Source organism: uncultured Mailhella sp. (assembly GCF_944324575.1).
Lineage (GTDB): Bacteria > Desulfobacterota > Desulfovibrionia > Desulfovibrionales > Desulfovibrionaceae > Mailhella.
This window is the reverse complement of sequence record NZ_CALUWV010000001.1, coordinates 1-57671: the sequence shown is the minus strand read 5'-3', so window position 1 is coordinate 57671 and position 57671 is coordinate 1. Positions and strand designations below refer to the sequence as shown.

General features: G+C 61.4%; 47 protein-coding genes (1 of these 47 running past the window's edge). 24 read left to right on the top strand and 23 right to left on the bottom strand.

From position 1 onward, the window contains the following. From uvrA to metG, 4 genes are all read left to right on the top strand, one after another. On the top strand, positions 1-1918 hold the 3' portion of the coding sequence (gene uvrA / locus Q0J81_RS00240; RefSeq protein WP_294445374.1) for an excinuclease ABC subunit UvrA. It extends 998 nt beyond the left edge of the window; 1918 of the gene's 2916 nt are visible here — the last part of the coding sequence; its start codon lies beyond the left edge, outside the window; it ends in the stop codon at positions 1916-1918. 2 nt (positions 1919-1920) lie between these two features. Continuing rightward, positions 1921-3384: a DUF4139 domain-containing protein gene (locus tag Q0J81_RS00235; protein WP_294445372.1), complete on the top strand. Its 1464-nt coding sequence runs from the start codon at positions 1921-1923 to the stop codon at positions 3382-3384. A gap of 250 nt (positions 3385-3634) precedes the next feature. Continuing rightward, positions 3635-4822, top strand: a complete 1188-nt coding sequence (gene ricT, locus Q0J81_RS00230; protein ID WP_294445371.1) for a regulatory iron-sulfur-containing complex subunit RicT — start codon at positions 3635-3637, stop codon at positions 4820-4822. 101 nt (positions 4823-4923) lie between these two features. After that, entirely contained in the window at positions 4924-6876 is a 1953-nt protein-coding gene (gene metG, locus Q0J81_RS00225; RefSeq protein WP_294445370.1) for a methionine--tRNA ligase, read from the top strand. A 341-nt stretch (positions 6877-7217) separates the two neighbouring features. Here the strand turns inward: metG and Q0J81_RS00220 are convergent, their stop codons facing one another. Beyond that, a complete protein-coding gene (locus Q0J81_RS00220; RefSeq protein WP_294445369.1) occupies positions 7218-7631 on the bottom strand; it encodes a DsrE family protein in 414 nt (137 codons plus the stop codon). A 567-nt stretch (positions 7632-8198) separates the two neighbouring features. Here Q0J81_RS00220 and Q0J81_RS00215 point away from each other — a divergent pair. Further along, entirely contained in the window at positions 8199-9671 is a 1473-nt protein-coding gene (locus Q0J81_RS00215; protein ID WP_294445368.1) for a carbon starvation CstA family protein, read from the top strand. A gap of 134 nt (positions 9672-9805) precedes the next feature. On the opposite strand, the gene Q0J81_RS00210 is transcribed toward Q0J81_RS00215, so the two are convergent. From Q0J81_RS00210 to asnS, 4 genes are all read right to left on the bottom strand, one after another. Then, the gene (locus Q0J81_RS00210) at positions 9806-10477 is read right to left on the bottom strand and encodes an adenylate kinase (protein ID WP_294445367.1); all 672 of its coding nucleotides are present in this window, start codon (positions 10475-10477) and stop codon (positions 9806-9808) included. Positions 10478-10692: 215 nt separating this feature from the next. Continuing rightward, positions 10693-11577 (bottom strand): CoA-binding protein, encoded by an 885-nt coding sequence (locus Q0J81_RS12270; RefSeq protein WP_366937492.1) that lies wholly within the window; start codon positions 11575-11577, stop codon positions 10693-10695. Between the two features lie 190 nt (positions 11578-11767). After that, positions 11768-12361 carry a TrmH family RNA methyltransferase gene (locus tag Q0J81_RS00195; protein WP_294445393.1) on the bottom strand — a complete coding sequence of 198 codons (594 nt, stop codon included), beginning with the start codon at positions 12359-12361 and terminating at the stop codon, positions 11768-11770. Further along, entirely contained in the window at positions 12358-13743 is a 1386-nt protein-coding gene (asnS, locus tag Q0J81_RS00190; protein WP_294445366.1) for an asparagine--tRNA ligase, read from the bottom strand. Before asnS ends, Q0J81_RS00195 begins: the two co-directional genes overlap by 4 nt. Positions 13744-14114: 371 nt before the next feature. Here asnS and Q0J81_RS00185 point away from each other — a divergent pair, with 371 nt between their 5' ends. After that, positions 14115-14576: a YccF domain-containing protein gene (locus Q0J81_RS00185; RefSeq protein ID WP_294445365.1), complete on the top strand. Its 462-nt coding sequence runs from the start codon at positions 14115-14117 to the stop codon at positions 14574-14576. Further along, positions 14573-15043: a metal-dependent hydrolase gene (locus Q0J81_RS00180; protein WP_294445364.1), complete on the top strand. Its 471-nt coding sequence runs from the start codon at positions 14573-14575 to the stop codon at positions 15041-15043. Before Q0J81_RS00185 ends, Q0J81_RS00180 begins: the two co-directional genes overlap by 4 nt. 81 nt (positions 15044-15124) lie before the next feature. On the opposite strand, the gene Q0J81_RS00175 is transcribed toward Q0J81_RS00180, so the two are convergent. From Q0J81_RS00175 to Q0J81_RS00145, 7 genes are all read right to left on the bottom strand, one after another. Continuing rightward, on the bottom strand, positions 15125-16162 hold the full coding sequence (locus Q0J81_RS00175) for a WYL domain-containing protein (RefSeq protein WP_294445363.1): 1038 nt from the start codon (positions 16160-16162) through the stop codon (positions 15125-15127). An 82-nt stretch (positions 16163-16244) separates the two neighbouring features. Next, positions 16245-18407, bottom strand: coding sequence for an ATP-binding protein (locus Q0J81_RS00170; protein WP_294445362.1), 2163 nt, complete (start codon positions 18405-18407; stop codon positions 16245-16247). A gap of 269 nt (positions 18408-18676) precedes the next feature. After that, positions 18677-19075 carry a hypothetical protein gene (locus Q0J81_RS00165; protein WP_294445361.1) on the bottom strand — a complete coding sequence of 133 codons (399 nt, stop codon included), beginning with the start codon at positions 19073-19075 and terminating at the stop codon, positions 18677-18679. 36 nt (positions 19076-19111) lie between these two features. Next, entirely contained in the window at positions 19112-19354 is a 243-nt protein-coding gene (locus tag Q0J81_RS00160; RefSeq protein ID WP_294445360.1) for a YMGG-like glycine zipper-containing protein, read from the bottom strand. A 112-nt stretch (positions 19355-19466) separates the two neighbouring features. Further along, a complete protein-coding gene (locus Q0J81_RS00155; RefSeq protein WP_294445359.1) occupies positions 19467-19895 on the bottom strand; it encodes a hypothetical protein in 429 nt (142 codons plus the stop codon). A 214-nt stretch (positions 19896-20109) separates the two neighbouring features. Then, positions 20110-23766, bottom strand: a complete 3657-nt coding sequence (locus Q0J81_RS00150; protein WP_294445358.1) for an FAD-binding and (Fe-S)-binding domain-containing protein — start codon at positions 23764-23766, stop codon at positions 20110-20112. A 99-nt stretch (positions 23767-23865) separates the two neighbouring features. After that, a complete protein-coding gene (locus Q0J81_RS00145; RefSeq protein ID WP_294445357.1) occupies positions 23866-25239 on the bottom strand; it encodes a M23 family metallopeptidase in 1374 nt (457 codons plus the stop codon). Between the two features lie 270 nt (positions 25240-25509). Here Q0J81_RS00145 and pgsA point away from each other — a divergent pair, with 270 nt between their 5' ends. From pgsA to Q0J81_RS00090, 11 genes are all read left to right on the top strand, one after another. Further along, a complete protein-coding gene (gene pgsA, locus Q0J81_RS00140; RefSeq protein ID WP_294445356.1) occupies positions 25510-26097 on the top strand; it encodes a CDP-diacylglycerol--glycerol-3-phosphate 3-phosphatidyltransferase in 588 nt (195 codons plus the stop codon). 24 nt (positions 26098-26121) lie between these two features. Next, positions 26122-26478: a septum formation initiator family protein gene (locus Q0J81_RS00135; protein WP_294445354.1), complete on the top strand. Its 357-nt coding sequence runs from the start codon at positions 26122-26124 to the stop codon at positions 26476-26478. A 13-nt stretch (positions 26479-26491) separates the two neighbouring features. Continuing rightward, a complete protein-coding gene (locus tag Q0J81_RS00130) occupies positions 26492-27670 on the top strand; it encodes a hypothetical protein (RefSeq protein ID WP_294445353.1) in 1179 nt (392 codons plus the stop codon). 18 nt (positions 27671-27688) lie between these two features. Continuing rightward, positions 27689-28459, top strand: a complete 771-nt coding sequence (locus tag Q0J81_RS00125; protein ID WP_294445352.1) for a hypothetical protein — start codon at positions 27689-27691, stop codon at positions 28457-28459. 156 nt (positions 28460-28615) lie between these two features. Next, the gene (fbp, locus tag Q0J81_RS00120) at positions 28616-29623 is read left to right on the top strand and encodes a class 1 fructose-bisphosphatase (RefSeq protein WP_294445351.1); all 1008 of its coding nucleotides are present in this window, start codon (positions 28616-28618) and stop codon (positions 29621-29623) included. Positions 29624-29811: 188 nt separating this feature from the next. Further along, positions 29812-30882, top strand: a complete 1071-nt coding sequence (gene tsaD, locus Q0J81_RS00115) for a tRNA (adenosine(37)-N6)-threonylcarbamoyltransferase complex transferase subunit TsaD (protein ID WP_294445350.1) — start codon at positions 29812-29814, stop codon at positions 30880-30882. A gap of 131 nt (positions 30883-31013) precedes the next feature. Further along, positions 31014-31331: a thioredoxin gene (trxA, locus tag Q0J81_RS00110; RefSeq protein ID WP_294445349.1), complete on the top strand. Its 318-nt coding sequence runs from the start codon at positions 31014-31016 to the stop codon at positions 31329-31331. Further along, positions 31331-32260, top strand: a complete 930-nt coding sequence (gene trxB, locus Q0J81_RS00105) for a thioredoxin-disulfide reductase (RefSeq protein ID WP_294445348.1) — start codon at positions 31331-31333, stop codon at positions 32258-32260. Before trxA ends, trxB begins: the two co-directional genes overlap by 1 nt. Further along, entirely contained in the window at positions 32253-32978 is a 726-nt protein-coding gene (locus tag Q0J81_RS00100) for an outer membrane protein assembly factor BamD (RefSeq protein ID WP_294445347.1), read from the top strand. The genes trxB and Q0J81_RS00100 overlap by 8 nt, the downstream gene beginning before the upstream one ends. A 427-nt stretch (positions 32979-33405) precedes the next feature. Then, on the top strand, positions 33406-34185 hold the full coding sequence (locus Q0J81_RS00095; RefSeq protein ID WP_294445346.1) for a transporter substrate-binding domain-containing protein: 780 nt from the start codon (positions 33406-33408) through the stop codon (positions 34183-34185). 278 nt (positions 34186-34463) lie between these two features. Continuing rightward, on the top strand, positions 34464-35876 hold the full coding sequence (locus tag Q0J81_RS00090) for an aryl-sulfate sulfotransferase (RefSeq protein WP_294445345.1): 1413 nt from the start codon (positions 34464-34466) through the stop codon (positions 35874-35876). 302 nt (positions 35877-36178) lie between these two features. Here Q0J81_RS00090 and miaB read toward each other — a convergent pair whose 3' ends face one another. The 8 genes from miaB to Q0J81_RS00050 all read right to left on the bottom strand — a co-directional run bounded on the left by miaB (position 36179) and on the right by Q0J81_RS00050 (position 46085). After that, on the bottom strand, positions 36179-37552 hold the full coding sequence (gene miaB, locus Q0J81_RS00085; protein WP_294445344.1) for a tRNA (N6-isopentenyl adenosine(37)-C2)-methylthiotransferase MiaB: 1374 nt from the start codon (positions 37550-37552) through the stop codon (positions 36179-36181). 163 nt (positions 37553-37715) lie between these two features. Continuing rightward, complete coding sequence (locus Q0J81_RS00080) at positions 37716-38561, bottom strand: TatD family hydrolase (protein ID WP_294445341.1); 846 nt, start codon at positions 38559-38561, stop codon at positions 37716-37718. A gap of 2 nt (positions 38562-38563) precedes the next feature. Further along, positions 38564-39625 (bottom strand): glycosyltransferase family 9 protein, encoded by a 1062-nt coding sequence (locus tag Q0J81_RS00075; protein WP_366937491.1) that lies wholly within the window; start codon positions 39623-39625, stop codon positions 38564-38566. A gap of 7 nt (positions 39626-39632) precedes the next feature. Further along, a complete protein-coding gene (gene hypE / locus Q0J81_RS00070; RefSeq protein WP_294445340.1) occupies positions 39633-40631 on the bottom strand; it encodes a hydrogenase expression/formation protein HypE in 999 nt (332 codons plus the stop codon). A 180-nt stretch (positions 40632-40811) separates the two neighbouring features. After that, positions 40812-42719, bottom strand: a complete 1908-nt coding sequence (locus tag Q0J81_RS00065; protein WP_294445339.1) for a TRAP transporter large permease subunit — start codon at positions 42717-42719, stop codon at positions 40812-40814. Between the two features lie 87 nt (positions 42720-42806). Beyond that, on the bottom strand, positions 42807-43871 hold the full coding sequence (locus Q0J81_RS00060; RefSeq protein WP_294445338.1) for a TRAP transporter substrate-binding protein: 1065 nt from the start codon (positions 43869-43871) through the stop codon (positions 42807-42809). 322 nt (positions 43872-44193) lie between these two features. After that, positions 44194-44391: a ferredoxin family protein gene (locus tag Q0J81_RS00055; protein WP_294445336.1), complete on the bottom strand. Its 198-nt coding sequence runs from the start codon at positions 44389-44391 to the stop codon at positions 44194-44196. Positions 44392-44447: 56 nt separating this feature from the next. After that, positions 44448-46085: an FAD-dependent oxidoreductase gene (locus tag Q0J81_RS00050; RefSeq protein WP_294445335.1), complete on the bottom strand. Its 1638-nt coding sequence runs from the start codon at positions 46083-46085 to the stop codon at positions 44448-44450. Between the two features lie 361 nt (positions 46086-46446). Between Q0J81_RS00050 and Q0J81_RS00045 the strand changes: the two genes are divergently transcribed. Beyond that, positions 46447-48192 carry a sigma 54-interacting transcriptional regulator gene (locus Q0J81_RS00045; protein ID WP_294445334.1) on the top strand — a complete coding sequence of 582 codons (1746 nt, stop codon included), beginning with the start codon at positions 46447-46449 and terminating at the stop codon, positions 48190-48192. A gap of 137 nt (positions 48193-48329) precedes the next feature. On the opposite strand, the gene trpB is transcribed toward Q0J81_RS00045, so the two are convergent. Both trpB and hypD read right to left on the bottom strand, forming a co-directional pair. Next, positions 48330-49544 carry a tryptophan synthase subunit beta gene (gene trpB, locus Q0J81_RS00040; protein WP_294445333.1) on the bottom strand — a complete coding sequence of 405 codons (1215 nt, stop codon included), beginning with the start codon at positions 49542-49544 and terminating at the stop codon, positions 48330-48332. Between the two features lie 256 nt (positions 49545-49800). Further along, positions 49801-50907, bottom strand: coding sequence for a hydrogenase formation protein HypD (gene hypD, locus Q0J81_RS00035; RefSeq protein WP_294445332.1), 1107 nt, complete (start codon positions 50905-50907; stop codon positions 49801-49803). A 313-nt stretch (positions 50908-51220) separates the two neighbouring features. Between hypD and rpsL the strand changes: the two genes are divergently transcribed. The 5 genes from rpsL (at position 51221) to Q0J81_RS00010 (ending at position 55384) form a co-directional block, all read left to right on the top strand. Then, complete coding sequence (gene rpsL, locus Q0J81_RS00030) at positions 51221-51595, top strand: 30S ribosomal protein S12 (protein WP_077073592.1); 375 nt, start codon at positions 51221-51223, stop codon at positions 51593-51595. A gap of 79 nt (positions 51596-51674) precedes the next feature. After that, positions 51675-52145 carry a 30S ribosomal protein S7 gene (rpsG, locus tag Q0J81_RS00025; protein WP_294445329.1) on the top strand — a complete coding sequence of 157 codons (471 nt, stop codon included), beginning with the start codon at positions 51675-51677 and terminating at the stop codon, positions 52143-52145. Between the two features lie 6 nt (positions 52146-52151). Further along, positions 52152-54227, top strand: coding sequence for an elongation factor G (fusA, locus tag Q0J81_RS00020; protein WP_294445328.1), 2076 nt, complete (start codon positions 52152-52154; stop codon positions 54225-54227). 76 nt (positions 54228-54303) lie between these two features. After that, the gene (locus Q0J81_RS00015) at positions 54304-54885 is read left to right on the top strand and encodes a sugar O-acetyltransferase (RefSeq protein WP_294445326.1); all 582 of its coding nucleotides are present in this window, start codon (positions 54304-54306) and stop codon (positions 54883-54885) included. An 88-nt stretch (positions 54886-54973) separates the two neighbouring features. Beyond that, positions 54974-55384: an OsmC family protein gene (locus Q0J81_RS00010; protein WP_294445325.1), complete on the top strand. Its 411-nt coding sequence runs from the start codon at positions 54974-54976 to the stop codon at positions 55382-55384. Positions 55385-56027: 643 nt separating this feature from the next. Here the strand turns inward: Q0J81_RS00010 and Q0J81_RS00005 are convergent. Then, on the bottom strand, positions 56028-56495 hold the full coding sequence (locus Q0J81_RS00005) for a universal stress protein (RefSeq protein ID WP_294445323.1): 468 nt from the start codon (positions 56493-56495) through the stop codon (positions 56028-56030). Positions 56496-57671: the final 1176 nt, after the last annotated feature.

Below are 57671 nucleotides of genomic sequence, written 5' to 3'. Positions count from 1 at the left end.
AGCCCTCGGCGAGCGGCAGGGCTTTACCATGGACACGCCGCTCAAGGACTTTTCCGACAAGGCCAAAAAGGCGCTCTTCAACGGCGAGGCGGGCGGCATCACCCGCACGGGAAGCCTGCGGCGCAACTTCATGGGCGGCACGAGCCTCAACCGCGACGAGGGCGAGGAACCGCTTTCCACCTCGCACTGGCCGGGCGTCATGTACCTGCTCGAACAGCGCATGAAGCGGGGCGACGCCTGGAGCGACATTCTGAGCCGCTACAGCTACGAGGTGGAGTGCCCCACCTGTCACGGCACGCGCCTCCGCAGGGAAGCCCTTTCCGTGCGCGTGAACGGCCTCAACATCGAGGAATTCTGCAACCTTTCCATCGAACGCGCTCTCGAATGGGTGAAGGGACTCACCTTCACGGGACGCCACGCCCTCATTGCCGAGCCGCTCGTGAAGGAACTTACCTTCCGCCTCGGCTTCATGGTGAACGTGGGGCTCGAATACCTCACGCTCGGCCGCTCCATGGTCACGCTTTCCGGCGGCGAGGCCCAGCGCATACGGCTCGCCTCACAGCTCGGCTCCGGCCTTGTGGGCGTGACCTACGTGCTCGACGAACCTTCCATAGGCCTGCACCCGCGCGACAACGAAAGGCTCATACGCACCCTGCGCAGCCTGCAGAAACGCGGCAACACCGTGCTCGTGGTGGAACACGACGAAGCCACCATCTGCGAGGCCGACACCGTGCTTGAAATGGGTCCGGGCTCCGGCTCGCAGGGCGGCGAACTCGTGTTCGCAGGCACGGTAAAGGAGCTCATCAAACATTCCGACACGCTCACTGCGCGCTACCTGCGCGGCGACCTTTCCATTCCCGTGCCGGAAAGCCGGAGAACGTCCGACAAGTTTCTCACCATGCGCGGCGTGACCACCAACAACCTCAAGAACATCGACTGCGCCATTCCCCTGGGCGTTCTCACCTGCGTGACCGGCGTATCCGGCTCGGGCAAAAGCTCGCTCGTCATCGACACGCTCTACCGCCGCGTGGCGCGTCACTGCGGCCTGCGCACCGAGCAGCCCGGCCCCATGAAGGGCATGGAGGGACTCGACCAGATAGAGCGCATCGTGTCCATTGATCAGACGCCCATCGGACGTACGCCGCGATCCAACCCCGCCACCTACACCAAGGTGTTCGACGACATACGCAAGATATTCGCCATGACTCCGGACGCGAAGAAACGCGGCTACACCGCAAGCCGCTTCAGCTTCAACGTGTCCGGCGGCCGCTGCGAAACCTGCAAGGGCGACGGCCAGATACGCGTGGAAATGCACTTTCTGCCCGACATCTTCGTCACCTGCGACGTGTGCAAGGGGCGCCGCTTCAACAGAGAGACGCTGGAAGTACGCTACAAGGACCTCAACATCTCCGAAGTGCTCGACCTTACCGTGCGCGAGGCCCGGGAGTTCTTCTCAAGCTACCCCGCGCTCGAACGCAGGCTCGGCGTGCTCGAAGACGTGGGTCTCGGCTACATACGCCTCGGCCAGGCGGCCACCACGCTCTCGGGCGGCGAGGCCCAGCGCATCAAGATTTCCCGCGAGCTCGGCAAAAAGTCCCTGCCGCGCACCCTCTACATTCTCGACGAGCCCACCACCGGCCTGCATATGCACGAGGTAGGCAAGCTCATCAGCGTGCTGCACCGGCTCGTGGACCGCGGGGCCACGGTGGTGGTCATCGAGCACAACACCGACGTCATCCTTTCCGCCGACCACATTCTGGACCTCGGTCCCGGCGGCGGCGAAAACGGCGGCACCATCATCGCTTCCGGCACGCCCGAGGAAATCATGCAGAATCCCGCGTCCATCACCGGCGCGTTTCTTGTGGAAGAGCGGAAGAAGCGCCGCGACTTCCTGAAGGCCATCCAAAGCGAGGACTGAACATGAAACTCCGTCTCCTTCTTCCCGCAGCACTGGTTCTGACCGCTGTTCTGCCCGCGCAGGCGCGGCCCGTTTCCGTCACCCTGTACCCGGCAGGCGCGCTCGTCACGGAAGAGGAGACCGTAAGGCCGGAAAAGGACGTCGTTCTCACCCTGCCCGCGGGCGCGGATGCGGAGAGTCTTTCCGTTTCCCTGTCCTCCGGCGTCGTGCTGGAATCGCGCCTCAAGACTGGAAGCTCCCCCTCCCCGGCCATGGAGGCGCTTGAGGGCGACATGGAAAGTCTACGCGCGGAGCTCTCCCGCGTGGCCGCCGAGCGGGAGACGCTGTCCTTCGAGCGCCGCTTCTGGTCCGATCCGCCCGTGTCCCTCCAGCCCGGCGACCTGCAGGCGCTGAACGCGCAGGCCGAGGAAAGCAGAACGCGCCTTGACGGCCTGGCTCAGCGGGAAACGGCGCTCGCCGCGCGCAAAAGAGCGCTGGAAAAGGACATGAAAAAGCTCGAGGCGCGCATGGAGGCGCTCGGCAAGCACAATGCCGCCGTGCAGGAATGCGCCCTCGTCATCGACGGCAAGGGCCCGGTGACGGCGCGCTGGACGTATTTTCTGCCCGGCGCTTCCTGGCAGCCGTCGTACCGCGTGACGGCCGAAGAAGAAACGGGGCTGGTGCGCGTGGCCATGAACGCCGTCATGCGTCAGGACAGCGGCGCGGACTGGACGGACGTGGACGTGACGCTCGCCTCCGCCGAAGATCTGCACAGCGTGGAGCCGCCCGCGCTTCCCTCGTGGATCGAGGGCGAAGAGCGGCCCGTCATGCGCCCGGCCAACCTCATGGCCGCAAGGGCCGCGGACGCAAAAAGCGCGGCGGTGCAGAACCACGCCACGGGCCTTCGCTGGTCCCTCGGTCGCATGGACGTCCCTGCCGAAGGACGGATCACGCGCCTTGTCGCCGCCCATGAATTTCCGGCCTCATTCTGCCGCCTCGTGCGCCCGCTTCAGGATTCGAGGGCGTTCTTCACGGCAACCCTCGCCTCGGAGCAGGTGCCGCTTCTGCCCTCGGGACAGGCGCTTTTTCTTGTGAACGGCACGGAAAACGCGCGCGGACTCTTCCGCCTGAACGCCGGACAGAAGGAGATCTTCTTCGGCGTGGATCAGCTCGTGACCCTGAAGACGCATGAGCTGAGCGCAAAGGACACGGACGTTCCGGTCACGGCAAGGACCAGACAGTGGAGCTGGAGAACGGACATTGCAAACGGTCACGACCGCGCCGTGGACGTGTGCGCGGAAAGCGCCGCCCCCATACTGCGCGACGCCTCCATGAACGTGAAGACGAAGAGCAGGCCCGCAGCCGAATTCAGCGAGGAGCGCTCCTGCTACGAGTGGAGACTTGAGGTGCCTGCGCACGGAGAGGCGACCATCACGCACGAGGTGACCATCACCTCTCCCGCCGCTCCCTCCGGGGGCAAAAGCTGACCTCGTTACCGAAAGGCGGCAGGAACCTGCCGCCTTTCTTCGCATCCGGCCTCTCCCGCGCACCTGCGCCCTCCCTGCCGGAAACGGCGTCGGGCCGGCGCGGAGATGACAGCCCGTCCTTGAGGCCGCAAACGGCGCGCCGCCCGGACTTTCGGGCATTGACAAGTGTTTTCCCGGAAGGATATCTTCCAAAAGATTCCCAGCGGGCCAGGCCCGCCTTTTTTCATCCTCAAAACTTTTTTTCGCGCTTATGAAACAGACGATAGGCATACGCTTCAGCCGCTACGGACAGGTGCTCGCCTGCCTGCACGACACCGGGGACGACGCGCCCCTTGCCGTGGGCGACAGCGCCATGGTCATGACGGAACGCGGCCTGAACTGCGGTCAGGTGGTCTGGCAGCGGCCCTGGCAGGAAGACATGGAACGCGTGCTCAAGGCGGCCAACGTGGCCGTGGAGAGCATGAGCGGCCTGAACTCCGACGACGACGGACAGGAAGAGGCGGACGCCGCCCCCATGCCCTCGGCCCGGCGCGCCACCGAAGAGGAGCGCATGGCCGCACAGGACAACGCCGTGCTCTCCCGGGAAGCCTATCAGTTCTGCCGCCGCTGCATCGCGGACCGCAGGCTCGACATGAAGCTCGTGGACGTGGAGATTCTCTTCGACCGCAGCAAGATGGTCTTCTTTTTCACCGCGCCCACGCGCATCGACTTCCGCGACCTGGTGAAGGATCTGGTGCGGCAGTACGGCACCCGCATAGAACTGCGTCAGATAGGCGTGCGCCACGAAACCCAGATGCTCGGCGCGCTCGGCAACTGCGGCATGGTGTGCTGCTGCCGCCGCTACCTGCACAAGTTCGCCCCCGTGACCATAAAAATGGCCAAGGAACAGAACCTCTTTCTCAATCCCGCCAAGATTTCCGGCATCTGCGGACGCCTTCTGTGCTGCCTGAGCTACGAGCAGGAAAACTACGACGCCTTTCACAGAAGCTGCCCGAGACTCGGCAAGCGCTACCAGACCACCGAAGGCCCCATGAGAGTGCTGCGCAGCAACATGTTCCGCAACTCCGTGGTGGTGCTGCCCGACGGCGGACAGGAAACGGAAATGAGCCTCGAGGACTGGCAGGCGCTCAAGCCCACCCGCACCGAAGGCCCCTCCTCTCCTTCCGGCAAGGAGCAGAAGACGCAGGCTGCAAGCGGCATGATGGTGGTTTCCGCCGCGCCCGAAACGCTGGACGACGATCTGGCCGAACTCGATCCCGGGGACGAGTCCGCCGCGCCCGTGTCCCACGAGCCCAGCATGATGAATTCCGAAGAGGCCACGCACCGTCGCAAGCGTCCGCATCACCACCAGGAAGCGCACGACAAAAGCCGCCGTCCCCGTCCGGGGCGCGAGCAGAAAAGCGCGCCCGAACATGCGGCGGAGCAGGAGAAGTCCTGACTGTCCGGCCTCCATGCCTTTTTTTCGCGGAGCGACAGGCCCGAACGCCCCGTCGCTCCAGAGAACGACCAAGAATCAACGCTCTTTCAGCAGGAGTTGTCGTGAAAAGCTACTACATCACCACGCCCATCTACTATGTCAACGCGCGCCCTCATCTGGGTCACGCGTATTCCACCATCGTGGCCGACACGCTCAAGCGCTTCCACAAAATGCTCGGTGAAGACGCCAGAATGCAGACCGGCACCGACGAACACGGCGACAAGATAGTCAAGGCCGCCACCGCCGCGGGCGTGACGCCGCAGGCCTTCGTGGACGACATTTCCAGCGTGTTCCGCAACCTCTGGCCCCAGCTCGGCATTGAAAACGACGGATTCATCCGCACCACCGATCCCGAGCACAAGAAGGCCGTGCAGGTGCTCCTGCAGCGCCTCTACGACAAGGGCGACATCTACTTCGGCGAATACGGCGGCCACTACTGCTACGGCTGCGAGCGCTTCTACACCGAAAAGGAACTGGAAAACGGCCTCTGCCCCCAGCACCTGACCAAGCCCGAGTACATCAGCGAGAAGAACTACTTCTTCAAGATGTCCAAATATCAGGATGCGCTTCGCCAGTACATTCTCGACCATCCCGACTTCATCCGTCCCGAACGCTACCGCAACGAAGCGCTCGCCATGCTGGAAGGCGGCGTGCTGGAAGATCTGTGCATCTCCCGTCCCAAGTCCCGCCTCACCTGGGGCATAGAACTCCCCTTCGACAAGGACTACGTGAGCTACGTGTGGTTCGACGCGCTCGCCAACTACATCACGGCCCTCGGCTGGCCCGACAATGAAAACGACGAGTCCGGCAACTACAGAAAATACTGGCCCGGCGAACATCTGGTGGCCAAGGACATTCTGAAGCCCCACGGCATCTTCTGGCCCACCATGCTCATGGCCGCGGGTCTGCCGCTCTACAAACACCTCAACGTGCACGGCTACTGGCTCGTCAAGGACACCAAGATGTCCAAGTCCCTCGGCAACGTGGTCGATCCGCTCAAGGCCGCCGAGCACTTCGGCCTCGACGCCTTCCGCTATTTCCTGCTGCGCGAAATGAACTTCGGCTCCGACGCCTCCTATTCCCCCGAAGCCATCATCACCCGCGTGAATGCCGACCTCGCCAACGACCTCGGCAACCTGTTCAGCCGCGTGCTCTCCATGAACGCCAAGTACTTCGAAAGCAAGGTTCCCGCTCTCGGCAACCAGCTCGAGGCCGACGACATTCTTTCCGAAACCACGGACAACGCCGCCGCCAACTTCGTGCAGCTCTTCGGCGAGCTTCGCTTCTCGCAGGCTCTCGACGCGCTGTGGACCGCCATACGCGCCATGAACAAGTACGTGGACGAACAGGCCCCCTGGACCCTTGCCAAGAGCGGCGACACCGAACGCCTCGGCACCGTCATCCGCACGCTTCTGGAAAACATGTACAAGGTGGCCTATCTCATCTGGCCCATCATGCCCGCCTCTTCCGCCACCATGCAGGCCCAGCTCGGCCGTCCTCAGGGCCCGCTTTCCGAAGCCGCGCTGAACGACGTTCTGCACTACAGAATGCACCTTCGCACCGGCCTTGAAATCGCCTCTTCCTCCAATCTCTTCCCCCGCCTTGAAATGGAAAAGGAAGAAGCGCCCGCCAAGCCGAAGAAGGAAAAGAAGGCTCCCGCTCCCAAGGCCGCGCCTGCGGAAACCGGCCCCAAGGCGCCCATCGAGTTCACCGACTTCCAGAAGCTCGATCTGCGCATAGGCACCATTCTTGCCGCGGAACAGCATCCCAACGCCGACAAGCTGCTGCGCTTCGACGTGGATCTCGGCGAGGAAAAGCCGCGCCAGATCGTCTCCGGCATCGCCGCCCACTTCAAGCCCGAAGATCTTGTGGGCAGGAAGGTCGTGGTGGTGGCCAACCTGCCGCCCCGCAAGCTGCGCGGCCTTGAATCGCAGGGCATGATTCTCACCGCGGAATTCGACGGCGGACTCTCCCTGCTCACGGCCGACGCGCCGAGCGGCTCTTCCATCGCCTGAGCCTGAAACGTCATGACCATGAGGGCGTCGCTTCTTCAGGAGCGACGCCCTTTTTGCGTTCCGTGAGTCCTTCCGGAAAGCGCTGCCGACCGCCGCTTCCGGCCGGAACCCGGCAAAAACGGCGCTGCCCGAGGCAGGGCAACGCCCCTCCTGCCGGATCAGAAACAACGCGCGCCCCTCCCGGGCCCGGTGCCGCGCCTCTGCCCGGGCGCTCATGCCTCCGCATTTCTGCCGCATGCCGGGCACGACGCCTCGCGCTCCGCATCTCGCGGCCCGAAAAAGACACGAAAAAAGGCGGAAGAGCCGCGCTCCTCCGCCCGTGAACCATCCATGGAGTGGACTTACACCTTCATGTAGGCAAAGCCGGAATTCTGCAGCTGAACGAGGTCAAGCGTGGCGGAAGGCACCACTTCCACAAACGACCAGAGCATGTCCTTTTCCACGTGGTAGGAATTCATGGCGCACTGCCCCACGTGAATCTTGAGACCGTTGGCCACGGCATTCTGCGCCTTGCCCAGAAGTTCGGTGTTCTCCTTCACGAGCTGCTGCACCGCAGGACCGTTGACAACCATGACGAGCTTGAAGGTTTCCGGCTCTTCCAGAGCCATGAATCCGGCCTTGGCGGCAATGTCCTGAGGGGAAATCTTATGGCGCTTGAGCAGCGCTTCCTTCTTGTAGTTGGCGGCCTGACTGAACGCCAGGCTGAACACGTTGGGATCGTTGGTGTTTACATGAATGACCAGATCAAACTTCATGACAATCTCCTTGAACCAGTGCTGTTTCAGTCCGTGGCCGGCGCCGGGCGCCGGAATGCCGGGCCGACGAAAGCCGGAACCGTAGCACCCTTGAAGCACAAGGGGCACACAAAAAGAATTTCATCGGCGCAGCCTTCTGTCAATCCATTTTTCATGCCCCAGGCCGGAGCGAGGCAAAATGTCCCCCGTTTTTTTCCGTGTCTCCGGGCTGCCTGCGGCGGACTTCCGATTCGTGCAGGACTCTCGGATTCTGCACAATGTCAAAGACACACAAAATAAAACAAAAACGTATCAAATTTAGCAGGTTGACAATCTTCCGCCACAGGAGCAAGGTTCAAAACCTACCCCGTGTCAGGGAATTGCGGTTCTCCCTGCACGGCAAGGCACAGGCCGGGTATGCCGGCAAGGAGCCCACGGCGGAGGAGTCCGCCCGCATCCCTGTCAGGCCATCCCTGTTCCGCCGTTTCCCCCGGCGGAACGATTCCGTTTTCCCGCGGCCGCAGAGCGCCGCGGACAAGCCCGCCCTTTGGAGAGGGCACTGGAGGACCGGCGAAAGCCGGAACTGTTATGCTTGGCACCCTTTATTTCTTCGGCTGCTGTGCGCTGCTCATTGCAGGTTACGCGGTGTACGGCGCCTTTGTGGAACGCGTGTTCGGGGCCGATGCGTCCCGGAAAACTCCCGTCATGACCAGAAGAGACGGCGTGGACTTCGAACCCATGCCCCTCTGGAAGCTCTACATGAGCCAGATGATCAACATTGCCGGCCTCGGTCCCGTCATCGGCACCATTCTCGGCGCCCTGTACGGCCCCGTGGCCCTGCTGTGGGTGGTCTTCGGCTCCATTTTCGCCGGCGCGGTGCACGACTACATCGCCGGCATGATTTCCATACGGGAAGACGGCATAAGCTACCCCGAGATCATCGGCCGCAACCTTGGCTCGGGCGTGCGAATTTTCATGGAATGCTTCACCGTCATTTTCATGGTCATGGTGGGAGCCACCTTCGTGCTGGCTCCGGCCGCCCTGCTGGCCAGCCTGTTCCCGCATTTTCTCACCAACCTGTTCCCGTCGGCCCCCACGCTGGCGTGGAGCGTGCTCATTTTCGCCTACTACTTCGTGGCCACCATCATTCCCTTTGACCGCATCGTCAGCCGCTTCTATCCCATCGTGGGCGTCATGCTCATTTTCATGGCCCTGGGACTCATCGTGGCGCTGTTCGTCAAGGGATACGCCATACTGCCCAACACGGACTTCTTCACCAACGTGCATCCTTCCGGCACGCCGGTGTGGCCCATCCTGTTCATCACCATTGCCTGCGGCGCCATTTCCGGCTTCCACGCCACGCAGTCCCCGCTGCGCGCCCGCTGCATGACCAGTGAAAAGCAGGGCCGCCGCGTCTTCTACGGCGCCATGATCACCGAAGGTGTGCTCGGCCTCATCTGGGCCACGCTTGCGCTCTCCTTCTACCCCGATGCCGCCACGCTTTCCGCGGCCATGGGTCCCAAGGGCGCTCCTACCGTGGTGGTTCAGCAGATCGCCATTACGCTGCTCGGTCCCGTGGGCGGCCTGCTCGCCATTCTCGGCGTGGTGCTGCTGCCCATCAGCACCGGCGACACGGCCTTCCGCGCCGCGCGCGGCATGCTGGCCGACCGCTTCCACATCGACCAGAAGAGCGTCACAAAGCGCATCCTTACCGCCATTCCGCTGTTCTGCGGCGGCGTGGCCCTTACCCTGCTCGACTTCCCCATCATCTGGAGATACTTCGGCTGGGCCAACCAGACCATGTCCTGCGTGAGCCTGTGGGCCTTCTCCGTGTGGCTGGCCAGACACGGCCGCCTGCACTGGATCACCAGCGTTCCTGCGGTGTTCATGACCACGGTGTGCACGGCCTACATCTGCTACGCTCCCATCGGCTTCCGCCTTTCCATGGAAGCGTCCACCATCATCGGCATCGTGGTTTCCCTCTGCTGCCTCGCGCTGTTCCTGCACTTTGCAAGAACCGGCAGCCTGAGCGCCCCCAAGCCCGCCGCCTGCGTGAAGTAACGGCGACGTCCATCTGATCAGAAGGGCCCCTTCCGAGCTTGCGGAAGAGGCCCTTTTTTCATGCCTGCACACGAAAAGGGCCGGAAGGATCGCTCCTTCCGGCTCCGTGAATGCGCCCGGCAAAAGCCGAAGAGCTACTTCAGCTTGGAAAGCAGCTCCTCGCGGATGGCTTCGATGGTGCCGCTGCCGTCGAGGGTGATGTAGGTGGTGTCGCCCTTTGCGGCCAGATCCTTGAAGTAGTGGGCCGCGGCAAGGGTGCCGTTCTTTTCATCGTAATAGATGTCGTGGCGCTTGTTGATGGCGGCCTCGTCCTGATCGTCGGCACGGGTCTTCAGCGCGCCGCCGCAGACGCGGCACACGTCGCCGTTCGGCTTGATGGCGTCGATGAAGATGTTGTTGGGATGGTTGTTGTTGTTCACGCAGAGGCGGCGACCCATGATGCGCTCACGGGCGACCTTGCGGGGAAGAAGGATTTCCACCACATAGTCGAGCTTCATGCCTTCGGACTTGAGGGCTTCGTCGAGCTTGCGGGCCTGCTCCATGTTGCGGGGGAAGCCGTCCAGCAGCCAGCCCTTGTTGCCCTGACTCTTGAGGATATCCAGCACCATGGGAATGGTGATGTCGTCCGGCACGAGTTCGCCCTTGTCGATGTAGGCCTTGGCCTTCTTGCCCAGTTCCGTGCCGTTGCCGATGTGCTGACGGAAAACGGCCCCGGATTCGATGTGCTGAATGCCGTACTTTTCCATAAGAAGGGCGCCCTGCGTGCCCTTGCCGCTGCCGTTGGGGCCAAAAATCAGAATGTTCATCAGAATCCTCTGGCGCTTGCGCGCGTGAACGTCCGCGGACCTTGCGTCCCTCGGACTTCCTCGTGAACGCTTGTCGCGTTCATGCTGAGCGAAGCCGTCGCACGGGCGACCTCCCCCGGGTTAAAACCTCCGTCCGCCGCGCCCGCAAGGACGCCGCGGCCACCCCTTCCATGCCGCTGCTCGGCGGCCCCTTCCCGAAAAGCGGGAAGGAAAATTCAGTCCTTCGCCCCGGACGGCAGTTCGCTCTCGTCCACAATGAGGGCGCGGCCCTCGTGCTGAACGTCCCGGGCCCGCAGATGATAGTCGTTCAGATACCGGAAGCCCTCGCGGGCAAAGGCCTCGTGCGGGACTTCGCGCCGTATGCCGGGGCAGTCCTCACGGGCCATCTCAAAGCTCACCCTGTCCACCAGATTGCCGCGGAAAAACGGCCAGGCACGACACACGGCAGGTCGGGCAGGGTGTATCTCACACCCCTTTCCGGCACGGAAGAACAGGCAAAAGCCGTCGTCGCCGCACTTCAGCACGGGCTTGCCGCCCATGTTCTCGGTATAGCGGGCAAGAAATTCGTCGGCTGCAAGATGGAAATGCTCGCAAAGACGCGGCAGATCCCGCGGCCCCACCACAATGCCTCCGCGCCCCTCGCAGCACTTGCCGCAGCGCGTACAGGAAAACGTTTCGGTGACATCGTCGAAAAGCGCGGCGTGCACGGTCTCAAGGCAGCGGTCTTCCACCACCTTCACGCCCGCTTCGGCCATGAGCCTGCCTGCCCCGGGGCTGCGTATTCCCTCCTGCATCCAGAAAATCATGGGCAGGCGCGGAAGCGTGAGCGTTTCGCGGGCGTGCGCCTCGCAGTACTCGGGGGCGCGGAAAAGGCAGATGATGTCCGGCGCAAAGCCTATGGAGGGAAGCTCCGTGATGCTGCGCACGGTGGGAATGCCCCAGGCCTGACGACGGACGGGATGCACGGGCTGAATGTTGTAGCCGGCATTGAGCAGATAGCGCCCTACATGATCTACGGGAGAGCCGGGCTTGTCCTTGGCTCCGATAATGGCGATGTTTTCGGCCCGCGCCAGAAGGGACCGCATGTCGTCGAACAGCATGAACACTCCGCTGAAAGGCATTCGTCACAAAACGTACATATTCTATCCCGGGGGCGCGCCATTGGCAATGGTCTGCAGGAGGAAATGACGCGGAAAAAGTGCGTGCGGATACAAAAAAAGCCCGCGTTCCATGATGAAAGCGGGCCCTGCGCCGCGCCGGAAAAGGACGAGCCTCTTCCGGCGGCGGGCGTTACGCCTTTTCAAGCCAGGCGTTCAGGCGCGTTTCATATTCCTCGTCGGTCCAGAGCCTGCGTTCGTACATGCCCGCCACGGCGCGCTGCCGCGAGGCTTCGGCCAGCATGAGGGCCGAGGCCACGGACACGTTGAAGCTCTGCACCATGCCGTACATGGGAATGTAGACCTCTCCGTCCACCAGCGGCACGAGCTCCGGCGACACGCCCGCGTGCTCGTTGCCCATGATGATGGCCGTGGGCTTTGTGAAGTCGTAGTCGGCAAGAGGGCGGGAAGCGGGCGAGCAGCTTGTGGCGAGCACCTGCATGTTCTGGGCGCGCAGCGCCTCCATGAGCTCTTCCTTGCTGGAATGGCGTACGGTGTTCACCCACTTGAAGGCCGAGGCCGAAGTCTTGCGGCTGAGCTGCGGAAACGCGCACTGCGTGTAGTAAAGGTGCACTTCCGGCACGCCGAAGGCATCGCAGCTGCGGTAAATGGCCGACACGTTGTGAGGATCCCACACGTTGTCCATGACAAGGGTGAGTCCCTTCTGGCGCTGCGAAAGCACCTTTTCAATCTTCGCCCTGCGGCGTTCGGTCATGACTCTCATCAGAACTCCAGAGACCCCGTGGTGCGGGGGAACGGCAGCACGTCGCGGATGTTGGCAATGCCGGTCAGCAGCATGATCATGCGCTCAAACCCCATGCCGAAGCCGGAATGAGGCACGCTGCCGAAACGGCGCAGATCAAGATACCACCAGTAATCCTCGGGCTTCTGGCCCAGCTCGGCAATGCGCGCGACAAGGCGGTCGAGCCGCTCCTCGCGCTGGCTGCCGCCGATGAGCTCGCCGATGCGGGGCACGGGCAGATCCATGGCCGCCACGGTTTCATTGTCGTCGTTCATGCGCATGTAGAACGCCTTGATGTCCTTGGGATAGTCGTACACCGTCACGGGAGAGCGGAAATACTCCTCGGCGAGGAAGCGCTCATGCTCGGTCTGAAGGTCGGTGCCGAAGGACACGGGATATTCAAACTTCTTCCCGCTTTCCTGCAGAAGCTTCACTGCGTCGCGGTAGGAAATGCGGGCGTACTTCTTTTCGATCATGTCGCGCAGAGCGTCCAGAAGGCCGGGCGCGACGAACTTGTCGAACAGGGCCACGTCGTCGGCGCACGTTTCCACGGTGTGGCGCACCACGTGGCGGATGAGTCCCTCGGCAAGCTCCATGTTGTCCCAGATGTCGTTGAAGGCGGCCTCAGGTTCCACCATCCAGAACTCGGCGGCATGGCGCGGCGTGTAGGAGTGTTCAGCGCGGAAGGTGGGGCCGAAGTTGTATACGCGGCCCATGGCGCAGGCGAGCGCCTCGGCCTCAAGCTGACCGGACACCGTAAGGCTGGCCTGCTTGCCGAAGAAGTCGTTCTCGAACACGTTGCCGGATTCGGGCTTCGGACCGCCGTCCACGGGAAGCGTGGTCACGCGGAACATTTCGCCCGCGCCTTCGCAGTCGGAACCGGTCAGAATGGGCGCATGCACGTAGTAGAAGCCGAGACTGCGGAAATAGTCGTGCACGGCGAGCGCCGCCTCGGAACGGATGCGGAACGCCGCCCCGTACTTGTTGGTACGGGGACGAAGATGAGCGATGGTACGCAGAAATTCGTCGGAATGACGCTTTTTCTGAAGAGGATAGGTCGCAGGATCGGCCAGACCGAACACCTGCATGGACTCGGCATGCACTTCCCACTTCTGCCCCTTGCCCGGAGACTCCACCAGGTCGCCGCAAATGCTGACGGCCGCGCCCGTGTTCACGCCTTCAAGGCTGTTCCATGCCTGCGTGCCCTCGTCGATGATGCACTGAAGGTTCTTGAGGCAGGAGCCGTCGTTGAGCTCAAGAAAGGCAAATCCCTTGGAATCGCGACGGGTTCTCACCCATCCGCACACGGTGATGCCGCTGCGCGGCCCGGCGGAGGCCAGAGCTTCGCTTATGCTGGTACGCTGCATAGGAAATCTCTCCAGAAAGGAATGTTGAAAGAATGTGAGGCAGCATACGCCATAGCGCCCCGCTCTGCAACCGGCGGGAAGGGCACGGGAAACGCCCGGAGTCTGTGCTGTGCACGCGCCGGGCACGATCTGCCCGCCGTCTCCGCAGGAGCGTACAGGCGAGCCGAAGCCATGCCCACGCTTTCCGCTTCCGGGCGGGCGCTGCCAGCGTCCCTGAGGCAGGATTTCCGCAGCCCTCCGCACTCTCCGGCGCAAAGTCACCATCCCGCCCCTTTTTCTTGCACAATATCGCCAAGTCCTGTAAAATACTCCTTCCTCGCGGCGCGGGCGCGTTCCTTCCGCGGCCGCGAACCGGAAACGTTGAGGAACATATGAGCGTCATAGGAAACATTCTCTGGATCATCTTCGGCGGCTGGTTCACGGCCCTTCTGTGGCTTTTCTTCGGCATTCTGGCGTGTCTTTCCATCGTTGGACTGCCGTGGGGCCGGGCCTGCTTCGTCATGGCGGGCTTTGCCTTCATGCCCTTCGGCTACGAGTCCATTTCCCGCGAGGTGCTGTACGGCAAAAAGGATCTGGGCACGGGACTTCCCGGCATGCTGGGCAACGCCGTGTGGTTCGTTCTCGCCGGGTTCTGGATAGCGCTCGGTCACGTGGCCACGGCTGCGGCCCTTGCCCTCACCATTGTGGGACTGCCCTTTGCCTGGCAGCACATCAAGCTCGCGGAACTTGCGCTCTTTCCCATAGGCAAGACCGTAGTGCCCTGCGAAACGGCCGCCGAGGCGAGACGACGCCGCGCCGCCGAAGACCTGAACAGGAGAAGAAACGACGCATGAAATGGACCACGCATCAGGCCATGGCTCTCATGGCCTCCTTTGCCGCGGGCCTTCCCCTTGCCGGCATGGCTGCCGCCTGGTTCGGCTCCGTGGCCCCGGACATGCTGGATCAGCACGCGGCAAGACGCGCCTTTTTCCGGCAGAAAAAATTCAATCAGGTGCACCGCCGCTCTTCGCACTGGTTCGGCTGGTGGCTGGCCATCTGGGCCTGGTCGCTCACCGGGCAGCTCGGTCCGCTGCCCGACGCCCTCGTGGGGGGCTTCGGCTTCGGAGCTCTCACCCACGTGCTGCTCGACATGTGCACCACGCACGGCGTGCCCATGCTGCCCTTCGTGAAGAAGCGTTTTTCCCTGCGGCTCTGCAGCACCGGAAGCGTGGGCGAATACGCCCTGCTCATCATCTGCGTGCTCGTGTTCTGGATCATGGAAAAGCCGGAGCTTCTGCACTTCAACGTGCCGCTCTACTGACGCAGGGCTCTCCCGCCGAGGCGTGCCGTTAAGGACGAAGGTCCTGCAGATCCCGTGTCCTGCGGCAAAAAGGGAACCGTGTCACCGTTCGTCCCCCGCTTCTCCGGTCTCCGCCGTAACGCCGTACATGGCGCCCAGTCTCCGCACCGTCTCCGCCATCCGCTCACGCAGACGACGCGGCGAAATGAGCGTTGCCGCATCCGCAAAGCTCAGCACCCAGGACAGGACTTCTGCCTCGCTTCTGGCCGTCATGGTCAGAGTGACGCTGCCGTCCCGGTGCCTCGTCAGCTTCTGATCCCGGCTCCACGTCCGTTCGGATACGTAAACCGCCGCCGACTCGTCAAAGCGAACCCGCACGGTAAAGGGGCTGCCGTCCATCAGTCCGAAGCAGTCGTCTCTGTCGTCCCTCTCCTCAAGGCGTCCTTCAAAGCTTCGGCGCGTCATGCGCACGCCCGTCATGCGGTGCACGGCAAGATTCGCAGGCCTGTCGAACAGTGCCCTGACCTCTCCCTTCTCCGTCACCATCCATCCGTGCGCGTACAGCGACTCATGATAGGCAAGCATTTTCTGAGGAGCAAAGAAATGCCGCTTTTCCACGCCGGACGTCGCGCGGTAGTCGACCACGCACACCCGGTGCTGCCGGACGGCCTCCATGAGGGTGCGCAGGCTCTGCTGAAAGGGAGAATAATCTATGGGGCCCCTGGCAACGGCCTGCCCCACGTCCTCGACGTCGCACAGCGACTCTCCCTCCGGAAGGTATGCCGAGGCCTGCAGAAGCGCGGCATCCATCGTTTTCTGCATGGACTTCGGCAGAAGATGACACAGGAAGGCACGGCACAGCGCAAGCTGCTGCAGCCCTTCGGGGTCAAGGCTTATCTTCGGCAGCGCTGCGGGCCGCTCCAGATGATAGGTGACCTCGCGCCCGCGCATGTCCCGCAGAAGCTTGCCGAAAGACGACGCCTCAAGCTGATCCGCCAGCCTGCGCACCGTCTGCTTGGAACACTCAAGCTCGCGGGCAAGCTCCGTCAGGCTGACCGTCCTGCCGCTGAAAAGCAGCATGGAATACAGCGCCAGCAGTCTTTCCGAAGGCTTCACGTCCCGGTTCCATTTGCTGCCCATGCTTCCCCCGTCGTTGCTGTTCTCTGTTGTCCGGGCGTTTCTTACCATAAGAAAAAAGCAAAGGCCGGGCAAGAAATCGCCGCTAGTTCATGAAGCCTATGCGGGCGCGTCCGCAATCCTTTTTCAGCGAGGCTTCCCGCTCAAGCGCTTCCACCAGCGTTTCATGGGTCACGCTGCCGGGCTCCTCAATCAGAGGATCATGCTGCATGCGCACGGCGTGAAAGTCGCCGGGCGCGAGCCTTGTCAGCGCCATGAGCCTGTGCTCAAGCGCTGCGGGAAGCGCTTCATCGCACAACGGAGCCAGCATGGTGTCGTAAAGTCTGCGCACCTGCCCTCCTTCGGCGTAGCGAAAGGCCAGCTTGTACGAAAAACGCCGCATGGCCGCCGCATCGAGCACCTCCCGGCGGTTGGTGGTGCAAATGCAGAAGGTGCGACAGCGTTCAAGCGAGGTGAGAAACTCGTTGACCATGCTGCTCTCCCACGACATTCTCGCCCCCTCGCGGGAAAAGAGAAAGCTGTCCGCCTCGTCCACCACCAGCACCGCGCCCCGCTCCTCCGCCTCCCGGAACGCCCCGGCGATATTCTGTTCCGTGAGCCCTACGAACGGTCCCATGAGATCGCTGGCCCGGCGGCTGATGCACGCTCTGCCGAGCGCTTTTGCCATGTATCCGGCAAGCGCCGTCTTGCCCGTGCCAGGAGGCCCGTAGAAAAGCATGGTCGCGCAGCCGGGACGAAGGCGCGTTTTGCCGCGCATGGCCGCATCGACCCTGCGGCAGCGCTCCATGAAGGCCGCGGCATCGCCTTCCATGCACACGCCGTCCAGCGAAAAGTCCTCCACGTTCCAGCGCTCCGCCTCCGCACGAAACTCCCCGTCCGCCTGCAGCGTGACGTGCGCCTGCAGAATGCGGTCAAGCGCGGCATGAAAGTCCTTTCTTGTCCGGCTCAGCCCGGACGCCTGCGAAACGGCCTTCTGAATCACCGCCGCTTCCACGGGATACCTGACGGAAAGTTCCGTCATGACCTGCTCGGAAAACCTCCGGGAAAGCCCCGCGCGCTTCATGATCTGACGCCACACCGCCACGCGTTCCTTCACGCCGAGCTTCTCGAAATGAATGCTGAAGCTGAAACGGCGGCGCACGGCCGGATCGAGATGCTCCACCTCGTTGGTGATCCAGATGACGCGCCTGCCGGGACGCTCCATGAAGTCGTTCAGCCACGCCTTGTCCTTGGTGTCGTGGCCGAAGGTCACTTCGGTGTCCAGAAGCCTCTCGGCCTCGTCCACAACCACGAAGGCGCCCTCGTATCGGGAGGCCATCTGCAGACAGGCCGTAAGCGACGCACGGCGGGCGGCGTCGCTGTCCTTTTCCCGGCTGGTCACAAACCACGCCTTTACCCCGCATTCCGCGGCCAGGCTGCGGACGAGACTGGTCTTGCCCGTGCCGGACGCGCCGTAGAGCAGCACGTGCACCGGTTCTTCGCCCTTTTTCTTCAACAGCCTGAGCAGATGACGGATCTGATCGGAGGGCACGTGAAAATCCTTCAGGGGCAGCGTCTCCCCTTCCATAAGCCGGAAAAACAGCTCGTCTGCGGCGGGCTCTTCGGGCTCCCAGCAGAACAGCACCGACTCGGTGATCCGAAGGCTCGTGCCGTAGGCGACCTCGACCATGCCCAGTCTGAGAAGGTTGGTTATGGCACGGCGCACCGGCGCAATGGGCATGTCCAGAATACCGGCGAGCAGACGACGGGAACCGAAGCTGAACACCTTGAGCTCGTCTTCAAAATAGCTTTCCACCTCGTGAAACTGCTGAATCATGAACACAAGCTCGCACAGGGCACAGCCCTCCCCGCTCAGCCCGAACAGATCGGCAAGACGCCGCCTTGCCGTGGCGAATACGCCGTCAGAGGCCAGCCCGGCCATGCGCTGCCGGCATGCGTCTGCCGCGCACGCAAAAAAAATGTCCCGCAGACAGCCATTCGAGGAAAAGATTTCCTCGCAGGCGTACCCCGTATGGTCGCCTATCTCCTGCAGCTCGCGCAGGGCCGTTGCCTCGCCCCGCGGCAGCCTACGTGCTCCGGCGGACTTCACGACGGCTGCCAGCAGATCCTTCATCCCTCCCAGCGACCAGCACAGGCACTGCAAAAAACTCGAGTTCACCTTCACGTTCTGATCGAGCAACCTCAAAAGCCACTGCGCCGTCTTCTGTCTGGCGTAAAGATCCGCAGCGTCGTACCCGTTCGTTTCCATCCTGCAGCCTCCGGCTTTCCGGCTTCGTCTCATATTCAGCTCCTTTCATTCCCGAATACGCTAACGAAGCATCGTGCCAGATTCCGATTATTGTCGAAAAATTTTATGGCAAGCAGAATCAACGAGATACAAAAAAAAGCGCCTTCGCGATGCAAACACGAAGACGCGATCACGGCACGTTGCCGAAAAAGGGAGCCCTCCGGAAAGCGCCCGCATGAGCGGGAATGTTCACCTGGAGGCCGTTGAGAAACGCGAGAAAAAACGCCGGATCATCGTCCGGCCCTGCCCTCCTTCAGCGCCACGACGGGAGCGCCCGGGCGTGCCGCTTCCAGCGCCCTGCCCGTGGATGAGGCCACAAGCACGAGACGCGAAAGATCAAAGCCCGCGCGAAGCGGATCCTCATCGGGAATGGCGAGGCGACAGAAAATTTCCACATCACCGTCGCCGTCCGCAGGAAGGCCGAGCGCCGCAAGCTCCCCGGCCGTCACACCCGGAGAAGGCACGGGGCCAAGGGCGCGCACGCGCCCGAGCAGAAGAGGCGGACAGGAAGACTCCAGACTGGAGAGCATGACGGCCGAAGCGTCCGGCGCAAGCCTCTGCAGCCGACACGAGCGCGCGCCGCCGAGGGCGGCAACCGCCGAAAAAAACATGATGTCTTGTTCTTTCATGCCGGATATCTCGCACAAATCAGGCAGAGCGGCAAGCTACCTGTCCTTCTCATGCCCGTAAATGCCGCCCGCAATCGCGCCGAGGCCTCCGCCTATGAGCGCCCCCATGGTTCCGCTGCCTCCGGCAATGGCCGATATGCCCGCCCCCGCAAGCGCGCCCACGGCCGTGCCGGAAAGCGCTCCCTGCTGCGTTCTGTTCATGCCCGTGCACCCCGCAGCTCCAAAGGCCAGCGAGGCGCAAAGCGCCGCGGCCACCGCCGCCGTACCGAATGAAGTCATGACCTGCTCCCTGTCTCAAAGGCGTTGCGCCGCAGTCGGAACGGTTCCGGCTCCGGTCTGTCGAAATCTCCCCAGCCCAAACACGCGGCTTTCGCAGCAATGCCGCCAGGCCTCAGCGCCGCGCGCGCTCTGCCGCGGCGGGAACCACCATTTCCGACCATATCACGTCGAAGACATGGCGGTTCTTCTGATCGGGATTGCGGTCATAGAACTCGTCTATCCTGCGCACGAGCTCGGGCCGCGTGGTGTCGTGAAAGGCTATCTGCCAGCCGTTGGCAAACAGCGAAAGCTGCACGGTCCCGCCCTTTTCCCTTGCCGCCTGAGCAAGCGCGGATTCCATGGCCAGCGCACATTCCACGCCGAGAAGAAAGTCCAGCTTCGACTGAGGAGCCGAGGTTTCCCACACAAAGCCGTCCAGCGAGGCCACGGGCGTGTCCTCTGCCGGAGCGGCTGCAACCGGAGCGCGCTGACAACCCGGCAGCGCAACCATCAGCGACAGCACCAGGGCAAGTCCCGTTCTCTTCAACGATTTCACCATCATGGCCATTCTCCTTGTTTTCTTCATGACAGTGAACGGCCCCTCGTGAGAGGTCAATGAAATTTACGCCGCAACGAAAAACGCCCGCAGAAGAAGACCTGCCAGACACGACGCGAAGTCCTGCCCGGAGCGAAGACGGAACAAGCAGCCTGCCGGACGCAAAAAGGCGGAACAGGTCTCCCTGCTCCGCCTTTTTCTTCTTATGGCAAGTTGAACGCTAGCGCTTCCGCTCTTCCATGCACACCACGCGCACGCCGGGGTGGCCCTCCGTGCGGGAAGCCTGCGCCCTGAACACGGAAAGCCAGTTCTTGCCGAGCAGGGTTTCGGCCAGCCATTCGGCATTGTGCAGCACGGGGCGATGCGTGTCGATGACGGGCGTTTCCTCCGAGCTCTTGTCCTTGCCGCGGGCAGGATGCTTCACGTCCATGGTCATGAGCGTGCGTGCTATGCCTATCTTGCAGGAAGGACAGCCCACCAGAATGGGAGCTTCGGCCTTGTAGCCCGCAAGTGCGCTTTCAAGCCGCTCGCGCTTGCGCTCGCGCAGCACGTTGTAGATGTCCGGGCAGGTATAGGCTCCCGCCCCGGACTCGCCGCAGCAGCCGGGATTGAGCAGAATGGACGCGCCGGTCATGCGCTCGAGCGCCCGCGCCACCTTGCCGCCGTCCTTGGTGGCCTTCACGCCGGACCAGGCGGGATGGCAGGAGGAATGATAGATGATGCGCTCATGGCTCACCGCCACGTCGTGTGGCAGACGATCCACGAGAAGCTGCACGATGTCGTTGTGCGGCAGCACGTTGCCGTCAAGGTCCGTAATGCCGTGACGCATGAGCGAATCACGGCAGGAGCCGCAGGCGGTGATGAGCATGTTGACGTCGAATCCGGCCTCGGCCGCCGCCTGAAGCGTGGCCGCAATGACCTGCCGGTTGCGCTGCAGGTTTGCCTCGTACTGCTCGGCCGCGCCCGCCGCAAGCAGCGGATAGCCGCAGCACAGATGTCTGCCGGGAATGACCACGGGCACGCCCGCGTACATCATGAGCGCGAGGGAGGCAAGCGCGATGCGGCGGTAGAACAGGCTGCCGCCACAGCCGGGGAAGTACAGAACAGCGGGCACGCGGCCCTCAAGCACGCCCTGCGCGGAAATGTCTCCGCTCACGGGCAGGAAGAGGTGGGCCGCCGCATTCTTTTCAAGGTGCAGGCTCTCATACATGCTCACCATGCCGAGGGCCGGCCCCCTGCCGGAAAAGAGCGGACTGCTCATGCGCCTGCGCCACACGCGGGGCACGAGCGGAATGAACTGATTCATCACGTTCTGACCGAGCGCCGCCATTTTGGCGAAGGCGGGCACGCGGCTCGACGGATCGGAGGAAAGAACGCTGAGCACCTGCGACTTGATGGGATGGCCGCCCTCGCCCTCGCGCTTGACGTAGGCAAGGGAGCTCAGCGCCACTTCCGGAGACTCGATCTTCACCGGGCACACCGAGGTGCAGCGTCCGCAGCCGGTGCAGTGCTCCACCAGATGCCGGAGCTCCTGAAGAAGCTCGGGGGAAGGATGACCCGTGGTGACCTGGGAATAGTAGATGGCCTCGGTGAGCGCGCCGAGAATGAGGTTCTTGTTGCGCGGGTTATACTGGAAGGAACGCTCGGGGTACACCATGGGGCACACCTGCTTGCACTTGCCGCAGCGGGTGCAGGTCTGCACCTGGGAAAGCAGCCGGATGAGGCACTCCTTGTCGGGCAGGCCCGATTCCCTGATGTCCGCGATGAGCCGGTTGAAGGAGAACGTGAACGGACGCACCGGCAGATTGCGGGTGACGAGCTTGCCGGGGTTGAACAGATCGCGGGGATCCACGCGCATCTTGAATTCGCGCAGAGTTTCCATCTGGCGGGGGTCAAGGAAGGATATCTTGGTGATGCCTATGCCGTGTTCGCCGGAAACCGCGCCCCCGAGCTCCTGCGTTCTGGCCATGACCTGCATGGCCACATCCTCGGCGTGCTCCATCATGCGCGGATCGTTGGAGTTGACCGGGATGTTCACGTGGCAGTTGCCGTCGCCCGCGTGCATATGGCTCGCCACCACGATGCGGCTGCTCTTCATGTAGGCCACGATGGCGTCGATGCGGGAAGAAAGACGCGGGAATCGTTCCTTCTGCGCCGTGAGCCACGCCTCGGCCCGCGCCGCCACTTCCTCGTCCACGAGAGAAGGATCGAGGTTGGACTCGTCGCCTGCGGCCACGTGCGAGGCAAAGGCAAACTCCTCGTTGAAGGCCGGATCTTCCAGCGGAAAGCCCTGAAGCCGGGAGAGCTCCTGAAGGGCGAAACGGTAGGCGTCGGCCGCGGCCACCACGTTGAGGCACTCGAGATAATGCGCGAATTCGGGGATGCTTGCCATGGGCAGCACCACGTCCTCGTTCATCTTGAAGCCGGACGTGCGCTTGGCGATGGCCGAAAGGCGATGCCTGTCCTCCCAGAACTCGGCGGCCTGCTTGTCGTCCTTGGCAATGGCGGCGAACACGTGGGGGTCGTCGCCGGCAAGGGCGTAGATGGCCTGCACGGTATCGTCGAGCACGTAGGCGTCGTTGCCGTCCACCTGCACGATGATGACGGATATGGGACTGCCCTCGTGCCTGTCGGACTTGCGCTGGTAGTTGATGGCCTGCACGTACTTGGAGTTGAACTCCTCCAGTGCGGACACGTGCACGTCGCCGCCCTGATTGCGTATTTTGTCGCGCAGATTCACGATCTTGCGCACGAGCTCGGCCGCGGGAACCATGGAGGTGCCGTAAAACTCCAGCACCATCACGCGGGAGAGCGAGGGCTTGGGATGCAGGAGGAAGGTGGCCTCGGTGATGATGCCGTCTATGCCTTCCTTCTGCATGCCGGGAAGTCCGTCGAGCAGCTTGTTGGTCACGTCCTTGCCGAGGCCGGGATGACGCACCTCGTTGCCCTTCAGACGCACCACGTTGCGCATGCCGCCCGAAAGATCCTTGACCTCGAAGACCACGTCCTCGTCGGGCATGATCTTGTGTCCGGGATGATTCACGCGCTCGATGCGGATGATTTCGCCCGTGGGCGTGACCATGGTCCAGGAAAGCAGATTGTCTATGGTGGTGCCGTACTCGAAGCAGAAGGGACCGCCGGAGTTTTCCGACACGTTGCCGCCTATGGTGGACGCCGTTTTGGAGGCCGGATCCACGGTGAAGAGCAGGCCTCTTGCGGCGGCGAAGTCGATGGCGTCCTGCGTGAGCACACCGGCCTGACAGGTCATGGTGCGCGCGGCCTTGTTCACCGACCTGGCGGTAAGGCGCGTGGTGCTCACCATGACGGTGCGCTTGCGCGCGGGCACGGTGCCGCCCGTAAGACCGGAAGCGCCGCCTCTGGGTATGACGGCGAACTTCATTTCGTTGGCCAGCCGCACGAGGGCGCTTATCTGTTCGGGCGTGTCCGGCTCCACCACGAGAAGGGGCAGTTCCATGCGAAGGTCGGTGGCGTCGGTGGCGGCGGCCACCAGCGCGCCGCGGCGGCGCAGAATGCAGTCGTCGGGCATGATGTCGGCAAGGCGGCCCTCAAGCGTGCGGCAGAATTCCATTTCCGCCTCGTGGGCGCTCCAGAACATGGTGATGCCTTCGCTTATGGCAGTGGCGTACTGATGCGCGAGGGAAGGAGACTCGGCCTGATAGTGCTCGTTGACGCTCTTCTTCACGTCCGAGGCGGAAATGAAGGGATTGTAGGCCACGAGAAACAGTTCTTCGGCTATGTCTATGGCAAGCTGCCGCACGCTCTGCGGCCAGCGTTCGAATTCATCCAGATTGATGCGCAGTATGCGGTTGACCACATACTCGGCGGATATGGAAATGTGGGGCCCTTTGTGGGGCATGACGGTCTCCTTGAAGCAGAAAAAGGGAGGGCCCGGCAGAGCGTGACCGCTCTGCGCAGGCCCGATGTCGTTACGCTGCGGACAGCCCGCAGAACATGCCTACGAATTCAGATTGATGTTGATTCTCGAGGTGATGTTGTTCCTCACCCACGTGGAGTCCAGCCACTCCAGCGGCTGAACGGGCACGCCGCCCACGAGCACGCCGAAGTGCAGGTGATCGCCTCCGGCAAGGCCGCTCGTGCCCGTGCGTCCGATGATCTGGCCGGCCTTCACCTCGTCGCCCACCTTCACGCCGTACTCGCTGAGATGGGAATACTGGGTCATGAGGCCGAGGCCGTGCTCAATGAGAATCATGTTGCCGTGTATGCCGAGATAGTCCACCCACACCACGCGGCCGCTCTGTGCGGCGGGCACTTCGGCGTGGGCCACGGAGGCGAGGTCGAGTCCCATGTGGGTCTGCTCGTCGATCTTCTGGCGGTTGCCGTCCACATAGGTGCGGAAGTCGCCGAAGTTGGCCTTGACGGCGGAACGGGGCAGACGGCGGAACGAACCGCTCCACAGAAAGCGCGGAGAGACGTTGGCCGGGTCCGCGGCCACCTTGATGAGCGTTTCGTCGTTGCCCTCGCGCACCTTGTTGTTGGCGCACAGGTACTGGGTAAGCGGCGTGGACTCCTCGGGACAGAGCGCGGCAAGCTCGCTGGCCTTGAAATTGAGGAACGACTCGGGAATGTTCAGCGTGTCGGCACGGTAGTTGCGGTTGAGCGCATGCACGAGCAGTCGGCTGGAGGTCACGTTGCCCGCAAGGTCCTGCGCCATGATCTCAGGCAGATAGTCGGCCGCCTTGAGCGCGATGGGGAAGGGGAAGAGACAGGCGTAGGCGCCGTTGTCCTGCCTGTAGCCGGGGAAGAAGAGATTTCCCACGCGCACGCCGGTCTGACTCACGTCCTCGGAAACGGTGTAGACGATGAGGCCGCTGCCGCCGCGGTAGATGGCCGGAGGCCCGGTGCGCACGGCGATGCGGGGAGGCTGGGAATCGAGCACGAGAGGCAGGCTGATGCTCGTGGTGTTGCCCCGGCCGAAACCGGCGTAGGAACCGTCCACGGCTCTGACCTCAAGCTCAAACGCTCCTTCCGGAAGCTTCGTTTCCTTCAGATTGAAGGACACCTTCTGACGGCTCTCCAGCGTGGGGAATACCTGCTCAAGCACGGTCATGCTCTGCTCGCCGCGCTTCACCACGACGGTCACGGACTGCACGCCGGACTTGTCGGAAACGTCGAGCTCAATGTTCTGCAAAAGGCCTACGCGGCCGGAGAGCTCGGGATTCATGGTCACGGAAGGGCCGCTCAGGTCGCGCATGAGAAAATACGCGCCGGCTCCCGCAAGCGCCAGAATCAGCAGCATGGCTATGACGGACAGCCCGGATGAAGAGCGCCGGGACGAGGATCGGTAGGAAATTTGTCTTCTGCTAAACAAGGCTGCATCCTTTCCGGGCGAAAGGCCCATGGTATGGCCGCGTCATGCTTCTGGCACGGCAGAAGGTATTTTCTCGCACACTGCGCCAACAAGTCAAGGAGCAGCGGAAAACATTTTTCTTTCAGCGCTTCGGGCATGGTCGCGACATATCTTATATTCTTCGGATGGATGAAGTTTTTTCCCTCTCCCGCCCCACCTTCCGCCTTGCCGCGCCGCCCCTCTTTATGATAAGTCCTTCCCCATGATATGACCTTGCTCGGGAGAAGAGGTATGTTTCTTTCAGACGTTACGCAGATATTCAGGAACATGGGCTGGGCGAACCGCATCACCATGATGCGCATCGGGGCTGTGCTGCCCATTCTTCTGCTCATCCACTTTCCCAACGTCTACACCTGCTGGATCGCCATGATCCTCTTCGTGGCCGCGGCCGTCACCGACTTTCTCGACGGCTACATCGCCCGTCGCGAAAAGCAGGTGACCAACTTCGGAAAATTCCTCGATCCTCTGGCCGACAAGCTGCTCATCTGCTCCATTCTCATCGAAATGGTGGGACTCGGCTGGGTGCCGGCGTGGGTAGTCATCATCATCATCGTCCGCGAGCTGGCCGTCACGGGTCTGCGCGCCGTGGCCGCCGACAAGGGCGTGGTCATCGCGGCGGACTGGTACGGCAAGTGGAAGACCGTGTTTCAGATCATCGCCATGGTGCCGCTGCTCATCCACTTCCCGGTCATGGGGCTGCCCGTCCACCTCATAGGCACCGTGGTGCTTTACATCGCGCTCATCCTCACCATCTTCTCGGGCTGCAACTACTTCTATCTGTTCTACCGTCAGTGGCGCGATCACCTGGCGAACAACTAGCATTGCCCGCGTACCGTCGTGTCCATGAATCATCGCACATCCTCAAACAGGGCCTTCTGGTGGAAGCTCTCGCTGCTCGTTCTTGCCGTGCTGCTCAACATTGCGCTGGCCAGCCGCATCATATGGGGCTCGCACAGCCTTTACACCTGGCGCGTGCTCAAGGAAAAACAGAGCGAGCTTTCCGAGGAGCTGGCCGCCCTTGACGAAAAGCGCGCCGCGCTCTCCCGGGAAATACGCCTTTTGAAAACCGACCCCGCCTATGTGGAAAAGGTGATTCGTCAGCGCCTCAACTACGTGAGAAAAAACGAAATTCTCTATCTGTTCGACAAAAGCAGGGAGGATTCGTGGTCCGGGGCGGACTCTGACGGCAAGCAGGACTGAAGGCTCATCGTCCATGAATTCACCCCTTACGGAAAACGCCCGTTCGGAAAAGGCGCTCTGGTATCAGGAAGTACTCTCCCTCGACCCCGCCTCCCGCATCTTTCTCCCCTACGCCCGGCTTCTCGCCGAAACGGGCCGCCGCATGGAGGCCGTGGAAGTACTCCGCGCAGGACTTGCAAGGCACCCGGAATTTCTCGACGCCCGCCTTCTGCTCATCGACCTGCTGCACGCCTGCGGACAGGACGCCGCCGCAGGACTTGAGGCCGCCGGCATCATCGAATCGCTTTCCCGCTGCTCCGCCCTCTGGGACATCTGGAGCAGACTGCCCGGCGTACGCGCCGATCAGTCCGCCATGCTGCTCTTCTTCGGAGCCACGTTCCGTCAGGGCGGCCCCAGCCTCGCCGACGTGTTCGAGGCGGGCATGAAGGCCCTGCGGGCCCGGGACGGCGCCGCTGCCGTTTCCCCCGTTCCGTCCGAAGACGGCGCGCCTTCCCCGCTTGAGAGCTCAGCCGGAGATGTTTGCGGCGGACCGGTCTCTCCCGAAGCTTCCGCCACGCACAACGACGCCCCCGCGCTGCCGCACGGCGGGCCGGAGCCGGGAAGTGCCCCCTGCTCCGCGGCCTGCGCCCCTTCGGCCTCCGGAAACGACGCAGCGACGAAGGACGCCGCGATTTCCGGAGACGCCCCCTCCGCCGACGCCCCCGCTTCGGCAGAACAGACTTTGTCCCGCGCCTTCGTCATGGACGAAAATGCCCCCTGGTACAGTCTCGACGCCGTGCCCGATGACGACGACGTATACGACGACGAGGACGAACCCGCTCCCGCCGCGCCCGTCATGCCCCCTTCCGCCATGCAGCTTTTCTTTCCCGACAACGACGCGCCCGCCGGAAGCGGAGACGACGCTTCCGTGCCTGCCGTTCCCCCGGCCTCCGCGGAGGGCAAAAGTTCCCTGTGCACGCGCTCCATGGCGCGCATTCTTGAAGAACAGGGCGCCACGGGCGAAGCCGCAAGCATCTATCGGGAACTGCTTGAAGTGAGCTCCTCCGCCGAAGAGCGGGCCGAGCTCAACGCCAAGCTGGACAGCCTCATGCAGGGCGCGCAGAGTGCCGCGCCCGAACAGCCTGCCGATTCCGGCCTTCTGACCATGCTGGAAACTCTGGCCGCCAGGCTGGAAAACAAATCCCGCGCCTGACGCGCGACAGGAGACATCATGCGAACCCGCATACTCCCTCTTTTCCTCTTCCTTCTCTCCGCCTCCCTTCTGCCGAACCTTTCCGGCTGCGCGCAGATGAAGGGAGCCTACAAGGAAACCAAGACGTTCTATCATACGCACATCAACCGCCCCTCCACGCTGGACACGGAAGACCGCACCGTTCTGGAAAAATCTCAGCGCGATCTCGTGCAGAGCATCATGCCCATCGACGAAGAGCTGACGAAGCTGGAAAAGGCGCTCGATGCGCTCGCCACGCCGCCCGACGCCGAGGGCGCGGCCAGCCTTCTGCGCCGCTTCCCGTGGCTGTCCGGCCTTGCCATGGTCGCTCCCGACGGCACGCTCGGCGCCTCCATTCCGCCCACGCCCATAAAGCAGCTCGACTACACGCCCCTTCTTGAGCTCGCGCCCAAGGCCCTGCCCCGCGATCTGCGCGCCTCCATACAGAATACCCCCCTCGGACCAGAAATTCTTCTCGCCCGTCCCTTCCTGCAGGAAGACCGGCTTCAGCTTCTGCTCGTGGCCAGCTTCGACTTCCGCGCCCTGCTGCCCTACGCCTCTTCTCCGGGCGACTTCATCGTCCGTTCCGGCGACGTCCTCATCTGGAGCGGCGACATGGATTATTCCGCAACCCCTCTCGCGTCCATCGACTGGACGGAATATCTCAAGGAACATTCCGACGGTATTTTGAGCAACGAGAACGGCTCCATGATGTGGATTTCCCGCTATATAGGTGGAAAGCCTGTAGTTTTTGCCGCACCGACGCGCTGATGTCCTCTATGCGATGATTTCAATTCACATATTGAGCCTTATTGCACATTCATCCTTGTTTATGGTATAGGTACTGTCAAGTAACAGAAGCTCCGATTCCTGCGCAGAGCCTATAAAGGATGCGACAGACCGGAGCCGATACCAAGGAGCCTGGATATGTCTGAAGTCACTGCAATTGAACACCTTATCGCATCGCAACGCAGATGGTCGCCTCACGCGACGGGCCAGTTCACCTCGCTGATGCACGACCTTATTCTTTCGGCCAAGATTATTTCCAGAAACGTCAACCAGGCCGGTCTGGTCGACATTCTGGGCGCGACCGGTGCCGTCAATGTGCAGGGCGAACAGGTGCAGAAACTTGACACCTTCGCCAACAACACGCTGGTATACAGAATGCAGAGCTCGGGAGCCGTGTGCGCCGTGGGTTCCGAAGAAATGGCCGAACCCTTCTTCGTGCCCGAAAACGAACCCCACGGTCACTACGTCATCTTCTTCGATCCGCTCGACGGTTCCTCGAACATCGACGTGGGCGTGAGCATCGGCACCATCTTTTCCATCTACCGCCGCTCCGACACCCAGAACTACTGGGAGCTCAACGCCGAGGCCCTCATGCGTCCCGGCATCGAACAGGTGGCGGCCGGATATTTCCTCTACGGCTCCTCGACCATGCTCGTGTACTCCACCGGGCACGGCGTCAACGGCTTCACTCTGGACTCCTCCATAGGCGAATTTCTGCTTACGCATCCCAACATTCAGATTCCGCGCGTGGGCAAGTACTATTCCGCCAACCACGGCTACTACAACTACTGGGACGAAGCCACGCAGAAGGCCGTTCACACCTTCTCACGTCCCGAGGGCATGCCTCCCCGTTCCACCCGCTACGTGGGCTCTCTCGTGGCCGACTTCCATCGCACCCTGCTCAAGGGCGGCATCTTCTTCTACACCGAAGACATCAAGCATCCGAACGGCAAGCTGCGTCTGATGTACGAGGCCGCGCCCATGGCGTTTCTCGCCGAACAGGCCGGAGGCAAGGCCACGGACGGCAGAATGCGCATCCTTGAAAAGGTGCCCACCGCCATTCATGAACGCACGCCCCTCATCATCGGTTCCGCCGACGACGTGGATCAGGTTCTCGAAGTCTACAGGGAGAACGGCAAGGTCTAGCGCCTCCGCGCTCCGGCATCCGTCATCAGGCCGTGCGCCGGTCTTTCCGGCGCGCGGCCTGTTCTTCCCTGAATCCCCCGCCCTTTTGCCCATGCTCCGGACGGACGGGCGTCCGGCGGCGCCGGGCACGACCGGGCGCTCCCTTTCCCCTTCACGACGACAGACCGCCAAACTCTTTCGGATGAAACATGCTGGTTCTGGGAATAGAAAGCTCTTGTGATGAAACCGCCCTTGCGCTGGTGGACGACGACGGCGTCCGCGCCTCCGTCATCTCCAGTCAGGCCGACATTCACGCCCTTTTCGGAGGCGTCGTGCCCGAGCTCGCCTCGCGGGAACACGCCCGTCTCATCGGGCCTCTGCTCGACAGTCTGCTGCGTCAGGCCGATCTCGGCAGCGACCCTTGGAAGGTCATAGACCGCATTGCGGTCACGCGCGGGCCCGGCCTCATGGGAAGCCTGCTCGTGGGCGTGGCCTTTGCCAAGTCCCTCGCTCTGGCCCACGACATTCCCCTCATCGGCATCGACCATCTTCAGGGGCATCTGCTCGCCGCGCAGATTGAAAACGACATTCTCTGGCCCGCTCTCGGCGTGCTCATTTCCGGCGGCCATACGCACCTCTACCGCATGGACGGTCCGGTGGACATGACCGTGCTCGGCAAGACCATCGACGACGCCGCGGGCGAAGCCTGCGACAAGTTCGCCAAGGCCGCGGGCCTGCCCTATCCCGGCGGCGCGCTGCTCGACGCCCTCGGAAAGAAGGGCACGGCCGATCCTCATCTTTTCCCCCGCCCCTACACGCACAACGACAATCTCGACTTCAGCTTCAGCGGGCTCAAGACCGCGGGCGCGCTCTGGCTCTCCGAACACCCCGAAGCCCGCTTTCCCGCCGGCGACACCCCGGCCAGAGAACGGCTGAACCTCGCCTCGCAGGTGCTGTGCGACGCGGCGGCCTCCTACCTTCTCGCCATAGCCGAAACGCTCGTCATCAAGGCCGGCCGCGCCATGGAACTCTTCCGCCCGAAGAGCATCGTGGTGGCCGGAGGCGTGGCCGCCAACAGTGTGGTGCGCCGCGAGTTCGCCGCTCTCGCCGAAAAGCGCGGCATGCCGCTCTTCATTCCTTCCCTTTCGCTGTGCGGCGACAACGCCGTCATGATAGCCAAGGCAGGATGGTACATGGCAAAGGCAAAAAGAGCGCACGATCTTTCCCTTTCGGCCATACCCCGCGGGCAGGTCATCCCTCAGGACTGGAAAACGCTTTGAGCTTCTCCGCCTTGACAGCGGCATACCCTGTACCTACAATCATTCCGCATCATTTTTTTTCGTGATAGGACAAAGATGCGCCGGAGGCTTCTCCGGAGTTCACCATAATCCATGTTTAAGGAGTTCAACCAATGTCCACCGCAGTTACTGATGCCACCTTTGAAAGCGTCGTCATCAAATCCTCCATTCCGGTTCTCGTTGACTTCTGGGCTCCCTGGTGCGGTCCCTGCCGCGGCATCGGCCCCATCGTGGAAGAACTGGCTGCCGAATATGAAGGCCGCGCGCTCGTGTGCAAGGTGAACGTGGATGAAAATCCCCGCGTTCCCAGCCTGTTCGGCATCCGCGCCATTCCCACCCTCATCGTCTTCAAGGACGGCGAAGTCGTCGATCAGGTGACCGGAGCCGTGGCCAAGTCCCACCTCGTGGGCATGATAGAAAAGGCTCTGTAATGCTGTACGATGCCGTAGTTATCGGCGCAGGGCCCGCGGGCTTGACCGCGGCCCTGTATCTTGTCCGCTCCGGTGTCAGCGTTGCGCTCGTCGAAAACGCCGCCCCGGGCGGACAGATACTCAGCACCGCCGAAATCGAAAACTATCCCGGCTTTCCCAAAAGCATCAAAGGCTGGGAACTGGCCGACCTTTTTGACGCCCACCTTGCCGGGTATCCCGTCGAGCGCGTGCGCGGACAGGTTCTCTCGGTGGAAAAGGCCGAGGGAAACATCTTCCGTCTCGCCCTTGACGAGGAAAGAGAACTGAAGGCCAAAACCGTGGTAGCCTGTACCGGCGCGCATCACCGCAAGCTCGGCGCGCCCGGCGAAGAGACCTTCAGCGGCAAGGGCGTGTCCTACTGCGCCGTGTGCGACGGCAACTTCTACCGCGGACGCGACGTCGCCGTGGTGGGCGGCGGCAACTCCGCCCTGGAAGAAGCCCTCTACCTCTCGCGCATCGTCAACAAGGTCTATCTCATTCACCGCCGCGACGCCTTCCGCGGAGCCATGGTCTACCAGAGCAAGATCCGTGAAGCGGCCAACATCGAGCTCGTGACGAGCAGCGTCGTGGACGAAATCCGCGGCGGTGCCGCAGGCGTGGATTCGGTGGCCGTGCGCAACGTGACGAACGGAGAGAGCCGCGTCATTCCCGTAGAAGGCGTGTTCATCTATGTGGGCATGGAGCCGGTCAGCGGCTATCTTCCCGAAGGAATCAACCGCAACGCCGCGGGTTTCGTGCTGACGGACGCCGAAATGTGCACCGACATTCCCGGCATCTTTGCTGCGGGCGACCTGCGCGCCAAGCGCTGCCGCCAGGTCAGCAGCGCCGTGGGCGACGGAGCCACGGCGGCAACGGCGGCTTCCTCTTATCTGGAGCAATGGCATGCGTAAACTGCTTCTTATGGGAATGCTTGCCTGCACCATCTTCCTGAGCGGCTGTTCCATGGTAGATGAGTATTTCCTGCCCCCTGCCGACGATACGGTTCAGGAAATATTCGAGGCCGGCAACGACGCCATGCGCGAAAAGGACTACTCGCAGGCCATTGTCTACTATACCCGCATCAAGGATGAATACCCCTTCAGCCCCTATGTCATAGAGTCTGAACTGGCGCTGGCCGACGCTCACTTCCTTGACGGCGAATATCTGCTTGCGGCAGAATCCTACAAGGATTTCGAGACGCTGCATCCCCGCCATGAAGCCATCCCATATGTGCTTTATCAGACCGGAATGTCCCTGAAGAATTCCTACACCTCCATCGACCACTCGGCCACGCCCGTGAGCGAGGCTCTGGAATACTTCACCAGACTCCAGCAGGAATACCCCGACACGGAGTACGGCAGGAACGCCGCCGAACAGATCGCCGCCTGCCGCAAGACGCTGGCTCAGCGCGAGCTGTTCATCGCCAACGTGTTCTGGGGCATGGAAAACTATCAGGCCGCATGGACGCGCTATCAGTATGTCGTGCGCACCTATCCCGACGTGACGGAAGAAGCGGAATACGCCAGAACCAAGGGTGAAGCCGCCTACCTGAAGTACCGCAAGGAAGAGGCGCAGAGCATACGGGAGCACCAGCAGGGTTCCTGGAAGGACTGGTTCCGCTGGCTGTAGAGACATGCCGTTTCCGCTGCGCGGCCCGTCTGAAAAACGCTGTTCAACGAAAGGCGCCGACTCCTTTGAGCCGACGCCTTTCCTGCATTCGAGCGCATCCGGCACGCAACCTTTTCCCCGCCATGCCCTCGAGCCTTACGGAACGGTACGCCTGCGCGGTGTCGTCACCGGAAGGTCAGGGGCGATCTTTGACAAAAACGTTCGATCCGCCGGTCAGAAAGAGCTCGACACGCCCCTTTCCTTTCCCCGCGCCGCACTCTTGAGAAAACGGCCGTCCACCGGGGTTTTTCAACCCTTCTGAGCCGACACCTCCGCCGATTTTTCAAAGTTTTTTCTTCTCCAAAAGCCTTCTGAAGCTGGACAGACGGCCGCTAATGCCGTAGCGTTGAGCGACTTTTATAACATTTCTGTCAGGAGGAATGTCGCAATGCTCAAGAACATCCTTATGACCTCGCTGCTCGTTGCCGCCGTTTCCGGCATGGCCCTGCAGGACGCTCAGGCCAGAAGCCTCAAGGAAATCAAATCCAGCGGCACGCTGCTCGTCGGCACGACGGGCGACTACAAGCCCATGAGCTATCTCAACAAGGAAACCGGCAAGTATGAAGGCTTCGACGCGGAAATGGCCGCTTCCCTGGCCAAAAAGCTCGGCGTGAAGCTCGAGTACGTGCCCACCACGTGGAAGACCCTGAAGGCGGATACCATGGCCGACAAGTTCGACGTGGCCATGTGCGGCATCACCGTCACCGACGAACGCAAGAACGACATGGCCATGTCCGATCCGTACCTCACCTTCGGCAAGACCATACTCGTCACCAAGACCAAGGCCGGTCAGTTCAAGTCTCTTGCCGACGTGAACAAGCCTTCCGTGCGCGTGATGTACAACCCCGGCGGCACCAATGAAAAGTTCGCCAAGGAATCCACGCCCAAGGCTCAGCTCATCATGCATGAACACAACGCCGAAATCCCCGGTCTCGTGGGTGAAGGCAAGGCCGACGTCATGATCACCGAAACCATGGAAGCCGTGCGCTACGTCAAGGACAATCCCAAGGTGGCCGCTCCTCTCGTGGACAAGCCCTTCACCGAAAACCACTTCGGCGTGCTCATGAAGAAGGGCGAACCCGATCTGCTCAAGGCCGTCAACGACTGGATGGCCGGCATCAAGGCCGACGGCACCATGACCAGATGGGAAAACGAATACATCAAGTAAAGGCGTGAACGCTCACGCGCCCGGACCGGACGGTGCAGCCGCGCGCTGTCCGTCCGGCCTTTTTTTCCGCCCCGGATGTCTGACGATGTCCCGGGGCGTCACTGTTTAATCGTTCTCTTCCGACGCGGAGCGTCTTTTCTCCGACACGCTCCGGCAGGCACTGCAATTTCTCTTCCCTTGCGTCCTCATTTCTGCAACACTGTGCCCGCTTCCGAACGGCGCGGGCTCAAACCGGCATCGGAAGCATCACCATTTCAACTTTTTTCAGGATGGCATTCATGAGCAGTCTCGTTGTTTCCGCACTCGCGGTCGCGGCATTTTTCGGCACGGCTCTTCTCCTCTCCCCACGCAGGGCAAAGGCCGTGGAAACCATGTCCACGCCCACCGGCGTACTGACGTACGACAAAGAAAAGGCCCTGACCGGCTACACGCTGATTTCTCCCATGCAGTCCACGTCCTCCTATCTTCTCGACATGGAAGGCAACGTGGTGCATGAGTGGAAAACCGCCGGTCTTCCGGGCCTCTATGCCGAACTTTTGCCGAACGGCAACCTGCTGCGCGGCATACGCTACGAAAAGAAGGTGCCCTTCGGCGGGGTGTCCGGCGGCCTCCAGGAAATCGACTGGGACGGCAACGTGGTGTGGGAACACAACATCTACGATGATCACAGGCTGAGTCATCACGCCTTCGACCGCATGCCGAACGGCAACACCCTCATCGTGGCCTGGGAACACAAGAGCTGCGAAGAGGCCGAGGCAAAGGGACGCAAGCCCGGCACGCTGCCGAAGCCCGGCGACGACACCGGCCACACGCCCCCCTACGACGGCCTGTGGGCCGACTACATCGTGGAAGTGGACAAAAACGGTCAGGAAGTCTGGTCGTGGCACGCCTGGGACCACATCGGCACGGGCAAAGACGAGTTCGACATCAACTGCCGCCTGCCCATCAAGAACTACTACGGCGATTCCGACTGGATGCACATCAACAGTGTGCGCTACAACGCAGAAAAAAATCAGGTGCTCATAAGCTCCCGGAACTTCTGCGAGGCGTTCATCGTGAATCACGACGCCGAAGGCCGGGTGGTCTGGCGTTTCGGCAATCCCGCAAGCCACGGCGAAGGGACTCGCCCTTCCTTCTGCGACGACGGCAGTCAGGTGCTTTTCGGCAATCACGATGCCACCTGGCTCGGCAATGACCGCATCTCCCTGTTCGACAACGGCTGGCAGCGCCCGCAGGCCAACCGCTCCCGTGCCGTAGTGGTGGACATCGCCTCCGGCAGCATCGTGTGGGAGTATGCGGCCAACAACCTCAATGCCTTCTACAGCGCCTATCAGGGAGCCGCCCAGCATCTGCCGAACGGCAACGTGCTCGTCACCTCCACGGCCACGGGACACCTTTTTGAAGTGACGCAGGACAAGCGCGTCGTGTGGGAATACGTGAGTCCCTTCATGAGCAACGGCGAGGCCAGAGCCATGCTCACGGAAAACGACGCCACCGCCGACCCCGAAGGCGTGAAGGACATCAACCTCACCGCCAACGTGATCCATCGCGCCTTCCGCTACGCTCCCGACTACTCCGGACTTGCAGGCAGAGACCTGTCGAAGAAAATCGTCGTCTTCCCGGGGGCTCCGAAGTGGCATGAACTCTTCGCCGAAGCCGCACGGCTCGACTCGCCCCTGAACAAGCGGTAAAAGGCGCCCGACCGTCGGCTATGTCCGGGGCTGCGCCTGTACCGCACGAGAGCCGAACGCCGTTCTCCGTTCTGCCTCATGCCCCTGCCGCTTCGCAGCCGACGCTTTTTCCGCGCGGCTGACCCGCCGCATCCTGCCGCCGGTCGTAGCCGCAGGCTCATGCGGACGAGAGCGCTCTGTCGGAAAAAGAGCGCCGAAGCTCCTGCGCGCAGAACAATGTTCCGGCAGGCCCCCGGCTTCTTCTTAACGCGAAGCGGCGGCGAAACCTTCGTTTCGCCGCCGCTTTTTCTCCTGAAACGTCTCTATGCCCGCGTCTGCGCGTTCTTCTCAACAGGCGACGCCTTGAGCGAGTGCTTGAGCGCCCTGTTTATCTTCACGTCCACGAACTCGCCGGGACGTCCCTCGCCTTCGGGCATGGTCACATTCACCATGTCGCCCCACGGGTCGCGGCCCTGCCATTCGTTGTTCTGCTCCGTCCTTCTCTGGCTCGGGCCCTCAAGAAGCACGTCGGTCACAAGGCCCACGCGGCTTTTGAGCCATGCTTCGGCACGCTCGTTCTGAAGGCTCTGGAGCCTCTCCAGCCTTTCAAGCTGCACCTCATGGGGAATCTTGAACGGCATGGCCGAGGCGCGCGTGCCCGGCCTGTCGGAATAACAGAAGGAAAAACTCGACATGAAACCGCAGCTGTCTATGGCCTTCAGCGTGTCCTCGAATTCCTCTTCCGTTTCCGACGGGAATCCCACGATGAGGTCCGTGGAAAGCGCCATGTCGGGCCGGGCCTTTCTGAGCCTCTCCACCACGGAAAGATAGCGCTCCATGGTGTAACCGCGGCCCATCTTCTTCAGCATGGAATCCGAGCCGGACTGAAGCGGCAGATGAAGACGCGGGCAAAGCTGCGGAAGCTCCGCGAACATGTCGATGGTTTCCTGCGAAAAGTCGCGGGGATGCGCAGACACGAAGCGGATGCGCCGCAGCCCGGGAATGGCCGCCACCTGTCGCAGAAGCTCGGGGAACGTGGTGCCGTCGCCGCTCTTGTCGTTGCCGAACACGTTGACGTTCTGCCCGAGCAGCGTGATGTCGCCCGCGCCACGCGCCACCCAGGAACGGCACTCGTCAATCACGGCCTTTGCAGAACGCGACTTGCGCGGCCCGCGCGTGTAGGGAACGATGCAGTAGGCGCAGAAATTGTCGCAGCCCTGCATGATGTTCACATAGGCCACAGGCGTGACGCCTTCCTGCTCCGGGCGTCCCGCCGCATCCACCAGGCAGGGATCACGATCGGGAAACACATCGGTGAAGTTGAGATAGGAGAGCTTCAGCTTCGGCTCGTTCAAAAGCCGCACGAAGGCTTCGGGCACGGAAGCCACGCCGTCGGTTCCCGCCACAAGACGCACCTGCGGATGGCGGCGCATGAGCTCCTCGCCTATCTGCTGAGCCACGCAGCCAGCCACGCCCACCACGGCGTGCGGATTGGCCCGCTGCACGCGGCCGAGGGCGCTGTACACCTTCTGTTCCGGCTTCTCGCGCACGGAGCAGGTGTTGATGAACACCACGTCGGCCTCTTCCAGAGGCTTTTCCTGAAAGCCCAGACGCATGAGCGCGCGCTCAACCCACTGGGAGTCGTTGACGTTCATCTGACAGCCGAAGGTGATGCAGTGAAATCCGCTCTTGCCCATCCATGATCTCCTGAAAAAATGTCGCTCACACGGAGCGTTCCTGTCTTGCGCGGCGGGGAACAGCCGCCTCTGTATCTCTGTCGAAAAAACGCCGCTCTGACGCGTTGCGTCAGGAAAAAACGGACGCAAAGACCCAAAAGCGCCGCAGCGCTCCCGAAACGGCCTACATGCCGAAAAAGCGCCTCGCGTTCTCTCCGGCAAGCGTCCAGAGCTCTTCCGTGCTCATGGCAAGTTCCGGGGCAAGGCGCTCGGCCGTGAACACGGCAAGCGCCGGCTCGTTGGTCTTGCCGCGCCAGGGTTCCGGGGCAAGATAGGGGCAGTCCGTTTCCAGCATGAGCCGTTCGGGCAGAACCGCGTGAAGCGCCTCGCGCACCTCGGCGTTGGCCTTGAAGGTGGCTGCGCCGCCGAAGGCGATGTGCCAGCCGCGCTCCATGATCTGCCTCGCCCTTGCCGCATCGCCGCCGAAACAGTGCCAGAGAAGAGGCCTTCCCGGCATGTCCTCCTCGTCGAGAATGGCGAACATCCTGTCCCACGCCTCGCGGGAATGAATGACCACGGGCTTGTCCAGTTCCCTGGCCAGTCTGAGCTGTCTGCGGAACCACGGCTCCTGAAGCGCGGAGGGAGAATAGCCTTCCTCGTAATGATAATCCAGTCCGATTTCCCCTATGGCGCGGATGAGAGGATCGTTCTTCACCACGTCCACCAGATGTTCCCACTCCTCTTCGTCGGCGGCAAGCACGTCCTCGGGATGGAGTCCGCGGACGAAGCAGATGTCGGGAGCCTTGGGAAGTGCGGCCGCAGCATTCAAAATGAGATCGCGGTTCGACGCGTAGCGCTCGTGCTGAAGAAACATATGCACGATGAGCGACACGCCGGAAGACGCTGCTCTTTCCAGCATGCCGGAAAGGTCGGGCAGAAGACGCTCGTCGTCAAGATGCGCGTGACTGTCCGCGCCGGTAAACGGCAGGCCGAGGCTTTGCGGCAGCGGCCTGTTTTTTTTTGAAGACATGGCTATTCCTGTGCTCCTGCCGCAATCTTGCGCACAACGTCGCTCCACACCACGGCAGGGTCTATGTTCTTCATGCAGGCAAAATGCCCTTTGGGACACGCCTTGTGCCCGTGCAGTCCGCAGGGACGGCAGGACACGTCCGCCTCGATGATAGTGCTCGTCTCTCCTCTCGGCGCAAAGCCGAGCGTTCGCACCGTGGGGCCGAACAGCGCCGTCACCGGGGTATGCTGCGCCCAGGCCAGATGCATGGGACCGGAATCGTTGGTGACATAGTCGTCAAGTCTGCCGAGCACCGCGGCCAGGGAAAGCAGCGAGGTTTTCCCCGAAAGGTCGAGGAATCCTGCCTCGTCGCCGCGAACACCCGCAAGGGCGCGGACTTCGGCGGCCGTCTTCTCCTCGCCGGGACCGGCAAGCAGCACGGCATTTACGCCGTCATCCAGGGCACGGCGCAGAATAAAGGCAAAGCCTTCCGGCGTCCAGCGCTTCGTGGGCCATACCGAACCCGGATGCAGGCCTATGGTCTTTTTCCCCGCAGGCAGGGGCGCAAGCAGCCTGTCCGCCTCCTCCACGGCGCCGGCAGGAAGCACGATGGCCGGCCAGCACAGCTCCCGGTTTTCCAGAAGCCCGCAAGGCACATCCAGCGCCTTTGCCAGAAGCAGCAGTCGCTCTATTTCCTGAAGCTCGTCGAAACGGCGGCTCACGCGGCGCGTGAACACAACGCGGGAAAGCGCGGCCTCGGCGTAGCCAGCACGCACGGGCGCACGGCTGGCCCATGCCATGTACGAGCTGCGCAGGCTGAGATGGGCGTCTACCCAGATGTCGTATTTTCGCTGCGCAATGCCGCGGCCCTCGCGGAACACGGCGGCAAGGCCCCTGTCCTTTCCGCGCTTGTCGCAGGAAAACACGCGGGAAATCTCGGGCTGAGCCTCATAGAGAGAGGCGAGTCCTCCGCGCACGTAAAAATCAAGCTCCGCTTCAGGCCACGCGGCCTTGAGAACACGGATGAGCGGCAGCGTAAGAACGGAATCTCCCAGAAACGCGGTATTCCAGACGGCGATGCGCATGATGTCCTCAGCAGATGCGGGGCAGCTGCGCGCCTTCCAGCATGGAAAGGAGCCTTGAGCCGCCCATGAAGGTACGAAGTTCCACGCGGGGCCTTTCCGAGGCCGTGACCTCTCCTATGACGGCAGCCTCGGCCCCGAACTCGCAGGACTTCATGACCGAAAGCGCCGCCTCCGCCTTTTCCCGGGGAAGGATGCAGATGAGCTTGCCCTCGTTGGCAAGGTACAAAGGATCGAGACCGAGCACGTCGCAGCCTGCGCGCACGCTCTCGTGCACCGGCACGGCGGATTCCTCCACGACAATGCCCACGCCCGACTGCCCGGCTATCTCGTTGAGCGTGGTGGCAAGGCCGCCGCGCGTGGGGTCGCGCAGAACGTGAATGTCCCCCACCTCGGCAATGAGCCGCTCCACCATCTGATTCAAGGGCGCGCTGTCGCTCGCCACGTCCGCGGCAAAGGTAAGATTGTCGCGCCTTGCCATGACCGTGAGTCCGTGGTCGCCCATGGCTCCGCTCACGAGCACGGCGTCGCCGGGCCGGGCTGAGCTGCCGGAAGGCGCGGGATCGGCAATGACTTCGCCCACGCCCGCAGTAGTAATGAAAAGCGCGTCGCACGCGCCCTTCGGCACCACCTTGGTGTCGCCCGTCACAATGGCCACACCGGCCTTTTCTGCGGCTCGGGCCATGTCGGCCACCACGCGCTCAAGAACGTCCGAGTCCAGCCCTTCCTCAAGAATAAAGGCGCAGGAAAGATAGCGGGGACGCGCGCCCATCATGGACACGTCGTTCACCGTGCCGTGCACGGCAAGCGTGCCTATGCTGCCGCCGGGAAAGAACAGGGGCGTCACGGTGTAGCCGTCCGTGCTCATGGCCACGGGGCCCTGAAGGTCGAGAACGGCCGCATCGTCCATGCGGCGCAGGATACCGTTGTCGAAATGCCGGAGAAAAACGTCGGCGATGAGTCTTTGCGACGCCCTGCCGCCGCTTCCGCTGTCGAGAAGAATCTTCATGGCTGGCCTTTGAAAAACGAAGGAAAGGGCCGCGCAGGGCCCGGTACTCCCCGCCTTTTTTCAGAAGCGGAGAACGAATTGCAGGGCGAAAGACTAGCACAAAAGCGGGCAAAGGGAAACGCCCGGCCCCCGGCCCTTCTCGGACCGGAAACCGGGCGCTCCGACAGCTCTTCCGCCTTCTCAGCGCATGACGGCGGGAAGCCAGGTGGCCAGCGGGGGGAAGATGAGAATGAGCACGATGACGAGGGCAAGTCCGATGATGAAGGGCACCGACGCCCGGAACATGGCTCCCAGGGGAATGGAGGCCACGGACTTCATGACGAAGAGGTTGATGCCGAAAGGAGGCGTGATGGAGGCCATGTTCATCATGATGACCATGAGCACGCCGAACCATATGAGATCCCAGTGGAACATGTGGGCGATGGGCACGAAGATGGGCACGCACACCAGCATGAGCGGCATGGCGGGCACAAAGCAGCCGAGGAAAAGCAGCACCACGATGATGGCCGTCATGGTGGCCCATCCGGGCATGCCCATGGCGCCTATGCTGCTTGCCAGTATGGAGGGAATGCGGCTCAGAGTCATGAGATAGCCGAGCACGGTCGCGCCGGTAAGCACCGTGAACGACATGGTGATGAACTTGGAGGCATCGTTCAGGCTGGCGATGAACTTCTTCAGCGTAAAGCGACGGAGAAAAAGCGCGATGAGGAGCGTGCCCACGGAGCCTATGGCGCCGCCTTCCGTAGCCGTGAACATACCGGCATAAATGCCGCCGATGACCAGAATGAACAGCAGAAGTATGGGCAGGGCCGAAGCAAGGGAACGCATGCGCACCGGAAGCGGCATTTTTTCCACCGTGGGCGCCAGCGAGGGCTTGCGCCACACCATGAACCATATGGTCAGGCAGTACACCAGCATGCACAGAAGCCCGGGGAACACGCCCGCCATGAACAGATCGGCGATGGACTGCTCGGCAAGCACGCCGTAAAGAATGAACATGGCACTCGGCGGAATGAGGCAGCCTATGGTGCCGGAACAGGCCAGCGTACCCACGGCAAGCTCGTCGTCGTAGCCTGCGGAACGCATTTCGGGAAGGGCTATGGCCGACATGGCGATGGTGCCGGAAAGAGAATCGCCCACCACGGCGCCGAAGGCCGTGCACGCGCATACGCTGCCCTGAGCAAGGCCGCCGCGAAGATGACCGAGCCACTTTCGCGCACATTCATAGAGGTCCCGGCCGAGATCGCCGTAGAAGCAGAAGTAGCCCATGACCATGAAGAACATGAGCGGCGACCAGGTATAGCTTGCCGACGTGGAGAACATGGCCTTGCCGTAGAAGTTCAGCGTGGCCGTGAGTCCGCGAATGGACCCGGAGAACATGAAGCCCGTGGCCATGAGGGCGAGCGCCACCGACATGCCGCTCAAAAAGAGCAGGAACATGACCACGATGCCGATGCAGCCTATGACCACGCTGCTCACGCCCATGAGACGATGGGAACCGAGGTACCAGGCGATGAGCACGGGAATGATGCCCGCCGCCCAGACGATGACAAGACGGGTCGTACCCATCTTCGACACCTTGTGCAGCGAAACCAGAAAATCCCACAGGAAGGAAAGCGCAAGCGTGACGAAGCCGAACACCACGAACCATACGAAGGGCTCGTAGGGAATGCCGAGCAGGCCTGTGGTGCTCTTGACGGTGAGAGCATAGCGCCCTGTGGCCCAGATGCAGAGCACGCATACGGCAAGGCTCCAGATATTGGTCACGGCTTCCAGCGTGTTTCTGTCATCGTCCTTCAGCGCGCCTGTGACCACGTCCATAATGACGTGGCTCTTGTTCCACTGCCCGTAGGCTATGGCCGAAAAAACCACGATGGACATGAGCATTTCGGTGACTTCATAGGTGCCGGGCAGAGGCGAATTGAAAAAATACCGCAGGAAAACGTCCAGAAAGGTCAGAATGACCATGCCCATGAACACGATCATGCCGCCGGCACTGAGCCACTTGCAGAACGTGCTTATGGCATTGGCCGCAGGTTCCAGAACTCGAAGCAGACTTCCGGACGCTCCGGTGCAGCTCTCATACATATCCTTCCCCCATATCGATGAAACAAGATGACATATCATGCGGTCCTTCCCTCTCACAGATCCCGGGAAGGACCGCAGCTCTCTATCTTACTGAGCGAACATCTGATGCAGACGCGACTCGTTCCACTTCGCGTTGTACTGCGCCTCGAGTTCCCGTGTCCTCGCCGCTATGGCGTCTCCGGGAAGTCCCAGTTCGTTGAGCTTGTCTATCCACTCCTGCTGCACGGGCTCGATGAGCTCGGCCGCCTTGCTGTACTCATCTTCGGAAAGGAAATGAATCTCGCCCTTCATGTCGTCGCGCCAGATTCTGGCGGATTCGTACTGATCGTCGTTCCAGAACTTTTCGAACAGATCCACGGCGTACTCGCCGGACATGTCGTCGATGACCTTCTGAAGGTCTTCAGGCATGTCGTCATAAATTTCCTGACTCATGGCGCAGTAGAAGGGGCCGCCCACGAGGTTGAGGGGCAGAAGATGCTTGATGAGATCGCCGAAACGGCGGCTCACCAGAAGCTGGAAGTTGCAGGTGGCGCCGTCCACTATGCCCTGCTGCAGTGCCATGTACACTTCACCCGCAGGCATGGTCACGGCGGAAGCGCCGAGCGCGTTCACCTTGGCCGCGGCCACGGCGCCGCCTATGCAGGCTATCTTCATGCCGCGCAGATCTTCAATGCTCGTCACCGGCTTGATGGTGCCTATGAGCATGCCTATGGGCAGACAGTGCGTAAAAAGGAGCTTCGCGCCTTCAAGCTCCTTCATGACTACGGGAAATTCCTTCTGGATGGTCAGCAGAATCTCGGTAGGATGATCCTGAGAGCGGGTCACATCGGTGAAGTCCGCCATACGCTCATGATAGGGGAACTGACCGAAAGCCACGGTGAAACTCGATTCAGTCATGTCGGCAAGACCGTTCTTCACGGAATCGTAGGCCTCTCCCTGCTTGCTGAGGGCTTCGGCAAAATACGGTTCCACCTTGATGCGTCCGCCGGAACGGCGTTCCAGTTCCTCGACCCACGGCTTGAGGGCGTTGGTCCAGCGCTTGTGCACGGGAGGAATGGGCAGGTTGAGGCTGAGCGTATAGTCAGCGGCGAAACCTTGAACGGCGGGGAGGAGCAGGGCCGCGGCAAGCATGGATGCGATGAGCTTCTTCATGTCTTTTCCTTCACTGATTCTACGGGTCCAACGGAAAGTACGGTATGCTGCCCTCCGCATTGCGGCCCGCACGAAAACGGCTGACCACGCAGGCTTGGGAGAACAGAAAAAAGGCGACGTGCCGGGCACGGTGCGGCCGGAACTTCCGGCCGCAGAGGCGGCGCGCCGCCCGAAAAACAGGGAACGACAGGCTGAAAATCTGCCGGCAGGCTCGGGACAACATCCTGTTTCAGACTCATCCAAAGGGCGCAGCTCTGCGCTCCCCTGCCCGCCGGGGCGGACACGGACCTTGTCCGCATCCGCCGGAACATGACGAGACAGTCTAGAGTCTCGTATGCAGGGGGAACTCAAAGCTTATGGCCGACTGCGTGCAGGCCACGCGGCAGCAGCCGCAATGCCAGCACTCGTCGGGAAAGGCGACTTCCGGAGTCTCCTTGCCCATGCGCAGCACATAGCCGGGGCAGTTGGTGACGCACTTCTGACACTTCACGCACTTCTTTTCATCGAATACGGGAGGCATATCTCTACTCCTGAAACACGGTGAGAGCTTTTAGAGGGAAGATCCGAAAAACGCCGTCATTTCCAGGCGAACTCGACAGCGCCGTCCGCAGCAAGGCTGGTCGCAAGCGGACGGTTCAGCGACGGATCGAGATCGGGATAGTCTGCGCGGCGATACATGGTGCGGCCGGATTCCTTTCTCTGGAGACAGGCCTGAATGTACACGCGGCAGAGCTTGAACAGCTCGCGGCTCTCATGCACGCGCATGAGCTCACGGAAGTCGGAGGCTCCGAGGCGGGGCAGATATTCCTCAAGCACCTTCATGCTCTCAAGAGCCCTCAGCATGCTGCCCTCGGTGCGCTGGAAGCCTACATAGTAGTCCATGACCTGACGCAGGCCGTCTTCAAACGTGGTGTAGGAAACGGGACGAGCGCAGGGACGGATCAGCGGATCGTAAAGGGTGCTGAACCAGGAATCCACTTCCGCCTGATCGATGGCGGGCATGGACGTTTCTGCGGCACGGGCGGCGGCGAAGCGGCCGGCACTGTAGCCGAGGCACATGGCGCCGGAGAAGTTGCCGAGAAGGCTCGAGGTGTAGAGATTGCGCACGTCGGTTTCCTGTTCGTCGGAGCAGGCCACGAGACCGCCGATGAGCCTCTCGCCTATTTCCACTTCCAGCGGGGCCTTCGTGAAGTCGATGTTGCGGGCGCGGCAGTAGTCCAGATAGGTCTCCTTGTCGCCGGGCATGAGATCGTACTGAAGATGTCTCGCGTCCTCGGCGGAGAAGTGCGTCATGTCCATGACGAAGGGCGGGCCGGAACCCTCAAGCATTTCATTGTAGGTGCCCATGACCTGATGCACGCGAAGACCGTTTTCCCACATGGGATCGTACTTGCCCATGAAGCGCTCGCCCTTGGCGTTGAGCTCCCTGCCGCCCATGTTGTTGATGCCGTTCATGCCGGGAGCGCCCCAGCCCTTGGGCAGCATGGTGCACATGTCGGAGGTCTCCATGGCGTTCACGGAAGCGCCGGCCTCGAGCGCCAGCACCTGCTGACTGCCGGTGACATACGGGGAATACCATACGTTGAAGGGTTTGTGCGTGGAGTTGTTGGACACGCGCTCGGACACAAGACCGAAGCAGAGCACGGCAGTCTTGCAGCGAATGACCACAAAATCGCCGTTCTTCACGTTCCAGCCGAGGCATCCCGCAATGCGGTCGTCGTCCTTCAGAAGAGCCAGCACCTGAACGTTGTCCACAACCTTGACGCCCATCTTGCGGATGTACTTCGCCAGCTTGGGCTTCACGGTAAAGCCGTGGTCAATGTGAATCCACCACGCGCCGGGCTGACCGAAGCCCACCGAACGCATGTAGGAACCGTCGGGGTTGTGCTTGAACTCAAGCCCCGCCTCTTCCAGAATGCTGATGCAGGGCTTCATGGACTCGTACATATTGCGGACCACGCCGCGGGTCATGCCGGTGACCGGCGTGGCCCAGTAGTCGGCCAGATCCTCATAGCCGTCGTGCTCATCCACGTCGAGAACGGCCATGAAGTGGTCGTTGCCGCCTCCAAGGTTGCCCGAGCTTTCCAGCCGGCCCTTGTCCACCATAAGAACGTCCGCACCGGCCCTGCGCGCGGCAATGGCCGCGCCGCAGCCCGAAGCGCCCGATCCCAGCACCAGTACGTCCGTTTCATAAAGTTTCTTGTCGAATTCCATGCGATTTCTCCTGGCGTTAGAGAACATTGACAAGATGAGAAAGCCTCCGACAGCAGGCTTTCCGCCTCATTCATGCCCTGTTTACTGCCAGAATCGTGCCAATCGGTTCATTTTTATACAAACAAAATAATATCAATATATTATTAAAAAATGGCAATCAATACGGACTGTTAATCACGCCAAAAATGGCGTTTTTCTTCTTGTGAAAAAATAACACAATTATACTATAATACACCGATATCAATAAATTTTAAAGAATAAGACATATTATGGCATTTCATGCCATTTTTGACATTTTTTCATGCTTTTCCTACATTGAATCTTAACGAGCACGCAATATCCGGCAAGAGGAGGACGCCACGTGACCCAGGATTCCTTTCTTGATCTGCCCTCTTTCTTTCTCTCGCAGGAAGGCCGCGTCCTGTGGTGGAACGACGCCTGCAGGGCCTTCACCGGCCAGGATGAGGAACACATGAAGAACGTTCCTCTCTGGGAAGCCTTTCACAACTCCCCTAAAAAACTGCCTGCCGAAATGCTGCTTGAAGCCTGGAATTCAGGCGTCCTGCCCATTTCCGAATCAGGCGCCGCCGACGACACGGCGTACCGGTCGCGCATCATTTCCGTGGAAAGGCCCTTTTCCTGCACGCTCTGGACCTGGAGCCGTCTGGCCGTCGATGAAAAAACCGGCACGCACGGCGTCATTCAGCTTTTCGCACCCGCAAGACTCGAGCAGGCCGTGGAGGACTCGCCCCTGGTCAGGCTCATCATCGACCGCTTTCCTCTGCCCGTGGCACTCATGAAGAATCACCGGTTCTATCTCGTGAACAGGGCCTACATGGACCTTGTGCACTGCGACGATCAGGCCGAGATATGCGGGAAGCCCGGAGACTATTTCATCGACGAGAGCGACAAGCCCCGCTTCAACAGACTCAACAGCAACAACCATCAGCAGATTGTAAGCGGCAACACCTACCGCTGGCGCTACCGCACCACGGAAGGAGAACTCAGGCACGTCATAGGTCACCCCAGCGTGCTTTCCTGGAGCGACGGCGCCATACTTCTCAGCACGCTCACCGACGACACGGACAACGTGCTGCGGGAGCAGTCCATACTTGCGGAGCAGAAGGAGCTGAAGGCAAGAATACGTTCGCTTCTTCAGAAGGTCGGACAGCATGACGACATCTTCTTCGGGGAAAGTCCCGCCATACAGGAGCTCATGCAGAATGTCGTCACCTCCGCCAGGAGCGATTCCAACATCGTCATCACCGGAGAAACGGGCACGGGAAAAAGTCTTCTGGCAAGGCTCATCCACAAGCTCAGCCCGAGAAGCGACAAGCCCTTCATTTCCGTAAACTGCGGCGCCATTCCCGAAAACCTCATGGAAAACGAGTTCTTCGGCCATATCAAAGGCGCGTTCACCGGAGCCGTGAGCAACAGCACGGGATTTTTCGGCGCGGCTGACGGCGGCACCCTTTTTCTGGACGAAGTGGGCGAGCTCAGTCTCTCCATGCAGGTCAAGCTTCTGCAGGCCATAGAGTCACGCGCCTACACGCCCATAGGCAGCAGCAAGGTGCACTACTCCAACGTACGTCTCATATGCGCCACCAACTGCGACCTCATACACATGATGCAGGAAGGTACGCTGCGCAACGACTTCTTCTTCCGCATTTTCGTGGTCAATCTTCACGTTCCACCCCTCAGGGAACGACGGGAAGACATCGTACTCTTTGCCAGGTTCCTTTTCCGGAAGTTCAACACGCTGGATGCCGACCCCGTCATTCCGCCGGACATTCTGGAAAGAATTCGCCGCTACGACTGGCCCGGCAACATCCGCGAAATGCAGAACGTCATTCTCCGCTATCTGGCCACGGGCACGCTTCAGTTCCTTCACATGCAGCCTTCCTCCGTTGAACAGGAAGACGAAGAACCCCTTTCGCTGGAAGAGGCGCTTCAACAGACAAGGAAAAAATACATCGTCCGCGCACTCAAAAAGACCGGAGGCAACAAGAAGGAAGCGGCCGCTCTGCTTGATCTGCCGCTGCGCACCTTTCAGCGCTACTGCTCGCAGCTGGGACTCATGCGACGCCTTCCGCTTGAAAAGGCCTGAAAACTTTCCTCTCAAAATACAAAAAGCCCCGGCCGGGAACATTCCCGACACCGGGGCTTTTTATGCTTCACGAAGCATGCCGCATGGCATTTCGGAGCGCCGGCAGAAAAGAGCTCACCTTCCGGCAGGCGCCCCTGCTACATCTTGCCCTTCAGAAGTTCGGCAATCTGCGTCACGTCCTTGTCGCCGCGGCCGGAGAGACAGACCATGATGATCTTGTCCTTGTCCAGCGTGGGCGCAAGACGCATGGCATGGGCAAGGGCGTGGGAGGATTCCAGCGCGGGAATGATGCCTTCCCTGCGGGACAGAACCATAAACGCGTTCACGGCTTCCTCGTCGGTGACGGTGACGTATTCGGCGCGGCCGGAATCCTTGAGCTGGCAGTGTTCCGGGCCTACGCCGGGATAGTCGAGTCCGGCGGAAATGGAATACACGGGAGCCACGCCGCCCTTCTCGTCCTGGAGCAGATAGCCGTTGAAACCGTGCAGAATGCCGGGCTTGCCCTTGCACAGGCTTGCGGCGTGCTGGCCGTAGCCCATGCCCTTGCCGCCGGGCTCCACGCCCACGAGCTTCACTTCCGCATCGTCGAGGAATCCCGCGAACATGCCTATGGAATTGGAACCGCCGCCCACGCAGGCCACGGCGTAGTCGGGAAGACGACCTATCTGCTCAATGCTCTGAGCGCGCGCCTCACGACCGATGACGGACTGGAAGTGGCGAACCATGACGGGATAGGGATGCGGGCCCACGGCGGAGCCGAGCACATAGAACATGCTGGGATCATTCACGAAGCAGTCAAGCGCTTCGTCCACGGCCTCCTTGAGGGTACGCTGACCGCTCATGGCTGGACGCACTTCCGCGCCCATCATGCGCATGCGGAACACGTTGAGGGCCTGACGGTGCATGTCCTCTTCGCCCATGTAAACGACGCATTCCATGCCGAAGAGCGCGGCCGTGGCGGCCGTGGCCACGCCGTGCTGCCCCGCGCCGGTTTCCGCCACAAGGCGAGTCTTGCCCATGCGCTTGGCAAGAAGCACCTGGCCCAGCGTGTTGTTGATCTTGTGCGCGCCGAGATGGTTCAGATCCTCGCGCTTGAGGTAGATCTGCGCGCCGCCGAGCTCACGGCTCAGATTGCGGCAGTGGAAAATGGGAGAGGGACGCCCGCAGTAGTGGGTGAAAAGATCGGCAAGCTCGGCCTGAAATTCAGGATCGTCGCGATATTTGATGAAGGCTTCGTTGACTTCGTTCAGGACCTTCTTGAGAGGCTCGGGAACGAACTGGCCGCCGTAGGGTCCGAAGAAACCGGTTTCAAAGGCCTTGGCACAAGTCTTGCTGGATTCGGAAACGCTCATGGTCTGACTCCTTCTCGGGTGGAGCCCGGCCTTCCTGTTTCCGGCTATGAAAAAACCGCGGCCGTTGCTCCGACCGCGGTTCATATACTGCTGTAAAAAGAATACTCCAGAACCCGGCCCCTTTAGCAGGGCCACCACCACATGCAGGAAAGAGTTCTGGAAGAGTTCGTGTTCATGGAGTCAGCTTTAGCGAAACCCCCTCTTTCTGTCAAGGGGAAACGCGATTTTCGGTCGCCTCCGTCCAAAGCGCTGCACCTCAGACGCCCCGGTAGCGGTACCAGGCCGCGCAGCTTCCCTCGGTGGACACCATGCACGGGCCGGTAGGATTCTGCGGCGTGCAGACCTTACCGAAAAGCGGACACTGATCCGGAGTGAGCGCGCCGCGCAGAATGTCGCCGCAGCGGCAGCCGGGAATGTGCCCTGCCTCCCCGAGCTCCAGCCCGAGGCGATCCATGGCGTCGAAGCGCTTCCACTCGTCCTTGAGGGCAAGACCGCTCTCGGGAATGACGCCGAGCCCTCGCCAGCGCGCGTCGCAGACCTGAAACACCGTGTCCATGACACGCCTTGCCTGCGGGCTGCCCTCAGAACTTACGGCGCGCATGTAGGTGTTGCCCACCTCGGGCTTTCCCCTGCGCAGCATGTCGAGCATGAGGCACAGGGCGGAAAGTATGTCGGCAGGCTCAAATCCGCCCACCACGGAGGGTCTGCCGAACTCCCCGGCCAGAAACTCAAACGGCGCAAGTCCCAGCACCACGGCCACGTGACCGGGCAGAAGAAAGGCGTCGATGCGTCGCGCGGCCTCGTCGTCGCCTTCGAGCAGCGCGCGCATGGCCGGAGGCACCAGCTTGTTGCAGGGAATGATGCAGAAATTGGAAAGCCCCATGTTTTTCGCGGTCATGACGGCTCCGGCCATGACGGGGGCGGTGGTCTCAAAGCCCACGGAAGGAAAAACCACCGTGTCGCCGGGATGTTCGGCCGCCAGCTTTACGGCGTCGAGCGGAGAGTAGACCACCTGCACGCGGGCCCCCTCGGCCATGGCGTGCTTGAGGGAACGGCCGTCAGGCCCGGGCACGCGCAGAAGGTCGCCGAAGGTGGCCACGATGACACCCGGCCTTTCCGCCGCATGGATGAAGGCCGCCACCTCGGAATCGTGAGTGACGCACACCGGACATCCCGGCCCGGAAAGATGCTCAAGCCCCTCCGGCAGCAGTGACCGCAGGCCGCTGCGGAAAATGGACACCGTGTGCGTGCCGCACACTTCCATGAAGCGCACGGGCCTGCCGAGCGCCTCAAGCTCGGCGCTCAGCCTGTCGAGCAGCGCGCGGCACAGCGCCGGATCGTGAAACTGGGAAGATATGTCCATGCGGCCTCCTGAAAAAACGTGTTTCTCTCTGGGGTAAGCGCGAGAACGCGCCCTGTCAACGCAGGGCAGAAATCCGGGCAGACACGCGGCAGATGTTGATGCACGGGAAGCGAACCTCCTTCCCGTGCCGGCAGAGCCCGCGTCCCCTCGAAAGCCCGCCTTCGGGACGTTCCGGTTTTCCCTGCGGCGCAGAACGGCGCAAGGACGGAACTCCACGCCGGAATCAGCAAAAAATACCTTGACAAATTAACCATTCAAAGATATTTGATAGCGTTCTTTGGCCTAACTTTGTGTTTTTATTTTGGAGGAACACATGCCTACTATTCAGCAGCTTATCCGTATCGAACGGAAGAAGGTGGTGAAGAGAAAGAAGACCCCGGCCCTGCAGGAATGCCCCCAGCGCCGCGGCGTGTGCACCCGCGTGTACACCACCACCCCCAAGAAGCCTAACTCCGCTCTTCGTAAGGTCGCCCGTGTGCGCCTGACCAACGGCATCGAAGTTTCGGCTTACATCCCCGGCGAAGGCCACAACCTTCAGGAACACTCCGTCGTGATGATCCGCGGCGGCCGTGTGAAGGACCTTCCCGGTGTCCGTTACCACATCGTTCGTGGTACCCTGGACACCTCCGGCGTGCAGGATCGCCGTCAGCGTCGTTCCAAGTACGGCGCCAAGCGTCCCAAGAACTGATCCTAGAGCCCCGCGCTCCATTTTTATGGCCTCTCAGTGGTTCTGAAGGCCATTGCAACTTGTTTACGGAGGAATCACCATGCCCCGCAAAGGTCCCATTGCCAAAAGGGAGATCTTGCCCGATCCTATTTACAACAGCCGCCTCGTGGCCCGCTTCGTGAACCGTCTCATGTACGACGGCAAGAAGGGCCCCGCAGAAACCATCTTCTACCGTTCGCTGGAAATTCTCGGCGAAAAGACCGGTGAAGACGCTCTGCACGCTTTCGAGAAGGCTGTGGAAAACGTGAAGCCCCACGTTGAAGTCAAGTCCCGCCGCGTCGGCGGCGCCAACTATCAGGTGCCCGTCGAAGTCCGTCCCGAACGCCAGATCTCTCTGGCTCTGCGCTGGCTCATCACCTATTCCCGCGCCCGCGGTGAAAAGGGCATGATCGCCAAGCTTTCCGCGGAACTCATTGATGCCTTCAACAACCGTGGTGGCTCCGTGAAGAAGAAGGAAGACACCCACCGCATGGCCGAAGCCAACAAGGCTTTCGCTCATTTCCGCTGGTAGGCCGCCATGTCGAACCGTACCTTTGAAATCAAGGATCTGCGCAATATCGGCATCATGGCCCATATTGACGCCGGCAAGACGACGACCACCGAACGCATCCTTTTCTACACCGGCGTGAACCACAAGATTGGTGAAACGCACGAAGGCGAGTCCACCATGGACTGGATGGAACAGGAAAAGGAACGCGGCATCACCATCACTTCCGCCGCCACCCACTGCCAGTGGAAGGGCCGCACCATCAACATCATCGACACCCCCGGACACGTGGACTTCACCATTGAAGTGGAACGTTCCCTGCGCGTGCTCGACGGTGCCGTGGCCGTGTTCGACGGCGTGAACGGTGTGGAACCCCAGTCTGAAACGGTGTGGCGTCAGGCCAACCGCTACAACGTGCCCCGTATCTGCTTCATCAACAAGATGGACAGAATCGGCGCCGACTTCTTCCACTCCGTCCAGACCATCCATGACCGCCTGAAGGCCAACCCCGTCATGATGCAGCTGCCCATCGGCCACGAAGATGAATTCCGTGGCGTGGTGGACCTCATCAAGGGCAAGGCCATCATGTTCGACAAGGAAAGCAAGGGTTCCAACTTCTGGGAAGAGGACATCCCCGCCGACCTCATGGACATGTACGAAGAAAAGCGTCTGGAAATGATGGACGCCGTGGCCGAGCAGGACGAAGAGATGATGGAAAAGTACCTCGAAGAAGGTACCCTTTCCGAAGAAGATCTCCGTTACTGCATCCGTAAGGCCACCATCGCCCAGACCATCGTGCCCGTGCTGTGCGGTACCGCCTTCCGCAACGTGGGCGTGCAGCTTCTGCTCGACGCCATCGTGGATTACCTGCCTTCTCCCCTCGACATCGAGGAAATGAAGGGCACCAATCCCGACACTGATGAGGAAGTGTTCTGCAAGCCCGACGACAAGGCTCCTCTGGCCGGTCTCGTCTTCAAGCTGGCGGCCGACCCCTATATCGGTCACCTCTCCTTCTTCCGCATCTACTCCGGTTTTGTTGAACCCGGCATGTCCGTGCTCAACTCCACCACCGGCAAGACCGAACGCATCGGTCGTATCGTGCGCATGCACGCCAACAAGCGTGAAGAAATCAAGTGGGCCGGCGCCGGCGACATCGTCGCCCTCGTGGGCCTCAAGAACGTCTCCACCGGCGACACCCTCTGCCACGACGACGCTCCCGTGGTTCTGGAATCCCTGGACATCCCGGATCCCGTTATCCAGGTTGCCATCGAACCCAAGACCAAGGCCGACCGTGACGCCCTGTCCGCCGCCCTCAACAAGCTCTCCAAGGAAGATCCTTCCTTCCGCGTGACGGGCGACGAGGAAACCGGACAGACCCTCATCGCCGGCATGGGCGAGCTGCACCTCGACATCATCGTCGACCGCCTCACCCGTGAATTCAACGTGAACGCCAACGTGGGCAAGCCCCAGGTTGCGTATCGCGAAACCATTACCAAACCCTCCAAGTCCGACACCAAGTACGCCAAGCAGTCCGGCGGTCGCGGTCAGTACGGTCATGCCGTCATCGAGATCGAACCCAATCCGGGCAAGGGCTACGAGTTCATCAACTCCATCACGGGCGGCGTCATTCCCAAGGAATACATTCCCGCCATCGACAAGGGTATTCAGGACGCCCTGAAGAGCGGCGTGCTCGCCGGCTACCCCGCCGTCGATGTGAAGGTCAACCTCGTGTTCGGTTCCTACCACGAAGTGGACTCCTCCGAACAGGCCTTCTACGTGACCGGCTCCATGGCCATCAAGGACGCCATGCGCAAGGCCAGCCCCGTGCTGCTCGAACCCATCATGAGCGTGGAAGTGGTGACTCCCGAAGACTACCTCGGCGACGTCATGGGCGACCTCAACGGTCGTCGCGGCAAGGTGCAGGCCATGGAAGCCCGCGCCGGCGCCCAGGTCATCAGCTGCTTCGTGCCGCTGTCCGAAATGTTCGGCTACGCTACCGACCTGCGCTCCCGCACTCAGGGCCGCGCCACCTTCAGCATGCAGTTCGACCACTACGAAAGAGTGCCGGCCAGCATCTCTGAAGAACTGGTAGCCAAGAAGAAATAAGCAGGGGTTACCCTGACAGGCCAAAGAACTGTGGGCCGGAGCAACTGCTCCGGCCCTTTTCTTTACCGGAGGAGCTATGACCGAACGGGAAAAAATGATTGCCGGACTGCCCTACAGCGTGATGGATGAAGAACTCATACGCCTGCACCGCGCCTGCGTGGACGCCTGCGTTCTGTGCGACGGAATACTGCCCTCAAACCTTGAACAAAGGCGGGAAAGCCTCAGACGCATTCTCGGCCGCACGGGCGAGAATTTCCTCATAGAACCCGGCTTTCGCTGCGACTACGGCTTCAACATCGAAATCGGCGAAAACTTCTTTGCCAACTACGGTCTCGTCATTCTCGACTGCGCGCCCGTCACCTTCGGCAGGAACTGCTTCATCGGGCCGCAATGCGGCATCTACACCGCCGTGCACCCGCTGGATGCCGAAGAACGGGCCTGCGGCGTGGAATGGGCAAAGCCCGTCACCGTGGGCGACGACGTGTGGATGGGAGGTCACGTCACCGTGCTTCCCGGCGTTTCCATAGGAGCAGGCTCCGTCATCGGCGCGGGCAGCGTGGTTACGCACGACGTTCCTTCCGGCGTGGTGGCCGCGGGCAATCCATGCCGCATCATCCGAGCCGTCGAAGAAAAAGACCGTTCCGGCTCAGGGCATTGACTACGATCGCTCATGCCGCTATTCGTTGCCCAAAGAGACAACTAAAGCCGTACGCTCACGCGTGCGCCCCATGCAGAGGAGTTTCCCCATGGCCAACATGAAAGCAAAATATCTCGGTGATCTGCGGGTTGAATGCACGCACCTTGCCAGCGGCACCACCATAGTCACCGACGCCCCGGTGGACAATCAGGGCAAGGGCGAAGCCTTTTCTCCCACCGATCTGTGCGCCACGGCTCTGGCCTCCTGCGCCATGACCATCATCGGCATTTATGCAAAACAGCATGACGTGGACGTGACCGGTACGGAAATTTCCATCACCAAGGTCATGAGCGCCGATCCCCGCCGCATCGGCAAAATCGAAATCGTGCTCGACATGCCCGACAGAGAATACACCGACCGGCAGAAGGCCGCCATAGAACACTGCGCTCATACCTGCCCCGTGCACCTGAGCCTTCACCCTGACGTGGAGCAGGCTTTCATCTTCCGCTGGAAGCGCTGACGCATACCCCGACTCGCACCTCTCTCCTGCTCGGGCTTGACCGGCATCCAGCCGGTCAAGCTCCCGACGGGAGAATGTTTTTGCCGTTTTTTCACGGAGCGTCGTCGGCATGCGGGCAGACTCCGCGGATTCGGCCTTCACTCCGGGAAAGACACAAGCTCTGAGTACGCCCTCAGCGTGCTTTGCATATCGCGGCTCGGCCACGTCCCCGAAACACAGACTGACCACGATGCCGCCTCTCCCGCGCCTCCCCCTTCCCCTTTTCTTCAAAAACGCCCCGCATCGGACAGACTTTCTCCGTGCATCGGCACGAGCCATCCGCGCGTACTGCCTGAGAACCTCTTTCCCTGCCGGAACATCTCATCTCCCGTTTTCTCCTCACGTCGCCATGGCCTGCCTTGAACGCACGCTCCCATAGCCTGCACCCGTTCGGCACGTCCTCCGGCCTCCTGCCTCGACGCCGCTTCGCTCTCCCCCTCTCGAAACAGTTACTAGGGATGCGCCTCTCTGCGCTCATGTCTCAACCGGCTTTTCTCTCTGAAAAAAGGCTTCTCTTTCCGCTAGGTTCCCCTGATTACCCTGGACACACAAAAGGCCCGCCTGCGCGGGGCAGACGGGCCTTCATGCTGCAAAACTTTGCCGATTAGAAATCAGGCGTGCATTCCAGGCTGAGGTCGTTGGGAATGACCATGACCGGGATGCGGGTCTTGCCGATGATGCTTTCGGAAGGCTTGTTGAACAGGGAGCCGAACAGACCCTTGGTGGACATGCTGCCGATGACGATGAGGTCGGCGCAGTACTTGTCGATCACCTTGAGCAGTTCTTCTTCGACCTTGCCTTCGGTGAGCACGATGGAGGTGTCGAGACCGGCGAAGTGCTTGTTCACATAGTTGGTAAACGCGTCTTCATTGGCCTTGCGGCTTTCTTCAATGAGCTTTTCCACCATGTTCTTGCTGCCGGTGCGGCGCAGAATGGCCTCATTGTCGGCGGCAACATGGACAAGGATGAGCTTGGCGTCGTTCTGACGGGTTATGTCGTTGACGTACTGGGCAACGTCGTCAGGATTTTCGGAAAGGCTGATGCAGCAGACAATATTGGAAAAAACAGACATGGTATCCTCCTGTTTCATGATGAGCAAGGCAAGTCGCTGTCTTCATCTACTTTCAGTAATAGGGAACCCATTGTCAAGCAGATGTAAAAAAAAACTTGCACGTCCGAAACGGTGCGGATTTAAGCGAAAAGTCAGCTTGTGCGCTCGCGCCGGGAAAGAACAAGCTTGAAAAAAAACTTTCTCTTCACGGCCTCTCCCAGCTCGTCAATCCTTCCGAAGCCGTGCGCCGCAACTTCATGTCGGACGACGGCAGGCAGTGACGGGCCTCGGCCTCCCCGTGCAGAAAACGGGGCAGGCTTTGACGCACTGCATCTGCTTTTTCATGAAAATCCTCTGAAAAAAAACAAAAAATTTTTTCAGCACCGGACAAGGGCCTGGGCCTTCTTCCCGTTTCATGAGTCGTCGGCCCCGGCAGTCCCCTCCTGTGAAATGAAGCGGCATGAATGCCGCCACACGCTTCCGGCTCTCCGACAGCAAGGAGGGAAAAAAGGCACAGACGCCTTTTCCCACGCCAATCCATCCGTCAGAGGGACTGCCATGCTCAAAAGCAGCACCGCTGCGGCTGAACGCTTCCTCCGTCACGCAGGCCGCACGGTCAGGCATGACCGACTTGCCGCGAAGTCAGAGAAAAACATTCCGGCCGCCGCAGCAACAGACGAGAGCGGCTCTTCCGAGAGGCAGAGCGCCGGCGACACCTCGCACCCTTTCGATGTTCCAGGGGCAGACGACCGTCTCCCGTCCGTACCGTACTCTCCTCTGGGCAGCCACTGCGGACAGCCCGGCGTTCCGGCAGAAGAAACAAGCCATGCCGGTCATCGAACAGCAAAGGATGCGTCTTGGGAAAACCCGCCGAACGCCCCGGCGGAACCTGCAACATGGTGTACAGACACATTGTTCCCGTTCACCATGCGCGCCTTCATGATACACAAGCGTGCATGACTGCAAAGCGCCTGTACTTCCGCGCGCCGGACAACGTACTCCGAAACGAGGCCTCCCGCCTTTCAGACTTATGTCACGCGCCGCCCGTTCCCCAATACCGTCCCCCGCGGACCCGCATTGCGGGCATTCTTCCGGTTATTCCTTCCGCTTCCGAGCGTTTAAGTCAGGACCGCCCCTTCAAGGGGCGGTTTGATTTGACCCTATAAGGGTCTATTACTCGGCTGCCCTCTTAAGAGG

Bases quoted from the DNA above. Each gene is read 5' to 3' on its own strand.
- pgsA (WP_294445356.1), top strand. From the start codon at position 25,510: ATGTTTCTTTCAGACGTTACGCAGATATTCAGGAACATGGGCTGGGCG.
- Q0J81_RS00215 (WP_294445368.1), top strand. From the start codon at position 8,199: ATGCTTGGCACCCTTTATTTCTTCGGCTGCTGTGCGCTGCTCATTGCA.
- Q0J81_RS00015 (WP_294445326.1), top strand. From the start codon at position 54,304: ATGACCGAACGGGAAAAAATGATTGCCGGACTGCCCTACAGCGTGATG.
- miaB (WP_294445344.1), bottom strand. From the start codon at position 37,552: ATGGGCAAGAGCGGATTTCACTGCATCACCTTCGGCTGTCAGATGAAC.
- Q0J81_RS00165 (WP_294445361.1), bottom strand. From the start codon at position 19,075: ATGAAAGAACAAGACATCATGTTTTTTTCGGCGGTTGCCGCCCTCGGC.
- asnS (WP_294445366.1), bottom strand. From the start codon at position 13,743: ATGCAGCGTACCAGCATAAGCGAAGCTCTGGCCTCCGCCGGGCCGCGC.
- Q0J81_RS00005 (WP_294445323.1), bottom strand. From the start codon at position 56,495: ATGTCTGTTTTTTCCAATATTGTCTGCTGCATCAGCCTTTCCGAAAAT.
- rpsG (WP_294445329.1), top strand. From the start codon at position 51,675: ATGCCCCGCAAAGGTCCCATTGCCAAAAGGGAGATCTTGCCCGATCCT.
- hypD (WP_294445332.1), bottom strand. From the start codon at position 50,907: ATGGACATATCTTCCCAGTTTCACGATCCGGCGCTGTGCCGCGCGCTG.
- rpsL (WP_077073592.1), top strand. From the start codon at position 51,221: ATGCCTACTATTCAGCAGCTTATCCGTATCGAACGGAAGAAGGTGGTG.
- Q0J81_RS00180 (WP_294445364.1), top strand. From the start codon at position 14,573: ATGAAATGGACCACGCATCAGGCCATGGCTCTCATGGCCTCCTTTGCC.
- Q0J81_RS00050 (WP_294445335.1), bottom strand. From the start codon at position 46,085: ATGGAATTCGACAAGAAACTTTATGAAACGGACGTACTGGTGCTGGGA.
- Q0J81_RS00055 (WP_294445336.1), bottom strand. From the start codon at position 44,391: ATGCCTCCCGTATTCGATGAAAAGAAGTGCGTGAAGTGTCAGAAGTGC.
- Q0J81_RS00160 (WP_294445360.1), bottom strand. From the start codon at position 19,354: ATGACTTCATTCGGTACGGCGGCGGTGGCCGCGGCGCTTTGCGCCTCG.
- Q0J81_RS00235 (WP_294445372.1), top strand. From the start codon at position 1,921: ATGAAACTCCGTCTCCTTCTTCCCGCAGCACTGGTTCTGACCGCTGTT.
- hypE (WP_294445340.1), bottom strand. From the start codon at position 40,631: ATGAAGATTCTTCTCGACAGCGGAAGCGGCGGCAGGGCGTCGCAAAGA.
- Q0J81_RS12270 (WP_366937492.1), bottom strand. From the start codon at position 11,577: ATGCTGTTCGACGACATGCGGTCCCTTCTGGCGCGGGCCGAAAACATC.
- Q0J81_RS00220 (WP_294445369.1), bottom strand. From the start codon at position 7,631: ATGAAGTTTGATCTGGTCATTCATGTAAACACCAACGATCCCAACGTG.
- Q0J81_RS00125 (WP_294445352.1), top strand. From the start codon at position 27,689: ATGCGAACCCGCATACTCCCTCTTTTCCTCTTCCTTCTCTCCGCCTCC.
- Q0J81_RS00155 (WP_294445359.1), bottom strand. From the start codon at position 19,895: ATGATGGTGAAATCGTTGAAGAGAACGGGACTTGCCCTGGTGCTGTCG.
- Q0J81_RS00100 (WP_294445347.1), top strand. From the start codon at position 32,253: ATGCGTAAACTGCTTCTTATGGGAATGCTTGCCTGCACCATCTTCCTG.
- ricT (WP_294445371.1), top strand. From the start codon at position 3,635: ATGAAACAGACGATAGGCATACGCTTCAGCCGCTACGGACAGGTGCTC.
- Q0J81_RS00170 (WP_294445362.1), bottom strand. From the start codon at position 18,407: ATGGAAACGAACGGGTACGACGCTGCGGATCTTTACGCCAGACAGAAG.
- trxB (WP_294445348.1), top strand. From the start codon at position 31,331: ATGCTGTACGATGCCGTAGTTATCGGCGCAGGGCCCGCGGGCTTGACC.
- Q0J81_RS00090 (WP_294445345.1), top strand. From the start codon at position 34,464: ATGAGCAGTCTCGTTGTTTCCGCACTCGCGGTCGCGGCATTTTTCGGC.
- Q0J81_RS00075 (WP_366937491.1), bottom strand. From the start codon at position 39,625: ATGCGCATCGCCGTCTGGAATACCGCGTTTCTGGGAGATTCCGTTCTT.
- Q0J81_RS00130 (WP_294445353.1), top strand. From the start codon at position 26,492: ATGAATTCACCCCTTACGGAAAACGCCCGTTCGGAAAAGGCGCTCTGG.
- Q0J81_RS00185 (WP_294445365.1), top strand. From the start codon at position 14,115: ATGAGCGTCATAGGAAACATTCTCTGGATCATCTTCGGCGGCTGGTTC.
- trpB (WP_294445333.1), bottom strand. From the start codon at position 49,544: ATGAGCGTTTCCGAATCCAGCAAGACTTGTGCCAAGGCCTTTGAAACC.
- Q0J81_RS00095 (WP_294445346.1), top strand. From the start codon at position 33,406: ATGCTCAAGAACATCCTTATGACCTCGCTGCTCGTTGCCGCCGTTTCC.
- Q0J81_RS00080 (WP_294445341.1), bottom strand. From the start codon at position 38,561: ATGTCTTCAAAAAAAAACAGGCCGCTGCCGCAAAGCCTCGGCCTGCCG.
- fusA (WP_294445328.1), top strand. From the start codon at position 52,152: ATGTCGAACCGTACCTTTGAAATCAAGGATCTGCGCAATATCGGCATC.
- tsaD (WP_294445350.1), top strand. From the start codon at position 29,812: ATGCTGGTTCTGGGAATAGAAAGCTCTTGTGATGAAACCGCCCTTGCG.
- trxA (WP_294445349.1), top strand. From the start codon at position 31,014: ATGTCCACCGCAGTTACTGATGCCACCTTTGAAAGCGTCGTCATCAAA.
- Q0J81_RS00065 (WP_294445339.1), bottom strand. From the start codon at position 42,719: ATGTATGAGAGCTGCACCGGAGCGTCCGGAAGTCTGCTTCGAGTTCTG.
- Q0J81_RS00010 (WP_294445325.1), top strand. From the start codon at position 54,974: ATGGCCAACATGAAAGCAAAATATCTCGGTGATCTGCGGGTTGAATGC.
- fbp (WP_294445351.1), top strand. From the start codon at position 28,616: ATGTCTGAAGTCACTGCAATTGAACACCTTATCGCATCGCAACGCAGA.
- Q0J81_RS00060 (WP_294445338.1), bottom strand. From the start codon at position 43,871: ATGAAGAAGCTCATCGCATCCATGCTTGCCGCGGCCCTGCTCCTCCCC.
- Q0J81_RS00175 (WP_294445363.1), bottom strand. From the start codon at position 16,162: ATGGGCAGCAAATGGAACCGGGACGTGAAGCCTTCGGAAAGACTGCTG.
- Q0J81_RS00150 (WP_294445358.1), bottom strand. From the start codon at position 23,766: ATGCCCCACAAAGGGCCCCACATTTCCATATCCGCCGAGTATGTGGTC.
- Q0J81_RS00135 (WP_294445354.1), top strand. From the start codon at position 26,122: ATGAATCATCGCACATCCTCAAACAGGGCCTTCTGGTGGAAGCTCTCG.
- Q0J81_RS00210 (WP_294445367.1), bottom strand. From the start codon at position 10,477: ATGAACATTCTGATTTTTGGCCCCAACGGCAGCGGCAAGGGCACGCAG.